48 protein-coding genes and 1 pseudogene (1 of these 49 only partly in view) are annotated in these 57,231 nt (G+C 72.2%); 15 read left to right on the forward strand and 34 right to left on the reverse strand.

Annotated elements, in window-relative coordinates; translation table 11 throughout:
* The 22 genes from ACFUPX_RS09395 to ACFUPX_RS09500 all read right to left on the reverse strand — a co-directional run.
* A partial coding sequence (locus ACFUPX_RS09395; RefSeq protein ID WP_383318617.1) for an aminotransferase class III-fold pyridoxal phosphate-dependent enzyme occupies positions 1–511 on the reverse strand: 511 nt, incomplete at its 3' end.
* A gap of 7 nt (positions 512–518) precedes the next feature.
* Positions 519–1,070, reverse strand: coding sequence for a dTDP-4-dehydrorhamnose 3,5-epimerase (gene rfbC / locus ACFUPX_RS09400; RefSeq protein ID WP_383318620.1), 552 nt, complete (start codon positions 1,068–1,070; stop codon positions 519–521).
* Positions 1,067–2,332 (reverse strand): polysaccharide pyruvyl transferase family protein, encoded by a 1,266-nt coding sequence (locus tag ACFUPX_RS09405; protein ID WP_383318623.1) that lies wholly within the window; start codon positions 2,330–2,332, stop codon positions 1,067–1,069. Before ACFUPX_RS09405 ends, rfbC begins: the two co-directional genes overlap by 4 nt.
* Positions 2,329–3,276 (reverse strand): glycosyltransferase family 2 protein, encoded by a 948-nt coding sequence (locus tag ACFUPX_RS09410; RefSeq protein ID WP_383318626.1) that lies wholly within the window; start codon positions 3,274–3,276, stop codon positions 2,329–2,331. Before ACFUPX_RS09410 ends, ACFUPX_RS09405 begins: the two co-directional genes overlap by 4 nt.
* The gene (locus tag ACFUPX_RS09415; RefSeq protein WP_383318629.1) at positions 3,273–4,547 is read right to left on the reverse strand and encodes a hypothetical protein; all 1,275 of its coding nucleotides are present in this window, start codon (positions 4,545–4,547) and stop codon (positions 3,273–3,275) included. The genes ACFUPX_RS09410 and ACFUPX_RS09415 overlap by 4 nt, the downstream gene beginning before the upstream one ends.
* Positions 4,548–4,552: 5 nt before the next feature.
* A complete protein-coding gene (locus ACFUPX_RS09420) occupies positions 4,553–5,836 on the reverse strand; it encodes a DUF4910 domain-containing protein (protein WP_383318632.1) in 1,284 nt (427 codons plus the stop codon).
* Positions 5,824–6,849, reverse strand: coding sequence for an NAD-dependent epimerase/dehydratase family protein (locus tag ACFUPX_RS09425; RefSeq protein ID WP_383318635.1), 1,026 nt, complete (start codon positions 6,847–6,849; stop codon positions 5,824–5,826). Before ACFUPX_RS09425 ends, ACFUPX_RS09420 begins: the two co-directional genes overlap by 13 nt.
* Before the next feature lie 3 nt (positions 6,850–6,852).
* Positions 6,853–7,500, reverse strand: a complete 648-nt coding sequence (locus ACFUPX_RS09430) for a PIG-L deacetylase family protein (protein ID WP_383318638.1) — start codon at positions 7,498–7,500, stop codon at positions 6,853–6,855.
* Positions 7,497–8,291 carry a glucose-1-phosphate cytidylyltransferase gene (locus ACFUPX_RS09435; RefSeq protein WP_383318641.1) on the reverse strand — a complete coding sequence of 265 codons (795 nt, stop codon included), beginning with the start codon at positions 8,289–8,291 and terminating at the stop codon, positions 7,497–7,499. Before ACFUPX_RS09435 ends, ACFUPX_RS09430 begins: the two co-directional genes overlap by 4 nt.
* Entirely contained in the window at positions 8,288–9,523 is a 1,236-nt protein-coding gene (locus tag ACFUPX_RS09440; protein WP_383318644.1) for a class I SAM-dependent methyltransferase, read from the reverse strand. Before ACFUPX_RS09440 ends, ACFUPX_RS09435 begins: the two co-directional genes overlap by 4 nt.
* Positions 9,520–10,758 carry a glycosyltransferase gene (locus ACFUPX_RS09445; protein WP_383318647.1) on the reverse strand — a complete coding sequence of 413 codons (1,239 nt, stop codon included), beginning with the start codon at positions 10,756–10,758 and terminating at the stop codon, positions 9,520–9,522. The genes ACFUPX_RS09440 and ACFUPX_RS09445 overlap by 4 nt, the downstream gene beginning before the upstream one ends.
* 2 nt (positions 10,759–10,760) lie before the next feature.
* Positions 10,761–12,005, reverse strand: a complete 1,245-nt coding sequence (locus tag ACFUPX_RS09450; protein ID WP_383318650.1) for an O-antigen ligase domain-containing protein — start codon at positions 12,003–12,005, stop codon at positions 10,761–10,763.
* Between the two features lies 1 nt (position 12,006).
* Positions 12,007–13,524 (reverse strand): right-handed parallel beta-helix repeat-containing protein, encoded by a 1,518-nt coding sequence (locus ACFUPX_RS09455; RefSeq protein ID WP_383318653.1) that lies wholly within the window; start codon positions 13,522–13,524, stop codon positions 12,007–12,009.
* 12 nt (positions 13,525–13,536) lie between these two features.
* The gene (locus tag ACFUPX_RS09460) at positions 13,537–15,516 is read right to left on the reverse strand and encodes an alginate lyase family protein (RefSeq protein ID WP_383318656.1); all 1,980 of its coding nucleotides are present in this window, start codon (positions 15,514–15,516) and stop codon (positions 13,537–13,539) included.
* Positions 15,513–17,705 (reverse strand): bi-domain-containing oxidoreductase, encoded by a 2,193-nt coding sequence (locus ACFUPX_RS09465; RefSeq protein WP_383318658.1) that lies wholly within the window; start codon positions 17,703–17,705, stop codon positions 15,513–15,515. Before ACFUPX_RS09465 ends, ACFUPX_RS09460 begins: the two co-directional genes overlap by 4 nt.
* A gap of 28 nt (positions 17,706–17,733) precedes the next feature.
* The gene (gene asnB / locus ACFUPX_RS09470; RefSeq protein ID WP_383318661.1) at positions 17,734–19,662 is read right to left on the reverse strand and encodes an asparagine synthase (glutamine-hydrolyzing); all 1,929 of its coding nucleotides are present in this window, start codon (positions 19,660–19,662) and stop codon (positions 17,734–17,736) included.
* A gap of 3 nt (positions 19,663–19,665) precedes the next feature.
* Positions 19,666–21,192, reverse strand: coding sequence for a Wzz/FepE/Etk N-terminal domain-containing protein (locus ACFUPX_RS09475; RefSeq protein WP_383318664.1), 1,527 nt, complete (start codon positions 21,190–21,192; stop codon positions 19,666–19,668).
* On the reverse strand, positions 21,189–22,553 hold the full coding sequence (locus tag ACFUPX_RS09480) for a Wzz/FepE/Etk N-terminal domain-containing protein (RefSeq protein WP_383318667.1): 1,365 nt from the start codon (positions 22,551–22,553) through the stop codon (positions 21,189–21,191). The genes ACFUPX_RS09475 and ACFUPX_RS09480 overlap by 4 nt, the downstream gene beginning before the upstream one ends.
* Positions 22,550–23,815 carry a glycosyltransferase family 4 protein gene (locus tag ACFUPX_RS09485; RefSeq protein WP_383318670.1) on the reverse strand — a complete coding sequence of 422 codons (1,266 nt, stop codon included), beginning with the start codon at positions 23,813–23,815 and terminating at the stop codon, positions 22,550–22,552. The genes ACFUPX_RS09480 and ACFUPX_RS09485 overlap by 4 nt, the downstream gene beginning before the upstream one ends.
* A complete protein-coding gene (locus ACFUPX_RS09490) occupies positions 23,805–25,121 on the reverse strand; it encodes a nucleotide sugar dehydrogenase (RefSeq protein WP_383318672.1) in 1,317 nt (438 codons plus the stop codon). Before ACFUPX_RS09490 ends, ACFUPX_RS09485 begins: the two co-directional genes overlap by 11 nt.
* A 73-nt stretch (positions 25,122–25,194) precedes the next feature.
* Positions 25,195–26,673, reverse strand: a complete 1,479-nt coding sequence (locus tag ACFUPX_RS09495) for a sugar transferase (RefSeq protein WP_383318675.1) — start codon at positions 26,671–26,673, stop codon at positions 25,195–25,197.
* Between the two features lie 733 nt (positions 26,674–27,406).
* Positions 27,407–28,171, reverse strand: a complete 765-nt coding sequence (locus ACFUPX_RS09500; protein WP_383318678.1) for a VOC family protein — start codon at positions 28,169–28,171, stop codon at positions 27,407–27,409.
* Between the two features lie 147 nt (positions 28,172–28,318).
* On the opposite strand from ACFUPX_RS09500, the gene ACFUPX_RS09505 reads away from it, so the two are divergent.
* Positions 28,319–29,005, forward strand: a complete 687-nt coding sequence (locus ACFUPX_RS09505; protein WP_383318681.1) for a hypothetical protein — start codon at positions 28,319–28,321, stop codon at positions 29,003–29,005.
* Between the two features lie 89 nt (positions 29,006–29,094).
* The gene (locus ACFUPX_RS09510; protein WP_383319038.1) at positions 29,095–29,862 is read left to right on the forward strand and encodes an NPP1 family protein; all 768 of its coding nucleotides are present in this window, start codon (positions 29,095–29,097) and stop codon (positions 29,860–29,862) included.
* A 78-nt stretch (positions 29,863–29,940) separates the two neighbouring features.
* Here the strand turns inward: ACFUPX_RS09510 and ACFUPX_RS09515 are convergent, their stop codons facing one another.
* Entirely contained in the window at positions 29,941–30,279 is a 339-nt protein-coding gene (locus ACFUPX_RS09515) for a hypothetical protein (RefSeq protein WP_383318684.1), read from the reverse strand.
* A gap of 156 nt (positions 30,280–30,435) precedes the next feature.
* Between ACFUPX_RS09515 and ACFUPX_RS09520 the strand changes: the two genes are divergently transcribed.
* The 3 genes from ACFUPX_RS09520 to ACFUPX_RS09530 are packed head-to-tail and all read left to right on the forward strand — an operon-like array spanning position 30,436 to position 33,021.
* Entirely contained in the window at positions 30,436–31,062 is a 627-nt protein-coding gene (locus ACFUPX_RS09520; RefSeq protein WP_383318687.1) for a hypothetical protein, read from the forward strand.
* Positions 31,059–32,285, forward strand: a complete 1,227-nt coding sequence (locus ACFUPX_RS09525; protein WP_383318690.1) for a sensor histidine kinase — start codon at positions 31,059–31,061, stop codon at positions 32,283–32,285. The genes ACFUPX_RS09520 and ACFUPX_RS09525 overlap by 4 nt, the downstream gene beginning before the upstream one ends.
* A gap of 58 nt (positions 32,286–32,343) precedes the next feature.
* The gene (locus ACFUPX_RS09530) at positions 32,344–33,021 is read left to right on the forward strand and encodes a response regulator (protein ID WP_383318693.1); all 678 of its coding nucleotides are present in this window, start codon (positions 32,344–32,346) and stop codon (positions 33,019–33,021) included.
* A gap of 17 nt (positions 33,022–33,038) precedes the next feature.
* Here the strand turns inward: ACFUPX_RS09530 and ACFUPX_RS09535 are convergent, their stop codons facing one another.
* Entirely contained in the window at positions 33,039–36,914 is a 3,876-nt protein-coding gene (locus ACFUPX_RS09535) for a CHAT domain-containing protein (RefSeq protein ID WP_383318696.1), read from the reverse strand.
* Between the two features lie 80 nt (positions 36,915–36,994).
* On the opposite strand from ACFUPX_RS09535, the gene ACFUPX_RS09540 reads away from it, so the two are divergent.
* The gene (locus ACFUPX_RS09540; RefSeq protein ID WP_383318699.1) at positions 36,995–37,387 is read left to right on the forward strand and encodes a hypothetical protein; all 393 of its coding nucleotides are present in this window, start codon (positions 36,995–36,997) and stop codon (positions 37,385–37,387) included.
* A 22-nt stretch (positions 37,388–37,409) separates the two neighbouring features.
* A complete protein-coding gene (locus ACFUPX_RS09545; RefSeq protein WP_383318702.1) occupies positions 37,410–38,336 on the forward strand; it encodes a hypothetical protein in 927 nt (308 codons plus the stop codon).
* Positions 38,337–38,369: 33 nt separating this feature from the next.
* On the opposite strand, the gene ACFUPX_RS09550 is transcribed toward ACFUPX_RS09545, so the two are convergent.
* Positions 38,370–39,728, reverse strand: coding sequence for a hypothetical protein (locus ACFUPX_RS09550; RefSeq protein WP_383318705.1), 1,359 nt, complete (start codon positions 39,726–39,728; stop codon positions 38,370–38,372).
* 113 nt (positions 39,729–39,841) lie between these two features.
* On the opposite strand from ACFUPX_RS09550, the gene ACFUPX_RS09555 reads away from it, so the two are divergent.
* The gene (locus ACFUPX_RS09555) at positions 39,842–41,119 is read left to right on the forward strand and encodes a molybdopterin-dependent oxidoreductase (protein WP_383318708.1); all 1,278 of its coding nucleotides are present in this window, start codon (positions 39,842–39,844) and stop codon (positions 41,117–41,119) included.
* Positions 41,119–41,655, forward strand: coding sequence for a hypothetical protein (locus ACFUPX_RS09560; protein ID WP_383318711.1), 537 nt, complete (start codon positions 41,119–41,121; stop codon positions 41,653–41,655). Before ACFUPX_RS09555 ends, ACFUPX_RS09560 begins: the two co-directional genes overlap by 1 nt.
* Here ACFUPX_RS09560 and ACFUPX_RS09565 read toward each other — a convergent pair.
* From ACFUPX_RS09565 to ACFUPX_RS09575, 3 genes and pseudogenes are all read right to left on the reverse strand, one after another.
* Complete coding sequence (locus ACFUPX_RS09565) at positions 41,607–42,287, reverse strand: class I SAM-dependent methyltransferase (RefSeq protein ID WP_383318714.1); 681 nt, start codon at positions 42,285–42,287, stop codon at positions 41,607–41,609. The genes ACFUPX_RS09560 and ACFUPX_RS09565 overlap by 49 nt on opposite strands.
* A gap of 155 nt (positions 42,288–42,442) precedes the next feature.
* Positions 42,443–43,081 (reverse strand): annotated as a pseudogene (locus ACFUPX_RS09570) (DUF2064 domain-containing protein); the annotation flags it as partial.
* A gap of 536 nt (positions 43,082–43,617) precedes the next feature.
* Positions 43,618–44,367 carry a glycosyltransferase family 2 protein gene (locus tag ACFUPX_RS09575; protein ID WP_383318717.1) on the reverse strand — a complete coding sequence of 250 codons (750 nt, stop codon included), beginning with the start codon at positions 44,365–44,367 and terminating at the stop codon, positions 43,618–43,620.
* A 124-nt stretch (positions 44,368–44,491) separates the two neighbouring features.
* Between ACFUPX_RS09575 and ACFUPX_RS09580 the strand changes: the two genes are divergently transcribed.
* Positions 44,492–45,397: a response regulator transcription factor gene (locus ACFUPX_RS09580; protein ID WP_383318720.1), complete on the forward strand. Its 906-nt coding sequence runs from the start codon at positions 44,492–44,494 to the stop codon at positions 45,395–45,397.
* Positions 45,398–45,402: 5 nt separating this feature from the next.
* On the forward strand, positions 45,403–46,518 hold the full coding sequence (locus ACFUPX_RS09585; RefSeq protein ID WP_383318723.1) for a sensor histidine kinase: 1,116 nt from the start codon (positions 45,403–45,405) through the stop codon (positions 46,516–46,518).
* Between the two features lie 75 nt (positions 46,519–46,593).
* Here the strand turns inward: ACFUPX_RS09585 and ACFUPX_RS09590 are convergent, their stop codons facing one another.
* Positions 46,594–47,643 carry an NAD-dependent epimerase/dehydratase family protein gene (locus ACFUPX_RS09590; protein ID WP_383318726.1) on the reverse strand — a complete coding sequence of 350 codons (1,050 nt, stop codon included), beginning with the start codon at positions 47,641–47,643 and terminating at the stop codon, positions 46,594–46,596.
* Positions 47,644–47,762: 119 nt separating this feature from the next.
* On the opposite strand from ACFUPX_RS09590, the gene ACFUPX_RS09595 reads away from it, so the two are divergent.
* A complete protein-coding gene (locus tag ACFUPX_RS09595; RefSeq protein WP_383318728.1) occupies positions 47,763–48,263 on the forward strand; it encodes a hypothetical protein in 501 nt (166 codons plus the stop codon).
* Between the two features lie 28 nt (positions 48,264–48,291).
* Here ACFUPX_RS09595 and ACFUPX_RS09600 read toward each other — a convergent pair whose 3' ends face one another.
* The 3 genes from ACFUPX_RS09600 to ACFUPX_RS09610 all read right to left on the reverse strand — a co-directional run bounded on the left by ACFUPX_RS09600 (position 48,292) and on the right by ACFUPX_RS09610 (position 52,575).
* Positions 48,292–49,743 (reverse strand): carboxyl transferase domain-containing protein, encoded by a 1,452-nt coding sequence (locus ACFUPX_RS09600; RefSeq protein WP_383318731.1) that lies wholly within the window; start codon positions 49,741–49,743, stop codon positions 48,292–48,294.
* Positions 49,736–51,199, reverse strand: a complete 1,464-nt coding sequence (locus ACFUPX_RS09605) for an acyl-CoA synthetase (protein ID WP_383318734.1) — start codon at positions 51,197–51,199, stop codon at positions 49,736–49,738. Before ACFUPX_RS09605 ends, ACFUPX_RS09600 begins: the two co-directional genes overlap by 8 nt.
* A gap of 89 nt (positions 51,200–51,288) precedes the next feature.
* A complete protein-coding gene (locus ACFUPX_RS09610; RefSeq protein WP_383318737.1) occupies positions 51,289–52,575 on the reverse strand; it encodes an SLC13 family permease in 1,287 nt (428 codons plus the stop codon).
* 205 nt (positions 52,576–52,780) lie between these two features.
* On the opposite strand from ACFUPX_RS09610, the gene ACFUPX_RS09615 reads away from it, so the two are divergent.
* The 3 genes from ACFUPX_RS09615 (at position 52,781) to ACFUPX_RS09625 (ending at position 55,747) form a co-directional block, all read left to right on the forward strand.
* A complete protein-coding gene (locus ACFUPX_RS09615; protein ID WP_383318740.1) occupies positions 52,781–53,488 on the forward strand; it encodes a FadR/GntR family transcriptional regulator in 708 nt (235 codons plus the stop codon).
* Positions 53,489–53,618: 130 nt separating this feature from the next.
* Positions 53,619–54,308 (forward strand): esterase/lipase family protein, encoded by a 690-nt coding sequence (locus ACFUPX_RS09620; protein ID WP_383318743.1) that lies wholly within the window; start codon positions 53,619–53,621, stop codon positions 54,306–54,308.
* A gap of 149 nt (positions 54,309–54,457) precedes the next feature.
* Positions 54,458–55,747, forward strand: a complete 1,290-nt coding sequence (locus tag ACFUPX_RS09625) for a YhgE/Pip domain-containing protein (protein ID WP_383318746.1) — start codon at positions 54,458–54,460, stop codon at positions 55,745–55,747.
* 7 nt (positions 55,748–55,754) lie between these two features.
* Here the strand turns inward: ACFUPX_RS09625 and ACFUPX_RS09630 are convergent, their stop codons facing one another.
* Together ACFUPX_RS09630 and ACFUPX_RS09635 are read right to left on the reverse strand one after the other, a co-directional pair.
* Positions 55,755–56,813: a YncE family protein gene (locus ACFUPX_RS09630; RefSeq protein ID WP_383318749.1), complete on the reverse strand. Its 1,059-nt coding sequence runs from the start codon at positions 56,811–56,813 to the stop codon at positions 55,755–55,757.
* Between the two features lie 122 nt (positions 56,814–56,935).
* A protein-coding gene (locus tag ACFUPX_RS09635) for an NUDIX hydrolase family protein (protein WP_383318752.1) crosses the window boundary here: on the reverse strand, positions 56,936–57,231 show its 3' portion. The gene runs 241 nt beyond the window's last position; the window shows 296 of its 537 coding nt (coding positions 242–537); its start codon lies beyond the right edge, outside the window; its stop codon occupies positions 56,936–56,938.

The following is a 57,231-nucleotide window of genomic DNA, read 5'->3' on the forward strand; positions in this document are numbered from 1 at the left end:
CCGCCGGGATGCCCGCGGACATCGGGGTGGTGCCGATGAACCAGTCGTCGACGGAGAAGAACGGATGGTCGCCGCAGATGGCCACCCGCGGGCGTCCGGTGGCGGCGCGGGCCAGGCGCACCGCGGCGGTGGTGGCGTCCGAGCCGTTCTTCGCGAACTTCACCATCTCGGCGGTCGGCACGGTGGCCAGGAAGCGCTCCGCGGCCTCGACCTCCACGACGGACGGCCGGACGAAGTTGCTGCCGCGGTCGATCTCCTGCCGCACGGCCTCCAGGACGCGCGGATGGGCGTGGCCGAGCGAGACCGACCGCAGGCCCGACCCATACTCGATGTAGCGGTTGCCGTCGACGTCCCACACGTGGGCACCGAGGCCGTGGCTGATGACCGGGGCCAGGTTCTCGGGGTACTGGTCGTCGCCCTTGGCGTAGGTGTGCGCGCCCCCGGGGATCATGGCGTGCAGCCGCTCGTTCGCCAGCCGCGACCGGGGCAGCAGGAACTCTTCGGTGTCCACGCTGACTTCAGCTCTCTTTCTGCTTCAGGGCTTCGGCGAGGCTCGGGGCCTCGCGGTCCCGCCGGGACATCGATGTGGCGGGCAGCGGCCAGGGGATGGCCAGCTCCGGGTCGTCGTAGGCGATCGTCACGTCCTCGGCCGGGTCGTGCGGGCGGTCGATCCGGTACGAGGTGTCGGCGGTCTCGGTCAGCGCCTGGAAGCCGTGCGCGCACCCCGCCGGGATGTACAAGGTCACCTGCGTCTCGCCGGACAGCTCGAAGGTGGCCACGTTGCGGTAGGTCGGTGAGTCCGTCCGCAGGTCCACGACGACGTCGAAGATCCTGCCGTACGAGCACCGCACCAGCTTGGCCTCGCCCGCGCCGGAGCGCAGGTGCAGGCCGCGCAGCACGCCCAGGACCGAGCGGGACAGGCTGTCCTGGATGAAGGCGTCCGGGTCGAGGCCCACCGAGCGGACCACGTCGGCGTCGAAGGTGCGGCAGAAGAAGCCGCGTTCGTCGGCGTACGGCGTCGGTTCGAAGAGGTACGCGCCGACGATCGCCGGGACTTCGGTCGCTTTCATGAGGTCTCCCGCGAGGCGTGGGCATGAGTGTCGGTGTCGGTGTCGGTGTCGGTGTGGTCGGGCGTCGGGAACAAGGCCGCTGTCAAAGCGGCGAACTGGTGCTCAAGGCGCCGAGTCGCGGCCACGTTCCGTTCGGTGAGGGTCTGTCGGACCTCCGCCGATTTCTGCTCCAGCTCCCGGAACTGTTCGAGCAGGCGGTCCGCGTCGACCTCGCGGGCCGGGTGGCAGTACGCGGCGAGACCCATCTGAGCCATGAGCGCGTCGCTCTTCGCCGCGTAGCTGAGCGCCAGCGTCGGCGTACCGACCTTCAGGGCGCAGATGAGGTTGTGGTAGCGGGTCGCCACGACCGTCTCGGCAGCCGCCATCTCCTTCATCAGGTCGGCGAGCGAGGCCGCTTCGGAGGCGGTGACCAGCGGCGAGTCCACCGCGTCGAGGATCGCCGCGACCACCGACCGGTCGACATCATCGCCGGTGAGCAGCCGGACCGGCCTGCCGTCCTCGACCAGCGCGCGGACGAAGCGGGTCGTCCCTTCGAGGTAGCGCCGGTGGATCTCCTCGGCATGGGCGCGGTCGTCGTCGCCCCCGTGGAAGGCCATGACGCCGACGCAGACCGGGCCCTGCGGACTCGGAACAGGCCCCGCGGGCGCGCTCGTCGGCAGGGAGAAGGCGAGGTCCGGGTAGACCTCGTCGCGCGCGGTGTCCACGCCCATCGCCCGCATCGCGTCGCGGGACAGGGAGTCCCGGTACGAGCGGTACGTGGCGAGCCGCGCCGACCAGCGCACCAGGGCCCGCGTCGGCCGGCTGCCGATCGCGGCGGCGCCGACGCTGACCAGGGCGACCCGGGTACGGAACAGCCTGCCGGAGGCGCAGAGCAGGAACAGCGAGTACGGGAAGCCCCACGGCCGCAGCGGCAGCGTGGCCTCCAGGACACCCATGCCCGGCACGATCACCACGTCGTGCCGCCGCACCCAGGCGGCGGTGCGGAAGACGTCGACGAGTTTGCCCGTGCCCTTCGCCGCGATCGTGCTCCCGCGCGAGGCCGTCCGGTACTCCCCGCGGTACCAGTGCAGCCGCGTCGCGGGGATCCGGTACCGGGCCGCGACGACCTCGGGCCCGCCGCACAGCGCGTCCACCACCGCGTCGGGATGCTCGGCACCGAGGTACCCGAGCACCGCTTCGAGCGAACCGTCGTTGCCCAGGTTGCCCGAGCCGAGCAGGCCGAACACCCCTACACGCACAGGAGTTTGATCCGCCGACGTCATGCCTGTCGCCCCTCACGCCCGGCGACGAGCGCGTCGACGGAGACGGTGAGGCCGCCCGGGTCGACCGGGGCGCGGTCCTCGACCCGCTCGCCGGCGCCGGGCCGGACCCGGCTGGTCATCCACGCGAGCAGGTGGCGGTGGCACGCGCGCCGGTCGGCCGCGGACAGCGGTGCCCGCTGGATCGCCGAGGCGAAGCCCAGGACGTACTCGGCCAGCAGCCGGGGCGTCGGGTGCAGCGGGCCTGCCCGGCGCGGGTCCAGGTTGACGCACCGGGAGCGCTTGGAAGGGTTCGCGCGCTCGGCGCGGGTGGGGTGGTCGCGGCGGAAGTAGAGCAGCTCCGGCACCTGGTGGAAGGGCCCGTGCAGGGTGATCTCGGCGACGAACGTGCGGTCCGCGTGGTGGTAGCTGTCGTGCGGCTTCACCCGGCGCAGCACGTCGGCCCGCATCACCCCGTAGAAGTCGTCGCCGCCGGGCTCGAAGAGCAGACTGCGGAAACGCTCGGGGGCGCGCGGTGAGTCGGTGGCGAGCCCGTACGCGTACGGCACCTTCACCTTGCCCTCGCCGTCGATGACCGCCTGGCCGCTGTGCGCGAGGATCACGTCCGGCCGCTCGTCGAGCGCCTGCACGCAGCGCAGCAGCAGGTCCCGGGCGTACAGGTCGTCGTGCGACGCCCACTTGAACAGCTCGCCGCGGCACTCGGTGAACACGTAGTTGTGGTTCGGCGCGGCGCCGATGTTCCTGGCCAGCCGGATGTACCGGATGCGCGTGTCACGGGCGGCGTACTCGCGGCAGATGTCCTGGGTCTTGTCGGCCGATGCGTTGTCGGAGATGACCAGCTCGAAGTCCTCGTAGGTCTGGCCGAGCAGGGCGTCGAGCGCCTCGGCCAGATACTCCTCGCCGTTGTAGACGGGCAGGCCGATGCTCAGCCGGGGATGGGCGGTCATGTCGTCCTCACTTCGGGGATGGTGTTCTGGTGGGGCTCGCGCAGGGCGGACCGCAGTTGCAGCCACCACACGGCCGAGCCGCAGGCGGTCGCGGCGGCGACGCCCCAGGCCGAGCCGACGGTGCCGCCCACGACCGCCCCGCCGAGCCCGCCGCTGACGTAGCAGGCGGAGGCGAACAGCTGGCAGCGCAGGCTGCGCCGGGCCGCGGCCAGCGCGCGAAGCCCGGCTGCCGCGCCGGTGCCGATGCCCGCGCACGCGACGCCGAGCGCGGCGGGCAGGATGAGCTCGGACGCGGAGCTCCAGACGTCGCCGAGCACGAGCTCGCCGGCCCGGTCCGGCATCAGCAGCAGCGCCGCGCCCCAGAGCAGCGCGGCGGCGGCCTGCCCGCCGCCCAGCACGAGGCAGAACGCGCCGAGCCGGTGCGGGGCCTGCCGCAGCACCCGCGCCGCCTCCGCCACGGTGACCAGCGAGAGACCCATCAGCACGGCGAGGAACGGGCCGAGCAGCAGTTCCGCGCCACGGACCGCGCCCACCGCGCCGACCCCGACGATCGCGCCGAGCCCGTACGCCCGCAGCTGGCTCGCGCCGCTGAGGCTGACGTTCTCCACCAGGTACCGGTATCCGAGATCGCGCTGCTCGCGGAGCCACCCGCGCGCCCGGGTCACCCGTGGCCGGATACCGGACTGGAAGCAGCCGAACACCGCGGCCACCGCCGCGGACGCGCCCCAGGCGAGCACGAAGGCGCCCACGCTGCCCACGCGGGCCGCCACGACCATGGCGGGGACGAGCGCGACGCCCCACACCAGGTCGTTGGCGAACGCCTTCTGTCCGTTGCCCGCGGCGAAGAACGCGAACCGCCAGGCGTCTTGCAGGAGCAGCGCGGGCAGCGCGAGGCCGAGGCAGGCGAACGCGGGTCCCACGGAGCCGCCGAGGGCGAGGCCGACCAGCAGGCACACCGCGCCGAGGGCGGCGCCGACGCCCAGCGCGGCGCCCGAAGCGCGAGCCGCCGCCGTACGCCAGGACGCCTCCGGCACGCCGCTGAAGCGCACCACGAGGGGGTCGGTGGCGAGGCCGCGGGCTACGTTGAGCACCACGCCGTAGGTCAGCCAGGCCAGGCTGAACACGCCGAACGCGGTCACGCCCAGCGAGCGGGCCACGTAGATCCCCACCGCGAAGTTGGTCATGCTGGAGGCCGCCTGGTCGGCGAGCCCCCAGGACAACCGGCCGACGATGGCCCGCCTGGCGGTCCGCTTCTGACTCTCGGCGCTCATCGGCGTCACGCCTTGATCAGCCCGGCGCCGTGCAGGGCGTCGGCCGCGGCGGCCACGGCGTCGAACGGCAGCCCGGCCCGCCCGGCTACGTCCAGCAGACTGTGCTCGCCGTCGGAGAGGCTGAGCACCCAGAGCATGGCCATCTGGGCCTGCTTGGTGTCGCTGCGGCCGCCGAGCGCGTCGTACAGTCCGCGCCGGCCGAGCTGTGGTTCGCCGTAGGGGCTGAGGTTGACGTAACTCCGGTTGCGGTCGAGGACGTCGAACGCCTCCCGGCAGACGGCGAGCGTGTCCGTCATCGCCTCCGGGGTGACGAAGTCCGGGTTGTCCGCCGAGGTGTGGTACTCGGGGTATCCGGCGTACGGGGTCCTGCTGAGCGAGCCCACGCCGAGGTTGAACCCGGGGGAGCAGTACTGCCGCTCGTCGTAGCCGTACGGAGTGAACTCGGTGACGTGGTGCGGGCGTTCGGACGCGGCAAGGACGTGCTGCATCACCCGGTCGATCTCCGCGTCGCCGCGCCTGCTCTGTTTGTACGTCAGCTGCCCCCGGTCACCGGCGCAGGCCAGTACGAGCCCGTGCTTGACCTGGTCGATCCGCTCCGCGTTGCGGGCCAGCCAGGTGATCGCCCCGACAGTGCCCGGCGCGAAGATGAACCGGTAGGTGTAGTACGGCGTCTGCTCGGCCAGCGCCCTGGCCAGGTACGTCGCCACCGCGATGCCCGCCAGGTTGTCGTTGGCGAGCGAGGGGTGGCAGACGTGGCAGGAGACGATCACCTCGTCGGACACCTGCCCCGGGACCACGTGCTCGGCGTACGTGAGGTGGCCGTCGGCGAGCGTGGAGTCGACGCGCACCTCGTACTCGCCGTCCGGCAGCGCGTCCAAGGTCTCCTGGGCCAGGCAGAAACCCCACTCCGGCTTGTAGTAACTGGTGCGGTAGGGCACCCAACTCGGCTGGTCCGGCAGCGTGTGCAGGTGTGCGCGCAGCTCGGCCAGCGGCATGGTCGCCGACACCGGCACGCTGTAGCCGAGCACGTGCAGGCTGGAGGCGGCGAAGTCGACGACGCGGTTGCCCGCGCTGTCGGCCACGTACGCGTCCCGGATGTTCCACTCCTGCGGCACCGTCCAGTCGAGCACCTGCGTCCCGGTCGGCACCTCGTGCACCTGCAGCGGAATGTACTCGCCGACGATCTCCAGGGTGGCGCGCACGCCGTCGCCGGTGATGCTGCGGCACAGCGGGTACAGCCGCTCCACCAGCGCGTGCATCTCCTCCCCGGCCGAGGTCATCGGCGCCACCGCAGGGTTTCGTCGACGGCGCCGGCCTCGGACGCCGCGCGCAGCACGGCGAGGCGGGTGAAGCGCCGCTCGAAGTCCTCCCGGGTCAGCCCGAACGTGCGGTAGGCGTCGGCGAGTTCGAGTGCGCCCTGCTTCACCGTCCACTCGCATTCGAAGCCGGGGATCGCGGCGCGGAACCGGGAGAAGTCCACGCGGTAGGAGCGCGGATCGGCGCCGGTCTCGCCGGTGATGACCACCTTCGAGCCGGACACCGCCTCGGCGACCTGCTCGGCGATCTCGGCGACCGTGACGTTGTTCGTCTCGCTGCCGATGTTGAATGCCCGGTCGTGCACGGCCTCTTGAGGCGCGGTCAGCGCGACCGTGAAAGCCCGCGCGATGTCGAGGGCGTGCACCAGCGGGCGCCACGGGGTGCCGTCGGAGAGCACCAATACCTCGCCGGACAGGAGCGCGTGGCCCACCAGGTTGTTGAGCACGATGTCGGCGCGCAGCCGGGGCGAGTAGCCGAACGCGGTGGCGTTGCGCATGAACACCGGGCTGAAGTCCCCGTCGGCCAGCGCGTGCAGCTCGTCCTCCACCCGCACCTTGGACTCCGCGTACGGCGTCACCGGGCGCAGCGGGGCGTCCTCGGTCACCAGGTCGTCACCGCCCGCGGCGCCGTAGACGGAGCAGGTTGACGCGTACAGGAAGCGCCGCACCCCCGCCTCACGGGCCAGCCGGGCGAGCCGTACGGAGGCGTGGTGGTTGATGTCGTAGGTCAGGTCCGGCGCGAGCGATCCCAGCGGGTCGTTCGAGAGTGCGGCCAGGTGGATCACGGCCTCCACCCCGCTCACGTGCTCGGCCGTGACGTCGCGCAGGTCCACCTGGTGCCCCGGCGGGTCCGCGGGCCGCGGGCCAAGGACGCTGTCCGCGAACAGGCCGGCGTCGAGACCGACGACCTCGTGCCCGGCGGCCTTGAGGACAGGGACCATCACGGTGCCCAGATAGCCCTGGTGTCCGGTAAGCAGTACGCGCAAGGTTCATTCCCCCAGATCGAGAGTGAGTTTGGTGACGGCGAACGCCTCGGCGTAGCGCGCGTGGCATTCGATGCCCCGGATCCGTGCGAGGCCGAGGAAGGCCTCCCGGTCGTACCAGGGCCGGTGCCGCTGCGAGGGGTAGTGCTCTTGCAGCAGCCGCACCTTCTGTTCGGCGATCTCCGGCGTCAGCGGCTGGTAGGCCGCCGGACGGCCGAGATCGCCGTCCCACTTGACGATCTCGTAGCCGAGTACGAGATGGTCGCGGAAGGCGGTGGGGATCAGCTGCGCCAGGCCGCGGTGGTCCTGGTGCGCGTCATCGGTGCGCGGGGCCAGGATCAGCTCCGGATCGGTCTCCCCGCGCAGTTCCTCGACCGCGGCCTTGGCCTCCTCCCAGTGCACGGGCATCCGGCCGTCCGGCAGCTTGAGCACCGTAAGGCGCAGGTCGGCCCCCGGGCAGAAGGCGGCGAGCGCGGCCCGCTCCTCCTGCTCGCGCTCGCTGCCGCCGCCGGAGAGCACCAGGGCGTCCACGCGCAGACCCGGCCGCGCCAGGCACATCGCGAGGAGCGTGCCGCCCGCGCCGATGGCGATGTCGTCGCAGTGCGCGCCCACCGCCACGACCCGGCCCACAGGACCGGCACCGAGCCGGATCACGCGCCCACCCCGGCGCTGTCCCGCTCCCACACGGCCCACGGGCGATCGCCCCGGGCGTAGGCCTCGTCGAGAGCGGCCCGTTCCTTCACGGTGTCGGTCGGCTTCCAGAAACCGCGGTGCTGGTGCGCCACCAGGCGGCTCTGCTTGGCCAGTTGGGCGCAGCCGTCGGCGACCAGGTCGCCGTTCTCCGGTATGTGGTCGAAGACTTCCTGGCGGAGCACGAAGTACCCGCCGTTCTCCCACATCGGCAGTTCGCTCACCGGGGTGATGCCCCCCACGAGACCGTCCTCGCCGAGCTCCACGCAGTGGAACGAGGACTGCGGCGGCACCACCATCATCGACGCACCGGCGTCACGCAGGGTGAACCGGTCGATCATCTCCGGCAGCGGCGCGTCGGTGAGCACGTCGGCGTAGTTGGCGAGGAACATCTCGTCGCCGTCCAGGTGGTGGCGCACCCGGCGAAGGCGCTCCCCGATCGGCGACTCGATGCCGGTCTGCGCGAACGTGATCGTCCAGTCCGATATGTCGGTGGACAGCAACTCGGTCCGCCCGCCCCGCAGGACGAAGTCGTTGGACGTCGTCTCCTCGTAGTTGAGGAAGAAGTTCTTGATGTGGTGGGCGCCGTAGCCCAGGCACAGGATGAACTCCGTGTGCCCGAAGTGCGCGTAGTAGCGCATGACATGCCAGATCAGTGGCCGCGGGCCGACCATCGCCATCGGCTTGGGCACGTCGTCGGCGGCGCCGCTGCGCATCCGCATCCCGTAACCGCCGCAGAACAGTACGACCTTCATGACTTGACCTCGACAATGCTCAGTTCCGGGATCGGGAAGACGAGACGGCCGCCCCAGTCGTGCACGAAGGACAGCTGCTCGACCAGTTCCTCCCGCAGGTTCCACGGGAGGACGAGCACGTAGTCCGGCCGGTCGGCGGCTATCTGCTCGGGCGGCAGGATCGGGATGCGGGTGCCCGGGGTGAACCTGCCGTGCTTGTAGGGGTTGCGGTCGACCGTGTACGCGAGCAGGTCGGGCCGGATGCCGCAGTGGTTGAGCAGGGTGTTGCCCTTGCCGGGAGCGCCGTAGCCGACGACCGTCTCACCGCGCTCGGCGGCCTCGATGAGGAACTTCAGGAGGTCCCGGCGCACCTTGGCCACCCGAGCGGAGAACTCGGCGTACCCGGACAGCTCCTGGAGCCCCGCGGCCTTCTCCCGGTCGAGGACCTCGGCCACCCGCCGGGACGGCTCGCCCGCCGCCTCCGTCGGCCGGGCCCACAGCCGGATGGAGCCGCCGTGCGTGGGCAGCAGCTCGACGTCCACGAGCGCGAGTCCGCCGCTCGCCAGGGCCCGGATCGCGGAAGCGACCGTGTAGTACTGGAAGTGCTCGTGGTAGATCGTGTCGTACTGGTTCTCCTCGATCAGGGTCAGCAGGTGCTGCACCTCGATGGAGACCCAGCCGTCGTCGGCGACCAGGGCGCGCAGACCCTGGGTGAACCCGACCACGTCGGGGATGTGCGCGTACACGTTGTTGGCCACGACCAGGTCCGCCGGGCCGTGCTCGGCGCGGACGGCCGCGCCGGTCTCCGGGCTCAGGAACTCGGTGACCGTGGGCACACCCGCTTCCCGTGCCGCCGCGCCGACGTTCACCGAAGGCTCGACGCCCAGGCAGCGGATCCCCCGGTCCACCACGTGCTTGAGCAGGTACCCGTCGTTGCTCGCGACCTCGACCACGAAGGCGTCGGGACCCAGGCCCACCCGCTCCGCCGCGTCGGCGACGAACGTGCGCGCGTGCTCCACCCAGGAGGTGGAGAAGGAGGAGAAGTACGCGTACTCGCTGAACGTCTCCTCCGGCGTGATCAGCGGAGGTATCTGCGCCAGCCAGCAGTCGGTGCAGACCCGCAGGTGCAGCGGGTACGCGGGCTCGGGCCTGTCCAGTTGGTCCTCGGCGAGAAAGCTCTCGCACGGCGGGGTCGCCCCCAGGTCGACGACGCTCCCCATCGCCGCCGAGCCGCACAGTCGGCATCGTGTCATCTACTGCCCCCATCCCTGCCCGCGCGGGTGTCCCCGTCGCGAGCCAGTGTCGACCGACCCGCGATCGCGGTGCGGTACCCCTCCACCAGGCGCTCCAAGCCGACGGCGGGGCTGAACCCCTGCTCGTACCGGCGTCGGGCCGCCTGGCCCATCTCCCCGCCCAGGGCCGGGTCGGTCGCGATCCGGCGTATGCGGGACGCGAGCGACGCGGCCTCGCCCGGCCGGTGCAGCAGCCCGGTCACCTCGTCTTCGACGAGCTCGACGAAGGCGCCATGACCGGCGGCGACGGCCGGGACCCCCGCCGCCATCGCCTCCACGACCACCAGGCCGAACGCCTCCAGCCACGTCGAGGGAGCCACCACGGCCACCGATCGCGCGATCGCCTGCCGGCACTGGGCCGTGTCGTACAGACCGACGTAGCGCACGTCGTCCCGGCCCGCCGCCCAGGCGGTCACCTCTTGCTCCAGCGGCCCCGCGCCGGCGATGACGAGCGGTACGCCCACACCGCCGTCCGCGGCGAGTTCGTCCCACGCGGCCATGAGCAGCCGTACGCCCTTGGCCTCGGCAAGGCGGCCGAGATAGAGCAGATGCTCGCCGGCGCCCGATCGGCGGGCGTCCGGTTCGGGCACGAAGTTGTGCTTCACCGCGAGACGCTCGGCCGGCATGCCGGCCCGCACCAGGACGTCGCGCTGCGCCGCGGAGATGCAGAAGAACCGCTCCACGCCGGACCACCACCGCCGCCGGTTGACCGACAGGCTGACCGCGAGCGGCACCGTCGCGAGACGGGAGTTTCGGTAGCAGCCGTGCCGGACGGCGGGCAGTGGCGTCGAGCCGACGCACTCGGTGCACGGCAGGCCGTCGCGCTGGAGCGTGCCGGGCGGGCAGACCTGGGTGTAGTTGTGCAGCGTGGCGACGGCGGGCACACCGGCGTCGGCGCAGGCGGCGATCACTGAGGGCGACAGGAGCGGGAAGACGTTGTGGATGTGCACCACGTCGGGGCGCGAGGTGATGAGCCGGGTGGCGAGCTCCGAGCGGACCGCCGGGTTCCACGGCACGAGGAGCGGCAGCGCCGCCTTGCCGACGAGGGACCGGGCGCCGATGTCGTCGCTGCGCCGCTCGAAGACCTCGACCCGGTGGCCGGCCGCGCGCAGCAGCTCGGTCTCCTGGTCGACGACCTTGTTCTCCCCGCTCGGCTGCGCGGAGTTGTAGCGGTTGTGCACCACGAGTATGTGCATGGTCAGGTCATCTCCCGGTCTCGGGCCCATCGCGGGATACGTCGTCGGGGGACTGCGGGCGCCGGGAGGGGCGCGGTGGCCGCGGGCGCCGCCAGCAGCGTGGCGGCCACGGCCAGATGCAGCAGATACGGGGATGCGTCGCCGAGGCCCGCCTCGGTGTACGAGGCGATCGCGCAGTAGCTGATCAGGAAGATCGCGCAGGCCCTCGCGAGGGACGGCGGACGCAGCAGCGCGACGCCGCCGAGCACGACGAAGACCGCCGCCACCAGGGCGATGCCGATCCAGCCCTGCTCGTGGTAGACGGCCAGCCAGCTGTTGTCGATCGGCAGGCCGCCGAACGACTTGTCGCCCAGGCCCATGCCGAACAGCTGCTCCGAGGTCGTCCGGGGGGCCGCGAGCAGGGCGTCCCAGACCTTGGCCCGGCCGGTGAGGCTGGACAGACCCTCCTGGCTCTGTCCGCGCAGGAACCACACCTGCAGCGCGGAGGCGAACCCCACCCCGGCCACCACGGCGATCACCACCGCCCAGGTGAAGAACCTGCGGGCGGCGGCGCTCGTCAGCAGGAGCGAGCCGACCGCCAGCGTCAGCCCGATGAACAGGCCGAGCGTGGCCGTACGGGTATGGGTCAGCGCGAGCAGGATGAGCGAGGGCACGATGACCGCCACCGCGCTCGCCTTGTCCGTCCGGCGGCCGAGGACGAGCAGCACGGTGAGCCCGATGATCACCGCGGCGTACTGCCCGATCTGCGGCGGGGTGAGCGGCCACAACGCGCCGACGAGCCGCCCGCCGTAGAGCTCGGGCAGGGCCGTGCCCGGCGAGATGACCAGGCCGGCGGCCACCGACCCGAGCACCGCGAAGTACATCCGGATGTGGTGCCGGACGAACGTCATGCCGCCGTCCCACCAGCGGCTGAGCAGCCACAGCGTGCCGACGAAGAGAGCGAGGCGCGAGCACCGGAACAGCGCGCCGAGCCCCGACTCCAGGTGCACGCTGGAGATCACGCTCGGCACGATCAGGAGGGTGAGCAGGAGCACGAAGGCGTTGGGCCGGATGCGCAGCCGGAGATTGACCGCGAGCGCCAGCGCGAACGCGGCGACCAGCGCGCCCATGGTGATCATCTGGATGAGGGAGCGGGGCAGCGGAACGATGGTCACCGCCCCGGCGGAGCCGAGCGTGTTGAGGATCAGCAGCCCCCAGATCACGCCGACGGTCTTCGGCGTGCCACCGCGCGTCAGGTCCTGGCTCATCTCAATCACCGGCCCGTGGGCGGGAGGTGCTGCCCTTGTCCTGCTCGTAGGGCGTGCTCTGCCACTGCCCGAAGTCGAGGACCTTGCTCGGGTCGTGGGCGACGAACTTCCACTGCCCGACGTAGACGTTGTCGTGCCAGCGGTTGTGCTGCTTGCGGGTGATCGCCTCGGCCACCCGCTCGCCCATGTACGGCGACCAGTCCGGATAGGTGCCGTAGTTGGCGAGCAGCGCCATCCGGTCGCACTTCGCCGTGCACTTGACGACGGACTTGTCCAGCACGAAGCGGTTGGTGTGGATGTCCACCCGCTGGGTCTTCCACCGGCAGTCGGAGTAGAGCGGCGCCTTCTTGATCGCGGGCCGCGCGCAGCGGTCGGTCTTCTTCACCAGCAGCGTGCAGTCACCGGACGAGGTGTTGGCCGGGCTGTTGCAGAACCGGTCGGCGTTCTCCCACAGGGTGATCCCCGACCAGTTGTTCTCCAGCAGGTTCTGGTAGACCTCGATCTTGTCCGTGCGGGCCCGGACCCGTGGTTCGCCCCCGGACTCGGACAAGTAGATGGTGCCGAACGGGAAGTTGTCGCCCCGGTCGGCGTACCTGCGGCCCTCGACCCAGTTGTTCCGCCGGACGGTGTTCTTCCGGACGACCGCGTTGTAGCTGGTCTCGTAGATCAGCGCGGCGCCGTCATTGGCTTCGAGGACGTTGCCCTCGATGCGGAAGTCGTTGTTGTTGGTGTCCGCCCACAACCCGGTCCCGCGGTTGTCGTGCACCCAGTTGCCGCGCACGTCGGCGCCGTTGACGGCCCAGAACTTGATGCCTCCGGTGCAGCCGCAGCCCTTGCGCCGCCGCTCCCAGTCGCCGGTGTTGTTGCCCACGATCTCGTTGCCCTCGACCACCAGGCCGCTGATCCGGCCGTGGGCCTTGTACGCGTTCATGCCGTACTGGCCGTTGTCGCGCAGGCAGCTCGCGCGGACCCGCTGGCGGGCACCGGCCATCAGGCCCGCGCCGGAGTTCTTCTGGATCGTCGCGTGCTCGATCACCCAGCCGTCGGCCGAGTCGTGGTTGACCACGCCTTCGTCCGGCGGCGCCACGAAACGCTGCACGGTCAGGTAGCGGATGGTGACGTCGTCGGCCGTACCGCCGAACGCGTACCGGTTGGTCTTCCGGCCGTCGAGGACCGCGCCCGGCGCGCCGAGATAGCGGTTCCCCTTCTTGGGGATGATCTGGGCGTAGCGGTCCGGATCGAGCCTGTGCTTGCCCGGCCGAAGCCAGAACGTGGTTTTCGGCGGGTTGCTCTTGGTCTTCGCGGCCAGGTCGCCGACCTTCGCGGGGTCGACCGTCACCGCGCCCTTGGGCGCCTTAGTGGGACCGGCCGCGGGGTCGGCGCACACCCGGGCCACGGACCGGGCCCCGGAGGTGGACGGCGAGACGGTCGGCTCCGCCTCGGCGCCCGGCGTGCTCTCGCAGCCGGTCGCCAGGAGGGCCAGCGCCGCCGCCGGTATCACCCAGTTTCGCCACTTCATCCGCACGTCCCCCTAGCCGCGAAACCTGAGCACGGTGGTGAACCCCTGCGCGCCGTCGGCGAATCCGGTGCCGATCAGCGTGGTGCTGGGTTCCTTGCGCCCGAAGCCGGGGGAGTACCAGCCGAGCGGCGGATCGCTCTCGCCGCGGTGCGCCCGCCAGTTCAGCTGCCCGGGCAGGTCGAGCACCGCCGAGCGGTCCTCGCCGTCCCGGGTCCAGGTGAGCTCGGCCCGGTTGCCGGCCAGGTCCGCGGTGATCGCGGGACCGAGGTGGAACGCGAGCCGCGCGGCCCGGCGCGGCCCGCGCACCTCGTCCGTCACGCGCAACTCACGGCTCTCGGCGGCCAGTTCCACCACACGGCGGTGCACCCCGCCGTCATCGCGCCGGTAGCCGTCGTGCTCGGCGCGCCAGCGGGCCGTCCCCCCTGCGGAGGCGTCGGACGTGCCCGCGGCCAGGACGCGGGTGTGCGCCTGGCGGGTCCACAGGAACGGGCCGCCGGACACCGACTGGTCGACGCCGTCCAGTTGCAGGGTGTTGTGGCCGAGGGTCGAGCGGAAGTACTGCCGCCACTCGGGCTGCCCGTGGTAGCAGAACGTCCCCGGGTCGGCGAGCACGTCGACCCCGTCGTGGCGGACCTCCACGGACAGCGCGTCCGCGTGGGCATGCGCGGCGATGGACAGGAAGCCGTGCGGGCCACCGTCGCAGCGGCACCAGATCTCCCCCGGACCGCGCAGGATGGTCATCCCCGCGTCGGCGAAGTGGGCCGGCCTGCTCGCCGGGCGGGTCACGGCCGGTGCCTTGCCACCCTTCGCGTACGGCTGGAGGAGCGCGGCGAGGAGCGGGGTGCGCACATCGGTGCCGGTCACCTCCGGCCACCAGGCGAGGCGCCCGAACACGGCGTCCCCGGTGCTCAGGAGCGAGCCCCAGCGGTCGGTGCCCGCGCCGTCCACGACCAGGCCGTGCCCGTCGTCGGCGTCCCCCTGGCGCGGCGGACGGAGCCGGTTGTCCACCACGGCCGCGAGGGCGTCGGTCATCCGCAGCAGCACGAGGCGGACGGTCGAGGGGACCGGTACGCCCGCGGCATCGGCCTCGGCCACCGCGGCCAGGCCGAGCTCAAGGACGAGTCCGTGGTACTCGGTGGCCAGCTCGCGGTTGAGCCCGGAGCCGAAGGTGTTGCTCTTCAGGTGCCGTTCCAGCGACCGCAGCGCCGCGTCGCGCCAGCGCTCCGATGAGGGGAACCAGCCGAACGCGCAGGCCGCGGCGAACTGCCCGGCGGCCTCGGCGATGATGTGGTTGTTCGCCGATGACCCCCGGCTGGGGAAGGCGGCGAGCCAGCGCTGGTGGTGCCAGATCTGCTGACGCGCCACCGGGTTGTCCTCGAACAGGGCGGTCGCGCCAGGCCAGCCGTCGAGCAGCCGGCGGATCCACACCCAGGACAGCAGCCGGATCCCCAGCTCGATGCCGCTGGTCCAGTGCACCGCGCGCAGCGGCGGGTTGGCCGCCCACCACGAGCGCAGGTGCGCGGCCACCCGCTCGGCGTACCGCTCGTCCCCGCTGACCGCGTAGGCGGCGGCGAGCACGGTGAGGTACTGGTGGCGGGAGAGCTCCCAGATCTGCTTGATGTCCCCTACCGCCTCCTCGTCGCGGTAGGGCACGTCGAACGCGTAGCCCGACGGAGCCCGGCGCCCGGTCTTCGGGTCGTACCACCAGTCCGGGTCGGCCAGGTCGTCGCGGGCCACCCCGAAGTACTCGGCGTGCCCGTCCATCAGCCGGTCCGCGTCGGCGACCAGACGCTTCGCCGCGTCCGGCGCCACCGCGGCGATCGCCCCGGCGGGCAGGACCGCGGTGAACCGGGCGCCGCTGACGCTCGGGCAGTCGGGCGGCGCGGACGACCGCCACCGGCGCCTGCGCACCGCGTCGCCCACCCGGCCGCCGACCTCCCGCGGTCCCATCCGGGACAACCGCCGCAGGTACCAGGCCGCGCTCATGGTCATCGCGCCTCCGCCAACGTCACCGGCGCGCCGCCGACCAGGCTGGCCTGCACGGCCAGGGTGGCCGCCGTCGTGGCGACCAGCGACTCCAGGGGAACCGGCATCGGCCCGCCGGTCCGCACGGCCCTGACGAACGCGGCCAGCTCGGCGTTCTGCCCCTTGTCCCGGGCCTTCGGCAGCCGCGAACTGATCCACCGCTTGCGGCCGTACACCGAGGCGCGCACGAAGTCGTCGAGCCGCAGCGCGTGGCCGTCCGTGACCAGGTCCAGCGTCTCCTTGGGGAAGCCGGCCGGTCCCGAGGTGACATAGCTGATGGTGGCGGTGGACCCGTCCGGGTAGCGCAGCACGACCTGGAGGTCCTCGTTGCCGGACGCGGCGATCGCGTACACCGAGACCGGGTCGGCCCCGAGCAGCCAGCTCGCCGTGTCGATGAAGTGCCCGCCCTCACCGGCGAACCGCGACCCCTGGGTGTCCTGCTGGAGGTACCAACTGCCGTGCTGGAGGCGGCCCGCGTTGACCAGGTAGCGGAGGTTCGCCGGACCGGTCCGTGTGCCGAGCCGCTTCTTGGCCTCCTGGAGCAGCGGTGCGAACCGGCGGTTGAAGCCCACCTGCAGCCGGTCGTTGCCCGACTCCTCCACCGTGGTGAGCACGCCGGCCAGCTCGTCCTCGGTGAGGGCCAGGGGCTTCTCCACGAACACGGCCTTGCCGGCGAGCAGCGCTCTTCGGGTCAGGTCGGCGTGCGAGCTGTGCCGGGTGACCACGAACACCGCGTCGATGGACTTGTCGCCGAGCACGGCGTCGAGGTCGGTGGTGGCCTCGGTGAAGCCGAACTTCCGCTTCGCGTTGGCCGCGGAGAGCGCCGTCGTGGTGACGACCGTGGACAACTCGACGCCGTCGCGCTGTGCCAGGTGTGGCAGCAGCATCGACGTCGCGTAGTTCCCCGCGCCGACGAACGCGAGGCGCACCGGCGTCTTGGGGGACCGGGCCGAGGCGACCGCCCCACCGTTGCGACGCACGGCGGGCACGGTCAGCTCCGGGGCCTTCGCCGACGTCTCCGTCTCGGCCGCCTGCTCCGGGTAGCGGAACAGGACGGCCACGGCCTTCAGTTCGCCGTCCTTCAGGCTCTGGTACGTCTCGACGGCGTCATCGAAGTCGGCTATGTGGGAGATCAGCGGCTCCACGTCGACGCGGCGACGGGCGACGAGATCGAGGAAGCACGCCAGGTTGCGGCGCTCGGTCCAGCGCACATAGCCGATCGGGTAGTCCCGGCCCTCGAGTTCGTACGACGGGTCGTAGCGACCGGGGCCGTACGAGCGGGAGAACCGGACGTCCAGCTCCTTCTCGTAGTACGCGTTCCACGGCAGATCCAGGCTGCACTTGCCGATGTCGACGACCCGGCCGCGGTCCCTGCTCAGCCGGGCGGCCAGCTCGACGGGCTGATTGCTGTCGCCGCCCGCGGCCAGATACACCTGGTCCACGCCGTGCCCGCCGGTGAGTTCGGCGACGGCGGCCTCCACGGCCGCCGAAGCGGGATCACCGCAGGCCGCGGCGCCCAGACGCTCGGCGAGCTCGCAGCGCGCCGGGTCGGGGTCGACCCCGACGACGCGGACTCCCGAGGCGGTCAGGAGCTGCACCACCAGCTGCCCGATCAGCCCGAGGCCGATGACCAGCGCCACCTCGCCGAGCTGTGGCTCGCCGCGGCGGACGCCCTGCATGGCGATCGACCCGACGGTGCCGAAGGCCGCGTGCCGGGGCGCGAGGTCCTGCGGCACCGGGGCGTAGAGGTTCTTCGGCACCCAGTTCAGCTCGGCGTGCAGCGCGTGCTCGTTGCCCGCGCAGGCCACCAGGTCGCCGACCTTCACGTCGTCGATCCCGGCGCCGACCTGCTCGACCACCCCGCACAGCGAGTAGCCGAGCGGCGTGTAGGAGTCCAGCTTGCCCATCACCTTGCGGTAGGTGGCGGGTACTCCGTTGGTGGCCACGCTCTGCATGACCTTGGCCACCTGGTCCGGCCGGGAGCGGGCCTTGCCCACCATCGACATGCCGGCCTCGGACACCTTCATGAGCTCGGTCCCGGTGGAGATCAGCGAAAAAGCGCTGCGCACCAGCACGCCGTCCGGCTTGCACCCCGGCACCGGCACGTCGAGCAGCGCCAACTCGCCGCTCTTGTAGTTCTGTACGACCTGTTTCACCCGAGCTCCTCTTGTTTCCACACCGTCTTCAAGCCGCCCGGCTCTGGCCGGAGCCAGAGGTCGCGCCGCGATACCAGTACTCAAGGGTCAGCACATGCCACAGATGCTTGGAGAAGTCCCGCTGCCCGGCGGCGTCCTCGGCGACCATGCGCGCCAGCGCGTCGCGGCGCAGGAACCCGGAGTTGACGAGCACGCCGTCGTTCACCACCTCGCGCACCAGCGGCGCCAGGTCCCGGCTCATCCAGGCGCGCAGCGGGGCGCTGAACAGGCCCTTGGGCCGGTAGACGATCTCCTTGGGCAGGATCGAGGTGGCCGCCTCCTTGAGCACGGCCTTGCCCTGCCGTCCGACGATCTTGCGGTCGCCGGGCACGGCGAACGCCGCCTTGACCACCTCGACGTCCACGTACGGCACCCGCACCTCGGTCGACGCGGCCATGCTGGAGCGGTCCGTGTAGGCGAGGTTCAGGCCCGGCAGGAACATCCGGGCGTCGCCCAGGCACATGCGGTTGACGAAGTCGTCGAGGTCGTTGTCCTCGTAGATGTCCGCGTGCTCGGTCAGTACGTCGTCGACCGTCCCCGCCAGGTCCGGATTGATCAGGGCGAGCAGCTCGTCCTGGTCGTACATCGTGTAGCTGCGCCGGAACGCGGTCTCCTCCGGCAGATCGGCGAAGGAGAGGAACCGCTTCGCGAAGCGCACCGACCGGTAGCCCCGGCGGGCCGTGGCGACCGGCAGCCGGTCCACGGCGCTCGACAGACCGCGCCGCAGGGGCCGCGGGACACGCTGGTAGCGCAGCGCGATCAGGTTCGCCAGGTGCTTGCGGTAACCGGCGAACAGCTCGTCGGCGCCCATCCCCGAGAGCATCACCTTGACCCCGGCCTCCCGGGCGGCCTGGCAGATCAGGAAGGTGTTGATCGCGGCGGGGTCGCCGATCGGCTCGTCCAGGTGATACGTCATCTGCGGCAGCAGGTCGAGCACGTCAGGGGCGATCTCGATCTCGTGCAGGTCGACGCCGAACTGCTCGGCCACCTGCCGGGCGTAGCGCAGGTCGTCCGGCATCGCCTCGAACTTGGCGTCCTCGGCGCGGAATCCGATCGTGTAGGCGGAGATCCCGGGCCGGTCGCGCGCCGCGAGCGCGGTCAGATAGCTGGAGTCGAGACCGCCGGAGAGGAAGGTCGCCACCGGCACGTCCGAGAGGAGGTGGCGGCGGGTCGACTCCTCGACGATGGCAGCGACATCCGGCAGGTCACCGCTGCGGGCCCGCTCCCTGCCCTCGGCGGCGACGTCCTTGAGGTTCCAGTACTGGCCGCGCTCCACCCGGCCGTCGGACCGGCACCGCAGCCAGCTCCCCGGCGGCAGCTTCTCCGCCTCGCGCAACGCACACCGTGAGTCCGGCACCCAGTAGTAGAGCAGCGAGGCCACCAGCGCCGCATGGTCGACCTCAAGCGACCCGCCGGTGGCGGTGGCGAGCGCCTTGAGCTCGGAGGCGAACACCAGGCCCCCGCCGCGCCGGAGCAGGAACAGCGGCTTGATGCCGAGCTGGTCGCGGGCGAGCACCAGCTCACCGGTGCGCTCGTCGAAGATCCCGAACGCGAACATGCCGCGCAGCCGGGGCAGGCAGTCGGTGCCCCAGCGCCGCCAGGCCTCCAGGAGCACCTCGGTGTCGGAGGTGCCGCGAAAGCGCACCCCGAAGGCCTCCAACTCGGCTCGCAGCTCAGGTGCGTTGTACAGCTCGCCGTTGTAGGTCAGGGCGAGGCCGTCCGAGACCATCGGCTGGGCGCCGGTCTCGGACAGGTCGATGATGGCGAGGCGACGGTGCCCCAGTTGTACGTCGCCGTCACCGGCGCGGTGGCTGTACCGGCCTGCCCCGTCGGGGCCGCGGTGGGCCAGGGTGTCGGTGAGCCGGTCGGTCACGACCTTCCCGTCCGGCCATCGGTAAGTGCCTGCGATGCCACACATGTGCTACCGCGCCTCCTGGTCGCTGTCCGGGACTCGTACCGCCCACGACGGCTGCTCGGTCAGCAGCCGGCCCGTCGCGTTCTGCCGGGCAAGGCGTTCGTTGTGGCCGCGAAGCGCGGTGTGCAGGCCGTCCCACAGGGTGCCGTCGGTCCGGTCCCGCGGATCGGGGTCGATCAGCACCACACCGATCACCGGAATGAGCAGGTCCGCGAGCTGCCGCGCCACCGTGTGCAGCCACGCGGTACTGCCGTGCCCGGCGCGCACGACGAGCACGGTCTGGGTACCGAGGTCCTGGAGACCGGTCCACGCCGTGCCGGGCGCGACCGAGCCGACGCCGAGCCTGCGCACGTGCCGCGGCATGGCCGCGGCGCTCTCGAGGCCGACCACCGCCGGGTCGCCCGGCTTCTCGCCGCGGGCCGCGCGCTGCAGGGCCGGCAGTCCGTCGATGACGACCACCGGGCCCTCCGCCGCCATGGCCCTCGCGAGGTCCAGGGCGATCTCGCTCGTGCTGCGCGCGCAGCCCAGTTCGAGCAGCGACACCGGTTCCGCGGAGCCACGCACGGCGCGGGCCAGGGTCGCGGTGAGCCGCTCGCGCGCCGCCCGGGTCCGTCCGCGCTGCCACAGCCTGGCGGGGCGGCGGGGTGCGCGGCGCAGCTCCGCGATGACCGAGGCGCCCAGGTTCGTGGCGATCTCCCGGCGCAGCACGGGGCGGTCCGCCACCACCGAGCCGACCGCGGCCACCGCGAGCCCGAGGACCAGCCCGAGGACGGCCCCGATCGCGGCGTCGGTGACCAGGGTCTTGGGCAGGGAGTGCTGCACCGCACGCGGGGCGTCCACGATCTGCGTACCGGCGATCAGCTGGGGCGTACCCATGCGCGCCTCCTCGGCGCGCTGCCCGAAGTCGGTGATGCGCGAGGTGAGTTCGGCCCGCTGGGCGAAGAGCGACTCGATGCTCGCCGACGACTCCGGGTCGCTCTCCGGCGACCTGTCCCCGATGGCCTTGTTGACCTGGGCGAGTTCCCCCCGCATCCGGTCACGCTGGTCACGCAGGGCCTTGGCCTCGGCCTTCGCCGACTCCTGCATCCGCCGCACGTGGTCCGCGACGAACGCCTTCGCCAGCGCCTCGGCACGGGCCACGGCTTGCGCGTCGCTGTCGGCCGTCACATCGATCTGCAGCATGTTGTTGGTCAGACCGGTGCCGCGGTAGTCCTGCATGAAGTCCTGTGGCAGGTCAGGGGACTTGAGGGATTTGAGGGCCTTGTCGGCGATCCGTGTGGTCTGCAGCACCTCGACGTCGGTGCGGATCAGTGTTCCGGTGTCGTTCGGCTGGTCCCCCTGGTGCGCCACCAGCACCTTGGTCACCGCGGACGGCGGCGGCGGACGCAGGACCGCCAGCGCCGCGCCGAGGAGCAGCCCCAGCAGAGCGAGGGAGCACCAGAGGCGGCGGCGCCTGCGCACCGCGACCACCAGCCCTTGCAGGTCGAGCAGCGGAGTGGCCGCCGACGACTCCGAAGTCGTGCTCGTCGTCACGCCGAACCTCCCGTCGCCTGGCCGCGAGCCGCGAGCGCGGGAGTGGCGGTGTCCGAGAAACGGTCGGCGGAGTGCGCCGGACGGGCCCGGACCGAGCCGGCGACGACGATGCCGACGACCTCATGTCTGGCGTCGGCGCACGCCTCGGCGATGTCGCCGAGTTCACCCGCGGTCCAGTTGCCCGCGCTGAGCACGACCAGGGCGCCCGACTCAGTGTCGCGGTCCGGCACCATCGGCCGGGACACCGACACGTCCACCACCCGCAGCTGCGGATCACTATTGGCCTCCGCGGCGAGCTGCCCGGCGGCCCGGCGTGCGATGTCGTCGCCGTCCGGTACGACCACCAGGAGGCGTCTGGCGCCCGGGAGTTGGACCCGCAGGCGGTTGCACACCCGCCGGTAGCGGGTCCGTCTGCCGGCCTCGTCGCCGGACGCCAGCGGGGTCGGCAGGTCCCACCGGGTGTCGACGCCGAGGAGACGGCGGACCCAGGCCCGGGGGCCGTGGCCCTTCTGCCGGTCGGCCCGTTCGCCGGGCACTTCGACGGTGCCGATGAGCACCGAGCCGAGCGCCGCGGCGATCTCCGCTTCGGTGCGCAGCCGGCGGTTGCCGCGCGCGGCGACGAGGTGGCCGATGACCGCGAGCAGGAAGAAGAGCGCCGCCCCCGCGACCACGAGCTGCATCCTCGTCGGCGGCGCCTCGCCGGTCGGCCGGGCCGCGGGCCCCATGACGACCATGCCGCCCTTGTCGTTCGCCGGGTCGGCCTGCTCGAGCTTCTTCATGGCCTCCTCCAGCGAGGTCCGCAGCTTCTCCAGCGCGGTGCGGGCCTGCACGCTCTCCACGGTCTGCCCCGGATCGGCCGCTTTGGCCAGGTCGGTGATGCGGCGGTTGGTCTCCGCCACCTTCTTGCGCAGGGCCTGCGGTCCCGAAGCCGCTTCGGGATCGGTGTTGCCGCCCGCGATCCGCGCGGCGAACGCGACGAACTGCTGGGCCATGCGGTCGGAGAGCTGCTGTGCGCGCTCCGGGGTCTCGGCCGTACCCGAGACCTTGATGATGTTCCCGTCGGTGGCCTTGGCGCTCACCCGGTCGCGCAGCTCGCTGCCGTTGACGCCCTTCCAGCCGAGCGTGTCGGCCGCGCGGTCGACCACCTCCGAACTGGTCGCGACCTCCGCCTGGGTCAGCAGCTCGCGCTCTTCCCACTGCCCCGGCAGCAAGACGGACGCCGACGCCGTGTAGCGCGGTGGGAACAGCACCGAGGTGCCGTAGCCGACGAGCGCCCCCACCACGGCGATGATGGTGAGGAGCCGCCAGCGCCGACGGAGAATCCGCCCGATCGTGACCAGGCGTATCGTGTCATCGCTCAACGGAGCGGCCTCCTCCCCGTGCGAACCGGGTTGCCCGCCGATCTCGTGGCGCGGGCACGGCAGGCAACGGCGTAGGCGGCAAGGAGCGACGCTTGCGAGTTCTGCCAGGAAAGCTGTCCGCTGATCCGCTCCTGGCCGATCTTGCCCATCTGGGCCCGCTTCTCCGGGTCGTCGAGCAGCAGCGCGACGAGCCGTGCGAACTCGGACTCGTCGTTGGCGGGCGCGTACAGGGCGGCGTCACCGGCGGAGACGCGCGCTTCCCGGAGGTCGAAGGAGACGATCGGCCGGCCCATCGCCATGTACTCGAGGACCTTGTTCATGGTCGACACGTCGTTGAGCGGATTGCGCGGGTCGGGGGAGAGGCACACGTCCGCGGTGGACAGATAGCGCACCAGGTCGGCGTCCGGTATGCGCCCGGTGAACTGCACCTGCTCGGAGAGCCCGAGCTGCCGGGACAGCTCCACCATCGCGTCGAAGGCGTCGCCGGAGCCGACGAACACCGCATGCCAGTCGGTCCGTCCGAGCTCGTCGCGCATCTTCGCCAGAGCACGCAGGGCGTAGTCGACCCCGTCCTGAGGCCCCATCACACCCAAGTAGCACAGCAGATGGGGCTTGCCGCGCTTCAACTCCGGCTCGGGCGCCACCGGTTGGAAGCGGTCGGTCTGCGGTGCGCTGCGCACCACGAAGACATCCTCGGGACGCTTGCCGCCGCGGCGTATCGCGACGTCGCGGTAGCTCTCGTTCGTGGCCAGCACGATGTCCGCGGCCCGGTAGGTCATCCGCTCCAGCGCGCGCACGCCGCGGTAGAGCAGATCCTCGCCCCGGTCGAACCGGGAGAGGTACAGCTCGGGTACGAGGTCGTGCTGGTCGAAGACGAACCGCGCGCCGCGCCGCTTCAGCCACATCGCGGGCAGGAACAGCAGGTCGGGCGGGTTGCAGGCGTGGACCACGTGGACCGGGCCGACCTTGCGGGCAAGGCGGGCCGTGTGCCACAGCGCGGTTCCGTACTCCCGCAGATAGCCGGCGGGACCTCCGGTGGCCGCGCGCAACGGGTAGCGGTGGATCCGCACCCCGTCGATCTCCGCCTCCGCCTCCGTGTCCCGCTTTCTGCCCATGGGGCAGATGACGTGCACCGTCCAGCCCGCGTCGCGCAGCGTCGTGCACTCCTGCCACACCCGCCGGTCGAACGGCACCGACAGGTTTTCCACCAGAATCAGCGCGCGCCGGTTTGGCCGGTCGCCGCTGGATTTTTCACCAAGCAAGGCCCACGTACCCAGGTTCGGCCCGGCGCGCGTCGGCGTCGGGAAGGTGGATGAGGTCGATGAGCACCGGTCCTTCGCCATGGGGAAGCGCCGCGAGCACGGCGGGATCCCTGGTTCCGACCAGGCACACCTCGGCGTGTTCGAGCACTTCGCCGACGGAGTCCGCGAGCAGCTGCGCGAGGTGCGGCAGCCGGGTCTCGATGTACTCACGGTTCGCGCCGAGCAGCCGGGACAGGCTGACGTTGGCGTCATGGATCTTCAGGTCGTAGCCCTTGCCGAAGAGTCTCTCCGCCAGCTCGACCAGCGGGCTCTCGCGCAGATCGTCGGTGCCGGGCTTGAAGGAGAGACCCAGCAGGCCCACCCGGCGCTTGCCGGTGCGCTCCACCAGCTCCACCGCACGCTGCAGATGGTCGGAGTTGGAGGGCAGTACGTGCGACAGGATGGGCACCGAGACGTCCGCACGCTGCGCCGCGTGGACCAGGCTGCGCAGGTCCTTGGGCAGGCAGGAGCCGCCGAAGGCGAAGCCGGGGCGCAGATAGGCGGGGCTGATGTTCAGCTTGCGGTCGGCGAGGAACACGTCCATCACCTGGTGCGAGTCCACCCCGAGCGCCTGGCACACGGCGCCCAGCTCGTTCGCGAAGCCGATCTTGAGGCCGTGGAACGCGTTGTCCGCGTACTTGATGGCCTCGGCCGTCGGGATCGGCACCCGGAACACCTCGCCGGGCACGCTGTCGTACAGCGCCGCCACCGCGTCGCCGCTCGCCGGGTCGAGCTCGCCGATGACGGTCTTGGGCGGGTCGAAGAAGTCCCGCACGCTCGTGCCCTCGCGCAGGAACTCCGGGTTGACCGCGACCCCGATGTCCACCCCGGCGGTGCCGCCGACGTGCTTCTCCAGGATCGGCACCAGAAGGTTCAGGCAGGTACCCGGGAGCATGGTGCTGCGGAACACGACGGTCTGCCGTCCGCCCCGCTCGGCCACCGCGGCACCGATCTCCTCGGTGACCCGCTCCAAGTACGTCGTGCACAGGCTGCCGTTGGGCTCCGACGGCGTGCCCACGCAGATGAGCGACACCTCGCTGCCCATGATCGCCTCGCGGACGTCGGCGGTGGCGCGTAACGCCCCGGTCCGCACGACCTCGGCGATGAGCTCGCCGATCCGCTCCTCGACCACCGGGGCCTTGCCGTCGTTGACCAGGTCGACCTTCACCTGGTTGACGTCCACCCCGATGACCTCGTGGCCCATGCTGGCCAGGCACGCGGCCGATACGCAGCCCACGTAGCCGAGCCCGAAAACGCTGACTCTCATGACTCGCTTCTCCCCCCAGGCAGGCCCTTGTGGCCTGCGGTCCGCGCGCCGGACGGACGACGATTCCCGCGCATCAGTAGGCCCCCTGTCCGTAGAGCACCGCACGCAGCGTCTTCCACAAGATCACTGTGTCCAGGGCGAGCGACCAGTCCTCCACGTACCGCAGGTCGAGGCGGACGGCCTCTTCCCACGGCAGGTCGCTGCGTCCGCTGATCTGCCACAGGCCGGTGAGTCCGGGCTTGACGAGGAGACGACGCCGGATGTCCGGGCCGTACGCAGCGGACTCCTCCGGCAGGGGAGGCCGCGGACCGACGAGTGACATCGATCCGGTGAGTACGTTGAAAAGCTGCGGGAGTTCGTCGATCGAGTACCGGCGCAGCACTGATCCCACCCGGGTCACGCGCGGATCCCGGCGGAGCTTGAACAACAGGCCGGCGCCTTCGTTGCGGGCGGCCAGCTCGGCCCGTGCCCCGTCGGCCCCGGTGACCATGGTGCGGAACTTGAAGATGGTGAACTCGCGGCCGTCCTTGCCGACCCTGCGCTGGCTGTACAGCGCCCCGCCGCGGCTGTCCACCAGCACGAGCAGCCCGACGAACAGCATCAGCGGTGCGAACAGCATCAGGAGGACCGCCGCGCCCAGCCGGTCGACGACGCCTTTGACCACCCGGCGGCCACCGGAGAAGGTCGGCATGCTGACCCGCAGCAGCGGGATCCCGAGGACCGCGTCGACGTGCAGCCGCGGTCCCGCCACCTCCATCAGCACCGGCGCCACGACCATCTCGGCATCGCTGCCCTCGAGGTTCCAGGCCAGCCGCTGCAGCCGGTCAGGTGACCAGTGCGGGTCCGGTGTGACCGCGACGACGCGGTAGCCGTCGCGGCGGACGTGGTTGGCGACGTCCGTCAGTTGGCCGACGACCGGCACCCCGCCCAGGTGGTCACCGTCGATCCCCAGACCGTCCGTGGTGCACACCGCGTCCACTTGCCAGCCGAGGTGCGGGAACTTGCGGGTCCGGCCGATCAGATCGAGCACGGTGGCCGGGCTCCCGGCGGCGAGCACCGGTCGCAGGCACTGTCCTGCCTTTCGCTGTTTGTGCAGGCGCAGGCGGAGCAGATAGCGCGCGGTCATGGTGATGAGCGCGATCGCGGGGATCGCGACGAAGATCCAGAGTTTGATGTTGCGTGAGGTGAGGGCGATCCCGCCGAGCGCGAGCACGACGGCCGCCGTGAACAGTGAGCGCCCGAGCCTGCGGAATTCCTCGGCCCCCTGGCCGAGTACGGCCGGAGCCCATGCCCGGCTCACCGCGAGTGCTCCCAGCACCAGCAACTCGGTGCCGAAGGCGAGAATGACCCATTTCTCGTGCCAGTTGGCCGCGTCCCGGGCCCCGAAGAAGTTGCCGATCGCCGCCACCACGAAGGCGGTGGCCACCGTGTCACTGGTGATCACGGTACGGCGGTAGCGCTGTTCCCAGTCGATCGCGGGCCCGCTGATCGTCCCGTTCGTCAGATGCCCGCGTGCCGACGGAAACGGGCTGGCTAAATCCCCCCTCTGCACAGGACCCCCCAGGCCGCCAGTGGTTCGACGTGTTCGCCTAACACTGTTCCTCCCCCCGGGAGGACCCCTCCCCCCGCGCTGTTTTCCCCCGCGAGAGGACCCCTCCCCCCGCGCTGTTTCTCCCCGCGGGAGGCCCCCGCCCCCCGCGCCGCGCTGTTCCTCCCCGCAGAAGGCCCCCGCCTTCCGCGCACGACATCACGGCTGCTTCAACGCTGTGTGAACAACCCACCCCGCCGACAGCACACTCACGTGTCCCGTCGGCCACTCGACGTGCACGCGAACCCGTCGAAACCCCGGGTGCCCCCGCACCCGAAGCCCGTCTCGGGCTCCACGAATTGCTCTAGATCATTATTGGTCGCCTTGTGCTCAAACAGCTGAAGCACGGTCAATCTAGACCATCGGGGCCGGTATGAAGAGGGGATGTGTGGAATCTGTGGTCAACCTTTGAGACTGGCTACACCGATCGGCCACGGCTTACAGCTGTGTTGGTGAAGTGGGCGTGCCTCGTGACCTGTGATGAGGGGAGTTCTCCGGGCCGTGGCCACCGGTCGGCTCCAGGCTTACTGAACTGTCAACTAGGCCTCGACGATGGCCTGTTGAGGCATACCAGTGGGGCCATCGGGGCGGGAACTTCGGTGTCGGCCCACCCCGGGCGCCGCTGCGGAGGCAATGGATTTCCGTGGCCGGTTCAATTCCCCTGAATGGAGCGCGAGTTCAGGACAGAAGCGCGAATTCAGGACTGGGGCGGTAGCGCGGGACGGGGAGCGAGGACGCAGAACTCGTGCCCTTCCAGGTCGGCCATGCACGTCCACGGGGCATCGCCCTGGCCGAGGTCGATGTCGGTGGCGCCGAGGGATCGCAGCCGGGCCACCTCGGCCTCCTGGTCCTCACCGGGGCAGGGCAGCAGGTCGATGTGCACACGGTCCGGCACGGTCTTCGCGCCGGGCCCGCGGAGGAACTCGAGGTAGGGGCCCACCCCTTCGGAGGAGCGAAGCACCGCGTGGTCGTCGCTCACCTCGTGCAGGGTCCAGTCCGTCGCCCCGTCCCAGAACCGGGCCATGGCTCGCGGATCCACGCAGTCGACCACCACGGCGGCGATCGGCCCGGTGTCCCGGTAGACCTCGCGGGGTTCGAGCACGCAGAACTCGTTGCCCTCCGGATCGGCGAGGACCGTCCACGGCACGTCGCCCTGGCCCACGTCGACGGGGGTCGCGCCGAGAGCCGTCAGGCGCGCGACCAACTCCGCCTGATGGGCGGCCGAGGTGGTGGCGAGATCGATGTGCGTACGGTTCTTCGTCGCCGACTTGGGCTCCGGGACGGTGACGACGTCGACGCAGAGGGCGGACGGATCCGGCCACACGAAGTCGCCGCCGGGTTCGACGTTGGTCACGCCGGGAGCCTCACCGGAGACACCCCAGCCGAGCGCCTCCGCCCAGAACCGACCGACCACCGAGTCATCGAGAGCCTTCACGTTCACGTTCACGGGTCGCAGTGCCATGCCGGTGATCTTAGGCAGCCGGGTGCGGGACCGGGACGGAAGTTGTTGGTGGGGCGGTTGAGACGAAAGGGGTCGCCGCGCGTACGTGACGGCACACGTCAAACCCATCCGGCGGTGGCGTACACAGCCGGGGGACAGGAGCCGCTCGTGTCGCGCAAGAAGACCCTCAGCCGTAAGAAGAAGGTCGCCCTCATGGTGGGCGCCGCCGCCCTGGTGGCGGGGACCGCGGTGGTGATGACCGGCACGAGCCAGGCGTCGGTGGCGTGCGACGGGCTTGCCACCGCGCTGAGCAACAACGAGAAGTTCATCGCGGACCAGCGGGCGAATCCCGACGCGCAGTCCGCGGCCAGGATCGCCAATCGGGAAGCGGTGATCGAGGAGATCGGACGGAAGCAGACGGCGTCGGGCTGTGACGCGGGGGAGGGCGCGGAGGCCGGGGCGGGTGCGCAGGAGGGAGCGGGTGGCGGTGGGGACGCTGCTCAACCGCCGGCGCAGGAGCCGGGCGGCGAGGCCACGGCCACGGTGTCGCCGGAGGAGCCCGGGGAGCCCGGGGAGTCCGGGGGCGGCGCGGACGCGGGAGCGGAGGGCGAGGTCGTCTGCGCGGGTTCCACCGTCACGCTGTCCGGCGAGGGCGGTGCGCCTGCCGCGTCCAGCAACGAGTTCCCCGTCGGTACGCAGCTGAAGGTGACGAACCTGGACAACTCCAAGTCCACCACGGTGGAGGTCACTTCGACGTCCGGCAGCTGCGTGCTGCTCAACAACGAGGCGTTCGAGGACGTGCGCGAGGCCGGGAAGTTCCTGATCCGCAAGGCGCGGATCGAGCGCGTCGGATAGGTGGGGCAGGGGGTGCGTGCGGGGCTCCTGTTGTGGGCATGTCACCACCGGTCGCGGGACCCCACCCCGCGACGAAACAGGAGGACATGGTGAAGAAGGCTTCACGCATCCGCAGAGCGTCGTTCATCCTCGCCGGCGCCGTCGCGCTGGTCGTCGCTCTTACGGGCAGCGCGCTCGCGGATCCGCCCACGTCGCTGGCCCCCAACGCCGACGGCCTCGAGCAGACGTTCCAGCCCGCCTACGACTACGACACGGACGGCTGCTATCCGACGCCTGCCATCGGCCCCGACGGCAGCGTCAACGCGGGCCTCAAACCGTCGGGAGCCGTCAACGGGCAGTGCCGTGACTCCTGGGATCTCGACAACACCAACGGGTACGCCCGGTCCAAGTGCAACAACGGCTGGTGCGCCATCATGTACGGCCTCTACTTCGAGAAGGATCAGGCCGTCGCCGGAAGCGGTCTCGGCGGGCACCGCCACGACTGGGAGCACGTGGTGGTGTGGGTGCAGAACGACGAAGCCCGCTACGTCTCCACCTCGGCCCACGGCAACTTCGACGTCTACGGCCGTGACCAGATCCGCTGGGACGGCACACACCCCAAGGTCGTCTACCACAAGGACGGCGTGAGCACCCACTGCTTCCGCCCCGCGAACTCCAACGACGAGCCGCCGGAGAACCACGGCCAGGCCTGGCAGTTCCCCGGGCTCGTCGGCTGGAACGGCTACCCCGCGGGAGTGCGGGAGAAGCTGAGCCAGGCCGACTTCGGCAGCGCCGTCTTCGGACTCAAGGACGGCAACTTCAACTACCACCTGGAGAAGGCCAAGCCGGCCGGCATCCCGTTCGATCCCAACGCCTGACCGGTGTGAGCGGGGGCGCCGGGGCCGCGATGATGGCGGCCCCGGACGCCTGGCGCGACGTACGCGCGGGGGCACGGCCTACCAATTGTCCGGCCGCACCTCGTAGGTGAGGGTGTAGTGGGCGCCGTCTTGCCGGAACACGGCGACCTGCTCGCCGCGGCCCGATACGGACGTGCTGATGTGGAAGTCGCCCAAGTGGTCGTTCGGGTCGAGGGTGTCCTCCTCCCACACGGACACGACGTCGGCGCCGCTGTTGGACAGCGTGAACGGCCCGTTGTTGACGTTGATGACGTCGCCCTTGTTGATGTCTCCACGGCCCCAGACGCGCCCGCCGCGGAAGTCCACCCACGTCTCGTCCTCGCTGCCGTCCTGGGTCTCGATGCACCGCAGTTGGTAGAACTTGACCTGGTATCCCATGGCTGTCTCCCGACTCCTTCTGGTCGTCGGACGAGTTTCCGACATCCATGAGAATGCGCCCATTGAGGTTGTCGTCGCGTCCACTCTGGAGTGGATTAGCGGTGTACGACCCAGGGTGTACGTTTCTGCGTGCCGCCGAGGCAGTTTCATGGAGCCATGAGCGACTCGCGCGACCCCGTGGATGAGACAACCGTGCTGGTCACGGCCGTGGACGTCACCCTCGAACCGATCGGCGCCAGGGCCTTGCTCGTCGACCGTGACGTGCTCCTGGTCCCCGATCCGCCGCCCCTCCTCGTCGAGCCGCGGGGGGAGCTGGTCGCCGTGATCGCGCCGGTGCCCGCCGGGAGCGGACCGGTGGAGCGGATCGCCGTGACCGGAGTGGAGCTCCTCGGCGCCGACGAACCCGTGCCGGGCGTGACGGCGAGCGTGGTCCGGCTCGCGGGGCCGTCCCGCTACGTGGTCCAGGCCGAGCCCTTCACCCAGCGCCGACTGACCCAGGCGCTGCTCGCCGCGGGCGGCGACCTGTGGGCGGCGATGCGCGGGCTCGGCTACGACTCGCCGATGACCGCCGGGCCCGGAGAAGCGAGCCTGACCGCCGTCCACGAGGACCTGCTCGACGCGTTCGCGGCCGGGCCCTGCCGGGTCATCCGCACCTGCTTCCCGCACCCGCCGCGCCCCGGCGACTCGCACCCGCCGCACTCCGACCAGCCGCCCTCCAACAAGCCGCAACCCGGCAGGCCGCGCACCCGCCCCGACGGACAACACCCGCCGACCGGACCATGATGTCCAGGCCCAGAGCCGCCATCGGCGGGCTGTACCGGGCGGCACCCGCCGTCCAGGACTCGGTGCTCGCCCTCGCCCTGCTGCTGCCCGACCTGTTCCTCTTCTCGGACTTCGCCCTCCCGAACGTGGGCCTGGCCGACCGACTGCTCACGGTCGGGTACGCCGTCCTCGGCTACGCGGCGCTCGCGGTACGTCGGCGGGCGCCTCAAGCGGTCTTCGGCTACCTGTGGGCACACGCGCTCGGCGGTGAACTCCTCACCGCGGCAGGGGTGTTCGACTACAGCCCGACCCTGGCCCTGCTCGCCGCGCTCTACACCGTCGCGGCCCTGCGGAGCGCCCGGCTGGCCGCGCTCGCGCTGGCCGTCGTGACGGTGCCGGTGGCGCTCTCGGTGCGGGCGGCGCTCGCCGACGTACCCGCGGCGGAGCGGCTCACCTCCCTGATCGGGGTCGCCTGCTTCTACGGGCTGCTCAACCTGGAGGTGTGGGCCGTCGGCCGGTGGGTGCGGGCGGGGCGGGCGGCGGCCGTGAGGGACGGGCTCGCGGTGGCCCGCGCCCAGGAGGCCGTACTGTCCGAACGGGCGCGCACGGCAAGGGAGTTGCACGACATCGTCGCCAACGCGGTCACCGTCATGGTGCTCCAGGCGGGCGGCGCACGCCATGTGCTGCGGGCCGACCCGGACCGGGCCGAGCAGGCGCTGGACCAGATCGAGTCCAGCGGCAAGACCGCCGTCGCCGAGCTGCGGCACATGCTGCTCGTGCTGCGCACCGCCGGAGAGAGGCTCGCCGCCGAGGGCCCGAGCTTCGGGCTCGCCGACCTGGGACCGCTCCTGAACGGGGTGCGCCAGGCCGGTCTGCGGGCCCACCTGGAAGTGACCGGCGACCCCGCCGTACTCGCCAGGAGCGTCGACCTGACCGCGTACCGCCTGGTGCAGGAGGCGCTGACCAACGCGGCCAAGTACGCGGGCCCCGGCGCCGCGACGGTCGTACGCCTCGACTGGGCCCGGGACGCCGGGCGGCTGAGGATCGAGGTCGGCGACGACGGGCAGGGCATCCCGGTGACCGCACGCTCCGAACTGTCCACCGGGCACGGCCTGCTCGGGCTCCGCGAGCGGGTGGCCGTCTGCGGCGGCACGTTCGACGCGGGCCCCGTAGGGGACGGCGGCTTCCGGGTCGCCGCCACCCTGCCGGCACAGGAGCACTTCCGGCGGGAGGCCGCGTCATGAGGAGTCGTACCGGAGAAGTCCGTACCGATGATGTCCGTACCGATGAAGGGGGAGAACGGTGATCCGGGTGTTGCTCGCGGACGACCAGGCGATGGTGCGTTCCGCGCTCGCCATGCTGCTCACCGGCGAGGACGGCATGGAGGTGGTGGGCGAAGCCGCCGACGGCGACGAGGCGGTGGCCCTGGCGGCCGAACTGCGCCCCACGGTCGTCGTCATGGACGTACGGATGCCCGGCACGGACGGAGTCGCCGCGACCCGGCAGATCACGGCCGACGCCTTCCCCGGCGAGGCCCGGGTGCTCGTTCTGACGACGTACAACGTCAGCGAGGCCGTCTACCAGGCGCTGCGCGCCGGGGCCTCCGGCTTTCTGCTCAAGGACGCGGCCCCCGACGAGCTGGCGGGGGCGGTGCGGGCGCTCGCCGAAGGGGACGGCTGGCTGGATCCCGCGGTGACCGCCGGCCTCCTTGCCGAGTTCGCCGCCCGGCCGGAGCGGATCAGGCCGGCGCCCCAGGAGCTGGCCGCGCTCACCTGCCGGGAGCGCGAGGTCCTCGTCCTGGTCGCGCACGGGCGTTCCAACGCCGAGGTCGCCGCCCATCTGTTCATCGGCGAGGCGACGGTCAAGACCCACCTCGGGCGGATCCTCCTGAAGCTGGGCATGCGCGACCGGGCCCAGGCGATCGCCGCCGCCTACCAGAGCGGCCTTGTCACGCCGGGCTCGTCCCCGCCGCCGCCCTGACCGGCCGACCTGGGCTTCTAGGGGCCCGCATGCACCTGGCAGGCCCACAGGCTCGGGGTCTGCGGGTAGGTGTCGCGCAGGGCGCGCACCGTGGAGTGCAGTGCCTCGGCCGTCCGGTCGACGTCCAGCGCGCCGCCGCCCTCGCTCAACGCCTCGTAGACGCCCTGGGAGACACGGGCCCCGATCGTGTCGTCGACGTGCCACAGCGAGCCGACGACATGCGGGAAGCCCGCGATCTGGAAGGCGCTGACGATGTGGACGGCCTCGTCGGCGAGTTCGGGGCTGGTCCGCAGGGTGTCGCAGGCGGAGAGGTAGACGAGCCGCACCGACGGCAGCCGGAGCCGGGCGAGGTCGCGGACGGTCAGCGGGCGTTCCGCGTGATCGTGCAGGACCAGCCTGCTGCCGGACGGGCGTTCGAGATCTCCCACCGCGTGGCACGCGAAGTGCGCGTACGCGTGCCGGTGCAGGGCGGAGACCACCGCGGAGTGGGTGGCGGCGGAGCCGGTGAGCACCTCGGCGCCGGGCAGCAGCCCGGCAAGGTGTTCGGCCTCGCGGTGCGCGGCGGGCAGCGCTGCGAAGCCGGAAGCCTCGCCGACGGCGACGACCAGCGCGCCGGTGCCCGCCGGGCGCGCGGCGCGTTGCCTGGCGTGGTGCAGCGCCCGCAGGGTCGGCGTGTACGAGGAGACCACCCGGTCAAGGGCGCCGGACGCGCCGTCGGCGGGGGCCGCCGCGTGCAGCGGCATCGTGCCCAGGGCCCCGGCGGGCGACCACCACACGCGGGGCAGTGGTCCGGCGGCGGGCGCGGCCCGGACGGCCACGTGGTCGATGACGGGTCCTGTGATCGTCTGCCACAGCCAGCCGAGCGTCTCCCGCACGGATTGCTGGGCGCGCTGCGACTGCTTTCGGGAGCTTCCGGGCGCGTCGACGCGTTCCAGCGCGTCCTGGAAGGCTTTCCGGCGTGCGGTCGTCGTCTTCGGATCGAGCCCCGGGAGCGGTACGACGTCGATGGACCGCTCGCCGACGACCAGCGCGTCGCTCCCGTACGGGGACACGTTGACCAGGACCACAGGGCCCGCCGCGGCCGTCGCGCGCAGTTCCCGCTCGTGCCACTCCCGCACCGGACGCAGCAGACCGAGCTCCGGGTGCGAGGCACGGATCAGGTCGGTGAGCTTCTGCCATTCGGCGGCCAGTTGCTGACGCCGGTCGGCTCGGGCGTCGGCCGCGTGCGATGCGGCCGAGGGGCCTTCGCCCAGGAACTGCGCGCCGGGCGATCCCCGGCCTTCGGTCGCCGTGTCGAGAGCCTCGCGGAGTTCCTCGAAGCGGTCGGCGAGGTCCGGGGCGCTCTCCCGGAGCCGGGTCAGATCGCTGTCGGCGTCGAAGGCGTGCGACAGCAGCACACCCCTGGCCTGTTCGAGGAGCCCCACCGCGAGCTCGGGCCGGCCGCAGCGCACGGCGCACGCCGCCGCCGCGGCGCCCAGACCGGTGGTCCGGCCCAGCAGGAACTCCTGGTCGTCGCGGACGAGATGGCGGGGGGCCACGGAATGCAGCAGGTCGACCGCCACCACGTACCCGTCCAAGGCGCGGTCCCACACGCCGAGTTCCGCCCAGGTGTCGCCCCACGACCTCGCGGCGTCCAGACGCTCGGAGGGCGCGCACTGCTGTTCCAGGGCCGCGGCCCGGAACACGTCGGCCGCCTCGGGCAGACCGGCCCGGCGGTCGCGGCCGGTCGGCAGTTCCCGCAGGATGTTGCCGAGGTTCGTCAGCCGCAGCGTGCGCCTGGCGTGGCCGGGCGGGGTGACCTCGACCGCCCGGCGGAACAGGGCGATCGCCTCGTTGCGGACCGTCGACGACAGCAAAGCTCCCAGGCCCGAAAGCCGGGCGCCGGCGGCCACCGCCAGGGCCCCGGGCAGGTCGGGGGAGTCCGCGGGCAGTGCGGCGATCACCGCGTCGGCCAGAGTGCGTGCCTCCCGCGCGTCGCCGAGCCGGTGCGCCGTGCGGCAGCGGGTCATCAGAGCCATGGACAGGTTGTGGCGCCGACGCGGCATCTTGGGGTCGTCGGCCGGGGTGAGGGCGAGTGCCTCCCTGAAGAGCCCGATCGCTTCGTCGAGTTGGGCGGCCGGGTCGGCGGCGCGTCCGAGTCCGGTCATCCGACTGATCGCCGTGGAGCCGAGCAGCGTCGCACGGTGCGCGTCGCCCAGCCCCGGCAGTTCGGCGGCCCGGCGCTTGCACGCCTGGGACTCCCGCAGGTCCGCACCGTCCTCGGTCAGTTGGTGGCGCAGGCCCAGGGCCATGCCGAGGTTGAGCAGCCGTACGCCGAGCATCTCGTGCCCTGCGGCAGTGAGCTCGACCGACTCGCGAAGGGCTTGCACGGCGTCGTTCAACTCCGCCCGGTCTCCCGTGCGTTGATAGCTGGAGCTCAGGACCATCCCGAGGTCGCTGAGCGTCACGGGCCGCTCCGGGTGGCCCGCCGGCATGAGCGGTTCGGCAAGACGCAGCAGCCGCAGGGCCTCGACGAGGTCCGCGCCGTTGCCTTCCGGGTCGAGGCCGTACCGCGCGTGCAGGGCCATCGCGGGGGCGATCAGCCGCGACGCGGTGCGGGGTGTCAGCTTCCCGGACGCGGGGACCACGGCGGACAGCTGCGTGATGGCCGCGTCCAGATCGCCCGCATCGCCGGTCAGCGCGAAGCGGGCGCGCAACGCGTTGCCGAGGACCCTGCGGGCGGCTGTCTGCCGGGCCGGGTCCTCCCGTGCCGCGTCCAGCGCCCCGGTCAGAATGCCGACCGCCTCGTGCAAGTCGTGTGGTCCGCCCACGCGTTGATAGCGAAGGATGAGCCCGTGGCCCAGGTTGATGCCTGCCGCCGCAGGGCCCTTCGGGTCGTCGGGAGCGGCGCGGCGGAACAGGTCCACCACCTCGTCGCACTCCTCGGGCGTGGCGCCCTCCCGCTGCCGCAGCGCCAGCAGGGAGCTGCCCAGGGTGCTGAGGCAGTGGGCTAAATGGGGGCTGTGCGCGGGCAGTTGGGCCAGCACGTCACGGGCCGCGCCGACCGCCTCGTACAGATCGTCTACGTCGTACGAACGCTGGTACCTGTCGAGGAACTGGATGCCCAGATTGCTGAGCGTGAGCAGCCGTTCGGGGGAGTCGGCCGGAAGGCCTGTGAGGGTGCGGTGGGTGAGGTGGAGCGCCGCGTCCGGGCTTTCGTCGTCGCTCGGGCCGCGCTGGTCGGCGGCGTTCGGCCCGTGCTGTTCGGCGCCGCGCGTTCCGTGCCGTTCGGCCAAGGACAGCGCGTAGGTGAGATCGGCTACCCGGGTCGCGTACGTGGGATCGTGCTCCGGCGTCGCGAGGACGGCGAGGCTGCCCATTCCGATCGCCAGGGCGAGGAGAACGTCGTGCGTGGGTACGGACGCGCCCACCCGCGAGGCCAACTCGTACAGCCGGAGTTCGTCCTCGCCGGCGCCCCGCGGCGGACTGTGCTGGCGGCCCTCGGCCGCGATGACGGCAGCGGCGCACTCGGCCGACCACTCGTCGGGGCCGTCCGCGTTCGCGGGATCCGGGCGGTCCGCCGGATCGGTGGCCTCGTACCCGGCCGTCAACTGCGCTGGTACGAGCGCGGGATCGGCCATCCACACGGGGAAGAGCAGCGTGCCGGCCATGGACCCGTGGACACTGCCCTCCGCGTCGGACGAGGCTGCCGCACGAGCCGCGCAGAGCCAGCCGGCCACGTGTCGGGCCTCCAGGTCGACCGTGGTGTCCGCGTTCCGGAGCAGCGACCGGAGTTCGGCGTCCGCCTCCGGCCCGAACACCACGTCCCGGTCCACACCCCTCTGCGCGGTCGCGGCCCGTGTGACACGCGCACGGATCGCTTCTACGAGCCGGTCCCGGTCGTCGTCCCTCACCTCGTGGCCCCCTCTGCGGTCGACTCCGGCAGCACGGCGACTCACCCTCAACTCCGGCTGCTTTCCGGCACACTTGAAGCATGACCGTATCGCCCGACCACCCCGAACTCCCCCGCGGCACAGCCGCGTTGTGCTCCCTGCTCGGCGACCCGGACGACGTGCGCCGACCAGGAGTCCAGGAAGCGGCGGAGCGGGCGAGGGAACTGCTGCGGTCCGGCGCGGGCGCCGAGGAGATCGCCGAGTGCTACGCATCGCTCGACGACGCGCTGCGCAGGGCCGGGGCCGCGGGCGGGCTGCTGAACAGGTCCCGGCGTGTCACACCTCCCGGCCTCGCCCCGCACATCAAGGTGGCCGTGTGCCCGGGTCCGGCCCACTGCACCCGGCTCGAGCGGGCCCGCGACCTGCTGCCCGCCCCGCTCTGCGCGGTCAACGGAGCACGCATGCGCAAGGGCCGACTGGATCCCGGGCAGTGACCGCCGCAGGGCCCCCGGCCTCATGAACCCACTCCTCGCCACCCTGGGCGGCAAGCTCACCGAACGCTGGCTGAACCTGCTGGTGCTGCCCGGCGCCCTCTTCCTCGCCGCCGCATCCGTCGGCGTCACGCTGGGGCACCGCCACTGGCACGACGCCGACCGGCTGCGCGCCACCCTCGACGACCTCGCCGCCCGCCCCGCACTGGACAAGGCCGGAACCGCCGCGCTCCTGGTGGCGCTCGTCCTGCTCACCTCGGCCGCCGCCTCACTCGCCGCGCAGTTCCTCGGCGGTGCGACCGAGGCGTACTGGCTGCGCTTTGGCCGTGATCCGCTCTCGCGCGCCCTCACCGCACGCCGCGAGCGGCAGTGGAAGGCGCTGGACGCGCAGCTCGACGACGCCGTCGCGCAGGCCCACCCGACGAGGGCCGGAGCAGGCGGAGCGGTGCGGGTGGAGCGAAGGGCGGGGGAGCGGATCCAGGCTCTCAGCGAGGCCCGCGACCGTATCTCGCTGCGGGCGCCGACCCGCCCCACCTGGTACGGCGACCGTATGCAGGCCACGGCGGACCGAGTCGAGGCCGCCTACGGAGTGGACCTCGCCGCGCTGTGGCCGCGCCTGTGGCTGATCCTCCCCGAACCCGCCGTACAGCAGATCCAGTCGGCCCGTGACTCCTTCGGCGCCGCGGCGCGCCTGGCCGCCTGGGCGGTCGGCTATGCCCTGCTCGCCTGCTGGTGGTGGCCTGCCGCGCTGGTCGCCGTGGGGTGCGGGGCCGTGGCGCGTTCCCGTTCCAGGGCCGCGCTCGACGCCCTCGCGGGTCTCACCGAGGCGGCCGTCGACGTACACGGCAGGGAACTGGCCCTGCGCGTCGGCCTGCTCGGGCCGGATACGACGGGGCTGCTGGGGCGCGACACGGGGGACGGGATGTCGGAGGTGTTCCGGAAGGCCGACTGAGGTGGCCGCCTCGCGCCCGGGGCGCGGCCCGGCTCACCACCCCGTGAACAGCAGATGGTTGACGGCCAGCGCGAGTACGGCCTGTGCGGTGAGCCAGTAGCGGCGGCCCGCCGTCGGCAGGAGCGCCGTGGCCGCGAGCAGGAACGTGGCGAAGGGCAGCCAGATGCGTTCCGTCTCCGCCTTGCTCATGCCGGACAGATCGGCGGCCAGCAGGGACAGAAGGGCGGCCAGGACAAGGGCGGTCAGGCGGTCGGCGGGTGTGGTCCGGCCGGTGCGCAGGCGGCTGAGCGCGCCGGGTGCGGATGCCAGCGTCCTGCGCAGGCCCGCCACCGTCGCGAGCCCGACGACGAGGACCGTGCAGGCGAGGTTGGCCCAGACGAAGTAGCCGTACGGCCTGATGCCGCCCGCCCCTTGGTGGTAGCGCTCGACCAGCAGGCGATAGGCCTCCCACCAGTTGAAGCCCGCGAGGGTGAAGACGAGCGGGGCCAGGGCCGCCCCCGCCAGCAGCAGCGGGAGCGGGCGCGGGGTGCGGGTGATGAGCAGGACGGCGGCGGCGACGAGGGCGAACAGGGTCAGGCCGTACGAGAGGTAGCAGACGAGGCCGAACAGCAGGCCCGCGCCGAAAGCGGCGGCAGCGGGGGAGCGAACCCTGCGTGTCGCCGCCAGCGCGAGCAGGGCGATCATCCAGGCCGTGACGGCGGCGAAGTAGCCGTCGGCCGAGGCGCCCACCCAGATCGCGGCCGGGGCCAGGACCAGGAAGGGCGCGGCCCGGCGGGCGGTCTCCTCGTCGGCCAGGGCGCGCAGGGTGACCAGCACGGCCACCACGGCGGTGCTGCCCACGGTGATGCAGAAGGCCCCGGCCCAGGCGCCGCCGCCCAGGCCGACGCGGTCGAGGAGGACGAAGGTGAGGGTGGCGCCCGGTGGATGGCCCGCGGTGTGGGCGGGCCAGTGGTCGGGGGAGTCGATGAGGAGGTGGCGGGTGAAGTCCCGCAGCGTTGCCGGGATGTCCTCGAAGCGGTCGATGACCTGGAGATACTCGTACTTGGTGGTGAGTCGCCGCGCCACGCCGCGGTGCCAGCCGTCGATGAGCGCGAGCGACCAGATCCAGGCCATGGAGGCGGTCCATGCGGCCAGGAGAAGGGGCCGCCAGGGGAGCCGGGCGGCGAGGGCGGGAGCGTAGGCGATCACCGCGACGGCGACCGCGAGCGCGGCGGGCGTGCCCGGTCCGACGTGCGGATCCCATCGGGCGTACAGGGGAGGCCAGTTGAGGTGCAGTGTGCCGTCCGCGTGCTCGACGGCGGTCCCGACGACGACGGCCGCGACGACGAGGAGCGCCGCGACCGCGGCCGTGGCCAGGTCACGGCGGTGGCCGGTGCGCTGAGTGGTGCTCACCTCTGCACGGTAGGCGCAGGTGGGGCGGGTGACGGGGCTCGGCGGGACGATGTCAGCGTTTCGTCATGAGTCGTGGGCCCACTCGGGGGCAAGGTCCGGCATACGGTCGATTCATGCCCCCCGCACCACGTGTGACCTCCCCTGCCGAGCCCGGTTTCTGGCGCAGCCCGCTGCGTGGGCCCTGGCTCACTTCGGTTCTCGGCGTCGTCCTGCTGGTCGGTGTCCCCGTGCTGTTCGTGACCGGCCTGCTGTCGTACGCCGCGTACAACCCGGACCTGTCACCCCGCAACGACAAGACACCGGACAAGGGCCTCCTCGGCTTCTACCTCTTCGACTGGCCGACCGACCCGCACTGGCTCTACCGCCTCAACCAGGGCCTGCACGTCACGCTCGGTATCACGCTGGTCCCGGTGCTCCTGGCGAAGCTGTGGTCGGTGATCCCGAAGCTCTTCGCGCTGCCCCCGGCGCGGTCGGTGGGGCACGCCCTGGAGCGGGTGTCGCTGCTCCTGCTGGTCGGCGGCGCGCTGTTCGAGTTCGTCACCGGGGTCCTCAACGTTCAGCTGGAGTACCTCTTTCCCGGCTCGTTCTACCCGCTGCACTTCTACGGGGCCTGGGTGTTCTTCGGCGCGTTCGCGGCGCATGTCGTGCTGCGCCTGCCCCAGGTCGTCCGTGTGCTGCGGGAAGAGGGGTGGCGCGAGCGGCTGCGGGATCCGCGTCCCGAGCCGGTCGACGCGGGGGGACTCGTGGCGCCCCGGCCCGCCGAGCCGACCGTGTCGCGGCGAGGGGCGCTCGGCATGGTCGGCGCGGGCTCCGCGCTGCTGTTCGTCACGACGGCGGGGCAGAACTTCGACGGGCCGCTGCGCCGCACCGCGCTCTTCGCCCCGCACGGCGGCGGCGATCCGGGGAGCGGACCGAACGGCTTTCAGATCAACAAGACGGCCGCGAAGGTGGGCATCGAGCGGCAGGACACGGGCGAGCTGTGGCAGCTGATCGTCAGCGGGCCACGGGGGCGCGGTGATGTCAGGCTTTCCCGGAGCGATCTGCTCCGACTCCCGCAGCACGGAGCCGCGTTGCCCATCGCGTGCGTGGAGGGCTGGTCGACCTCGGACCAGCTGTGGCACGGCGTACGGCTGCGGGATCTCGCGGCCCTCGCCGGGTTCGACGAGGACCCTCCGGGCGTACTCGTGGAGTCCTTGCAGCGGCGCGGGGCCTTCCGCAGGGCCGCCCTGCGCGACAACCAGGTGCGCGACCCGCGCTCGCTGCTCGCGCTGCGGGTCAACGGGGCGGATCTTTCCCCTGACCACGGCTACCCGGCGCGGATCATCGTCCCGGCCGCGCCCGGCGTGCTCAACACCAAGTGGGTGTCCCGTCTGACCTTCGGGGAGCTGTGATGACCGGTTTCACGCACCGATTCCGCCGGTGGTACGGCGAGGGTCCGCTGCAACCCCTCGTGCTGCTCGGCTCTTTCGCGCTCGCGGGATACGCGGGAGTGCGTCTCCTGGAGGGCGACTGGCTGCTGATCGCCGTCTGGTTCGTCGGTGCGGCGCTGGTGCACGATCTGTTGTTCGTGCCCGCGTACGCGCTCGCCGACCGGGCCCTGCGGGCCGCCGGTGGGCGGCGAAGCCGGGGGGAGCAGAACCGTGAGGAGTGGAGCCGTGGGGAGTGGAGCCGTGAGGAGTGGAGCCGTGGAGGGTGGGTCAACTTCGCGCGCGTTCCGGCCTTCCTGTCCGGGTTGCTGCTGCTGGTCTGGTTCCCGCTCGTAGCCGGAGGGGTGGAGCGCTACGAGTCCGTCACCGGGCTCCCGGCCGGTGCCTTCCTCGACCGCTGGCTGACCGTCACGGCCCTGCTGTTCGCGGGGTCCGCCCTGTGCCGGGTCCTTCAGACGCGGCGCAGGGCGAGGAAGCAACGGCCGCCGGCGGTCCACTGACCTGCCGGGTGCCAGCCGAGCGGACGGGCGTGGCGCAGCAGGGCGGGTGTGCCGAGGCGGGCCCAGGGGAACAGCTCGCCCAGGGCGCCGTGCCCGTCGTCGACGTGCACCTCCACCCGCTCGTCGACGTCGAGCGGCGCGGTCTCGGCGATCAACAGGCCCTCAGGGGCGAGCAGCTGACCGACGCGGGTGAGCAGCGCGGCCGGATCGCCGCCGATCCCCACATTGCCGTCGATGAGCAGGGCGGTCCCCCAGCGGCCCTCGCCCGGCAGCGTGTCGAAGACGGAGCGGAGCAGTGCGGTGCCGCCGAGCCGGATCGTGTGGTCGACGGCCGCCTGGCTGACGTCGACCCCCAGGACGCGATGCCCCCGGGCCGCGGCTCCCGCCACCAGGCGGCCCGGCCCGCAGCCGATGTCGAGCACACTGCCCTCGCAGCGACGCAGCGCGGACAGGTCCGCCGCGTCGGCGTCGCCGCACCACCGCTCGACGTCCAGGGGCAGCAGCCAGCCGTCGCTGCGGCGCAGGAACAGCGGGCCGTGGCCGTTGCGCAGGGCGTTGGTGTAGGGATCGGCACGCCAGGGGGTGGCGGGGGCGGCCCTACAGAGGGCCGTGTCCGGCGGCGCGGCGCTCATCGGCTGCCGCCTGTGCCGGGGTGTCCGGCTGCGGAGGGCGGGACTGTGGTCTGCGCGGCTGCCGGTTGTCTGGTGGTGGTCTGCCCGCCTGCCGTCTGCCCGCCTGCCGTCTGCCCGGCTGCCGTTTGTCCGGCTGTCGTCTGCCCGGCTGTCGCCGTGAGGCGGGCGAGCATGGCGGCGAACCGGCTGCCCGGCGCGGCGGCGGCGACCCTGCCCGCGTCGTCGGCCGTGTCGACGTCACGCAGCCGGGGCAGATCGCGCACCCGCAGCCCCGCACCGGTGAGCCGGGCCCGCTGGAGGGCGCCGGTGTCCGGCCGGGACATGGGGACGCCGCGCAGCAGTTCCGGGTCGGGTTCGGCCAGGCCGAGCGCCCAGAAGCCGCCGTCGACGGCAGGGCCGAACCAGGCGTCGCAGTCCTGCCAGGCGTCGGGGCCGAGGGCCGGGGCGAGGAGGGCGGGACTGAGCTGGGGGGTGTCCATGCCGACAAGCAGGGCCGGTCCCGAGCACTGGGCGAACGCCGCGGCGAGCCGTTCGTCCAGGCCGCCCGCGCACTGGGGCACCACTTCGATGCCGGGCGGCAGCCAGGGCCCAGGCCGTCCGGCGAGCACCAGGACGCGTCGCCGGGCGGGCGCCGCGAGCACGGCGGCGAGGGTATCGCCGAGCGAGGCCGCGGCAAGCTCGGCGGCCTCCTCCGGGGTGTAGGGCGGGGAGAGGCGCGTCTTCACCCGCCCCGGCAGCGGCTCCTTGGCGATGACGAGCAGAGTTGTGGTTCCGGATGTGGGTACGGCGGGCATGGTCGGTGCGGTCGGTGCGGTCGGTGCGGTCGGTGCGGTCGGTGCGGTCGGTGCGGTCGGTGCGGCGGGTGCGGCGGGTGCGGTGCGCTCAGTGGGCACGGCCGGTACGGCGAGGTTGGCGAGCGCTGCGGGCCCAGTGGGCATGGCAGGTTCGGCAGGCGCTACGGACTCGCCGGGTGCAGCGGGTTGAGCACGCTCAGCGGGTAGGGCGGACTCAGCGGGTTCGGTGGGCATGGCGAGCGCTGCGGACTCAGCGGGCATGGCAGGTTCGGCAGGCGCTACGGGCTCGCCGGGTGCAGCGGGTTGAGCACGCTCAGCGGGTAGGGCGGACTCAGCGGGTTCGGTGGGCATGGCGAGCGTCGCGGACTCAGCGGGCATGGCCGGTACGGCGGGCTCGCCGGGTGCGGCGGGCACGGCAGGCTCAGCGGGTGCGGCGCGCTCAGAGGGCTCGGTGGGTCCAGCGGGTGCGGCGCGCCCAGCAGGTTCAGCGGGCTCGGCGGGTGCGGTGGGCCCAGTAGGCCCAGTAGGTACAGCAGTCACCGTGCACCGCCCGCCGCGTGCCCCGCACCAGCCGTAGAGGTCGTCCGTGGTTCCTCCGCGAGTACTGCGCGCATGTCGCGTGCCGCGTGCCACGTCCCCCGCCACGTTCCGGTGACCTTCGACTTCCCGGAGCGCGGCAGATAGGGCACGTCACGCTCCTCGATCCGCCAGGCCGCGTCGGCCGCCCGTACGACCATCTGGAGGGGGTATCCGCTGCGCCGGTCGGTCAGGTCCAGCCCGAGCAGGTCCTCGCGCCGCGCCGCCCGCATCGGGCCCAGGTCGTGCAGGCGTACGCCGGTCCGCCGCCGCAGCATCCGCGCGAGCGCCAGATTGCCCGCGCGCGCGTGCGGCGGCCAGGCGCCGCGTCCCTGCGGGCGCCGCCGTCCGACGACCAGATCGGCCTCTCCGTCGGCCACGCGGCGTACGAAGGGCCGCAGCAGCCCCGGATCGAGGGAGGCGTCGCAGTCGCAGAAGCACACGACGTCCGCGTCGGACGCCGTCAGGCCCGCGTGGCAGGCGGCCCCGAAGCCCCGCCGGGACTCGTGCACGACGGTGGCGCCCAGGGCGCGGGCGATGTCCGCCGAGCCGTCGGTGGAGCCGTTGTCGACGACGACGGCCCGCCAGCCCCGGGGGATGCGTTCCAGGACCCAGGGCAGCGCGGCGGCCTCGTCGAGGCAGGGCAGGACGACGTCGACCCGAACGGCTCGCTCGTCGGGCTCTGCGGAGGGGAGGGGGGAGGGGGTCATGTGACTCACCCTATGAATCTGAACCGGACATATCGGACTTGAGGTTCTTACGAAACAGGGACGTCGGCAACCGGTGACCGGTCTGACCGGCAGATCTCCGCGCGACAGGTGCGAGGCTTGCCGTATGCAGTCACCGCCGCAGGACCGCCCGCCCGCCGGATCCGGTGCGCCCGACGTGCCCCGGGTGCTCGTCGTGGACGACGATCCGACCGTCGCCGAGGTCGTCGCGGGCTACCTGGAGCGCGGCGGCTACACGGTCGACCGCGCCGAGGACGGCCCCGGGGCGCTGGAGCGCGCCGGGGTGTTCCGGCCCGACCTGGTCGTCCTCGACCTGATGCTGCCCGGCATGGACGGCCTGGAGGTGTGCCGCCGTCTGCGCGCCAAGGGGCCCGTGCCCGTCATCATGCTCACCGCACGCGGCGACGAGGACGACCGGATCCTGGGCCTGGAGATAGGGGCCGACGACTACGTCACCAAGCCGTTCAGCCCGCGCGAGCTGGTCCTGCGGGTGGGATCGGTACTGCGCCGCAGCAGCGCGGCCCGCGCTGCCGAGGCCGTCACCACGCTGCGGGCCGCCGGCCTGTGGGTGGACCCGGCCGCGCGCCGCGCGACCAAGGGCGGGGCCGAACTCGCCCTCACCCTGCGCGAGTTCGACCTCCTGGCCTTTCTGCTGCGCCACCCCGGCCAGGCGTTCGGCCGGGAGGAGCTGATGCGGGAGGTCTGGGGCTGGGAGTTCGGTGACCTGTCCACGGTCACCGTCCACATCCGCAGGCTGCGCGGCAAGGTCGAGGACGACCCCGCCAGGCCGCGGCTGATCCAGACGGTGTGGGGTCTGGGCTACCGCCTGGACGTGCCGGACGGCGAAGAGACACCGCCGGGCGGCGAAGAGACACCGCCGGGCGCCGGCGACCCGCCGAACGCAGGCGACCCACGGCCCCTCCCCGCCGCCCCCGATACCCGCAGCGCGACCGACACCCCCGACGCCCCGACCGCCCGACGCGACCGCGTACCACCCCTAGCCGAAGGCTGAGCCTCATGCGGGACATCCTCCTCATCGCCCTCTTCGCCTTCCTGGGCGCCGCGAGCGCCGGACTCCTGGGCGCCTTGGCGCTGCGCCTGCTGCGCCGCCGCTCCCTGGTGGTGGCGATGACCGTCGTGGCGGCCGTCGCGGTGCTCGCGATGCTGGGCGGGACGCTCGCGGTGGCCTGGGAGATGTTCCTCTCGTCGCACGACCTGAAGGTGGTCACCGTCGTCGTGGCGATGGCCGCCGTGGTCTCGCTCGCCACCGCGCTTCTGCTCGGCCGCTGGGTGGTCGCCCGCAGCAACGCCCTGACCCTGGCGGCCCGTTCCTTCGGCGACGGCGGCAGCTTCGCGGCGCCGCCCGAACTCGTCAGCGCTGAACTCGCCGCCCTGACAAGGGAGTTGGAGTCGACCAGCGCCAAGCTCGCCGAGTCCCGCGAGCGCGAGCGGGCCCTGGAACGCTCACGGCGTGAACTGGTCGCCTGGATCTCGCACGACCTGCGTACCCCGCTGGCCGGACTGCGCGCCATGTCCGAAGCGCTGGAGGACGGCGTCGCGGCCGACCCCGACCGCTATCTGCGCCAGATCCGCACCGAGGTCGAGCGTCTCAACTCCATGGTCGGCGACCTCTTCGAACTCTCCCGCATCCACGCGGGCGCCCTCGCCCTTTCCCCCTCGCGCATCTCCGTCTACGACCTGGTGGGCGACGCGCTCGCGGGCGTCGACCCGCTCGCCCGCGAGCACCGGGTGCGTCTCGTGGGCGACAGCGTCGAGGCCGTCCCGGTGGAGGTGGACAGCAAGGAGATGAGCCGCGTCCTGGGCAACCTCCTGATCAACGCGATCCGCCGCACCCCGGCCGACGGGACCGTCGCGGTGGCCGCGGAGCGCTCCGCGGACGGCGTGGTCCTGTCCGTGACCGACGGCTGCGGCGGCATCCCCGAGGAGGACCTGTCCCGCGTCTTCGACACCGGCTGGCGCGGCAGCCAGTCCCGTACACCCCCGGCGGGCGCGGGCCTGGGCCTCGCGATCGTGCGCGGCATCGTCGAAGCCCACCAGGGCCGGGCAGCCGTACGCAATGTCGCGGGCGGCTGCTGCTTCGAGGTCACACTGCCGACGGCGGCGGCCCTCTGAAGAGACCCGCTGCCGACGGCCTTCTGAAGCGACCCGCTGCCGACGGCCCTCTGAAGCGACCCCGACGGGACTGTCCTACCCCCGCAGCGGCGCCTTGGCGAAGGACGCCATCCCCTCGCCGAAGCCCACCTCGGCCCGCCACCCCAGCTCCGCCCGCAGCCGCGCAGAGTCCGCCGTGACATGCCGTACGTCGCCGAGCCGGTACTCGCCCGTCACCTCCGGAACGGGGCCGCCGAACGCCTGCGCGAGCTCGCGGGCCATCTCCCCGATGGTGTGCGCCTCACCGCTGCCGGTGTTGTACGCCGTGAACGCCCCGGCATCCCGCTCGCGCACCGCCTCGACGGCCATCGCGTTGGCCGCCGCCACATCCCGTACGTGCACGAAGTCCCGCCGCTGGCGGCCGTCCTCGAAGACCTGGGGTGCCTCGCCCCGCTCAAGGGAGGAGCGGAAGAACGAGGCCACACCGGCGTACGGGGTGTCGCGGGGCATGCCGGGGCCGTACACGTTGTGGTAGCGCAACGACACCGCACGGCCGCCGCTCGCCCGCGCCCACGCGGCGGCCAGATGCTCCTGCGCCAGCTTGGTCGACGCGTACACGTTGCGGGGATCGGCCGGCGCGTCCTCGCCCACCAGGCCCGGGGTCAACTCGGCCCCGCAGTCCGGGCAGTGCGGCTCGAAGCGCCCGGCGTCCAGATCCGCCGCCGCACGCGGGCCCGGTCGGACCACCCCGTGCGCGGCGCACTCGTAACGCCCCTCCCCGTACACCACCATCGACCCGGCGAGCACCAGATCCCGTACCCCGGCATCGGCCATCGCGGCGAGCAGGACGGCCGTGCCCAGGTCGTTGCAGCCCACGTACTCGGGGGCGTCCGCGAAGTCCTTGCCGAGCCCCACCATCGCCGCCTGATGACAGACCGCGTCCACCCCGCGCAGCGCATCCCGCACCGCGTCCCGGTCCCGGACGTCGGCCACGGTCCACCGCTGACCGGCGGGTGGCCGCGGAGGTTCGGCATGGGCGGAGGGCAGCAGGGCGTCGAGGACCGCCACTTCGTGCCCGCGTCCGGTGAGGGCTTCGACCACGTGCGATCCGATGAATCCGGCTCCGCCGGTGACAAGTACGCGCATGCGGCCCACGCTAGGTGTGAGGAGCCGGAGTGACGATCACCGACGGGGCTTCGTCACGGGTCCGTAAGAAGCGTCAAGCAGCGTCAAGAGGGGTCGAGAAGCGCACGGAGGTGGTCCGGATGACGCTTCGCACATCGACCAGGCAGGGGTGTCTGGTGCTGTACGACTTCCTGACGCCGGGAGCGGACGGAGGGTGTGACATGACCGATGGCGAACGTCGGCGAAGCCGCGGAACTCCGTCGAGTCATCTGGGCGACCACCTGGGTCTGATATCCCAGTTCACCGAGCAGGCGAGGGTCGGCCTCGAAGAGGAGACCGACACCTCGCGGGTCTTCATGGCGATCTATTCCGGCTTCCTCGTGGAGGCCGGAGCGGGCATACGCTGGCTGCTGGAGCCCTCCCTCATCGAGCGGGCGACCGTGGCCGTCCGCCGTGCGGCTCCCGGGGCCAGGGGCGCGGAGCGCGATCTGGCCACCCGTCTGCTGGCCACCTTGTGGACGGCGGGCGTCGTCGCCGGTGTCGAGACCGAGGACTGGATCCGCAGCGCTCCGGAGCTCCCCGAGATCTGTCTGCGCATGGCAGCTCAGGTCGTGGAAGGACAGGGTGATGCCGCGCCCTGACCCTCGTCCGCCGTCCCCACCGGTGACGTCACGTCACCACACCGCGTACGACGCCGAGTTCGAGCAGGTCCTGGGGCCGCAGGCGCAGCTGCTCCGCCGTCGACCGGGTCTCCTCCGGCCCCCGCTTGAGGATGGCGGTGGCAAGCTCCGGGGCGATGACCGAGAAGTAACTGTCCGGTGTGGCCCAGAGGTTGTCCGGCGCCGCGAGGGCGAGTGCGCCGCCGGAGCCACCCTCGCCGATGACCAGCGAGGTGACCGGCACCGGTGAGGCGGCGACGGCGGCGAACAGATCGGCGATCGCCGCGCCCGCGCCCGCGCGTTCGGCTTCAGCCCCGTTCGCGGCCCCCGGCGTGTCGACGAGTGTGAGCACGGGAATGCCGAGCCGCCCCGCGAGCCGTACGAGACGGGCCGCGGTGCGGTACCCGGCGGGCGTCGTCGCCGTCCCGCACTGTGCGGCATAGGCGACCGTCCGCCCCTCGCGCACCCCGAACCCGCAGAGCATCCCCGGGTCCGCGCCCCCGCACCGGTCGCCCCGCAGCGGCGCGCGATCGCTGAAGTAGGCATCCAAGTAGGCGCCGGCACGCGGTCGTTCGGGGGAGCGGGCGCGGCTGACGGCGTCCCAGCCGGTGGCGGGCAGGTCGGTGCGGCCGAGTGCGGCGGGAGGCTCTGCGGGTTCGGGGGAGGCGGCGGAGGCGGGTGCGGTCAGCAGCCGGAGGCGCAGCGCCAGTGCTTCACGCAGCTCCTGCGGACGTACGATCTCGTCGATCGCGCCCGCCGCGAGCTGGGACTCGGCGGTGTACGCCGCCGGATCCGTGTCCGCCGGGCGTACCCGCGACCCGGCGAAGCCGACCTGGCTGCCGGGCAGCGCCAGGATCAGGTCGGCGCCCGCGCCAAGCGTGGCCCAGCCGCCACCCGTGGTCGGATCGCGCAGGACCGCGATCCGGGCGAGGCCCGCAGCGCCGGTGAGCTCGGACTGACGTGCCACGCGCTGCAGTTGGACCAGCGCGCGCATGCCTTCCTGTACGCGGCTGCCGCCCGTCGCGATCAGCGAGACGACGGGCAGCCGGTGGTCCCGGGCGTGGCGGTGCGCGGCCTCCAGGCGGTCCCCGGTGCGCTCGCCGAGGGAGCCGCCCAGGAAGCCGAACTCGAAGGAGGCGATCACCGCCCGGGCGCCGCCGACGGTGGCGGTGCCGCAGACCACCGACTCGCGTTCGCCGGTGCGTTCCTCGGCTCGGGCGCGGGAGTCGGCGTATCCCTGCCAGTCGAGCGGGCCGTCCTGCCTTCCCTCCGTGATCTCCGGCGAGGGGTTGGGGAGTTCGCGAAAGGAGCCCTGATCGGCCAGGGCGCTGACGGCCGCCCGCGCGGTCGAGCGAAGGGCGGCCGGACCGCCGGGCGCGGACCCGGGCGCGGACCCAGGCCCAAGCCCGGACCCAGGCCCAGGCCCATGCTCATGCCCGGACCCAGGAACGGATTCAGGCATGAAGGGACCGCTTCATGATCTTCCCCATGTCGTTGCGGGGCAGCTCCGGCAGATAGTGCACGACCCGTGGACGCTTGTGCGGGGCGAGCTGGGCGGCCACATGGTCCGCCAAGTCCTTTGCCGAAGGCGGCGTGTCGGGATCCGTCGGCACGATCCAGGCGACGATGCGCTCGCCCAGGTCGTCGTCCGGCTCACCGGTCACCGCGGCCTCCCGTACGCCCGGGAATTCGAGCAGGGCGTTCTCGATCTCCCCCGCGCCGATCTTGTAGCCGCCGCTCTTGATGAGGTCGGTGGCCTTGCGTCCGACGATGCGTACGTAGCCGTCGTCGTCGCGCACCGCCATGTCCCCGGTGCGGAACCAGCCGTCGGCGGTGAACGCCGTGGCGGTGGCGTCGGGCCGGTTGAGATATTCGGTGAACACGTTCGGGCCGCGCACCTCGATCTCGCCGACCTCCTGCCCGTCCGAGGTCTCGGTGCCCGACTCGTCCACGAGCCGCAGCTCCACGCCGCGCAGCGGCACCCCGACGGTTCCGGCGCGCGGTTCGCCGTCGGCCCGCACGCTCGTGTTCATCAGGGTCTCCGTCATGCCGTACCGCTCGATCACCCGGCGTCCCGTCGCCGCCGCGATCCGCTCGTGGTCGTGCACCGGCAGCGCGGCGGACCCCGAGACCAGGATCCGCGCGCCCGACAGGGCCTTGGCGAGGGCCGGGTCGGTGGGCAGCGCCTCCGCGATGCGGTGGTACATGGTGGGGACGCCGAACAGCATCGTGGCCCCGTCGGTCAGTTCCCGCCGCACCCCCTCGATGGAGAACCGGCCCAGGTGCCGCACCGAACCGCCCCGGCGCAGCGGCCCCAGGATGCCGAGGATCAGACCGTGCACATGGAACAGCGGAAGGCCGTGCACCAGCACGTCGTCGGACGTCCACTGCCAGGCGTCCTCAAGGGCGTCCAAGGTGGCGGCCAAGGCCCGGCGGGGCAGCACCGCGCCCTTGGGCGGCCCGGTGGTGCCCGAGGTGTAGACGATCAGGGCGGGGGCCTGCGGGTCGGGCTCGTCGGGCGGGGCGGCGGCCGTCTCCGCGGCCGTCGCGCCGCCGGTGAGCGTGATGTCCGTACGCTGCAACACCTGGAGTGGAGCGGGGAGTTCGTCGCCCGGCGCCGCGAGCACGGCCGTCGGAGCGCTGTCCGCCACGATGTGCCCCAGCTCGCCCTCGCCGATCTTCGGGTTGAGCGGCACGACGGGCACACCGGCGATGAGCGCGGCCACGACGCCGACGGCGGTCTCCAGGGTCGGCGTCGCCCACAGGGCGACCCGGCGCTGCGAGCCGATCGAGGCGGCGAGGGAACCGGCCGCCGCCGCGAGTTCGGCGTACGTCAGCGAACGCTCGCCGAAGCGCAGGGCCGGGAGGTCCTGGCCCGTGGCGAGGGAGGGGAAGAGGGGCGGGTGGGGAGAACTCACGCTGCGTATCTCCTTGGTCGTCGTCGAGGTGCTTCGAGCTGTCGTCGGTGCGGGCCGCAGGACCGGCCTCGGGTGTTCGAGGGTTGGTCCTACCCGAATCCTGGCACCACGAAGGCGAGCCACACCGCGGCGGGTACCACGGCCACCACGATCCCGCCGTACATCATCAGCTGCCGGAAGAAGCGCTCCCGGTCCACGTCCGGGGCCGCGGCGAGCACCAGCGCGCCGTTGGTCGAGAAGGGGCTGACGTCCACGACGGTCGCGGAGACGGCCAGCGCCGCGATCATGCCGACCGCGCCGATCTCGCCCTGGGCCAGGAACGGCACGGCGAGCGGGATCAGCGCGCCCATGATCCCCACGGAGGAGGCGAAGGCGGAGACGAGCGCCCCGATGTAGCAGAGCAGCAGGGCGGCGAGGAGCGGCACGCCGATGTCGGACACGCCCTCACCGGCCCAGTCGATGGTGCCCATCTCCTCGAGCACGCCGACGTAGGTGAGCACGCCGCAGATCAGCAGGACGGTGGGCCAGGCGATCTCGCCGACGGCCTTGCGGCTGGAGTCGGGCCAGAACGCGCTCAGGATCACGGCCAGGGTGATGGCGCTCAGACCGGCGTCGAGGTCGAAGGCGAGAACGGCGACGACGAGGGCGACCAGAGCGGCGAGGGTCGCGATCTTGGCCGGATCGAGCCGCGAACCCGGCCCGGACTCGGCCGATTTGGCCTCTTCCGGACCGGCGCCGGCCGCCCCGTCCTGCGCCTCGACGGTGCCGAGGCGCCCCAGCTTCAGCCCGCCGAAGAGGACGAACACGACTCCCGCGATGATGACGTTGACGACGAGCGAGGCGAGGAAGAGCGCGACCTCGTTCCCGGGCAGCTTCTCGCGCTCCATGATGCCGTTGACGATCGAGCCGTAGATGCTGATGGGGGAGAAACCGCCGCCCTGCGCCCCGTGCACCACCATGGCGCCCATCAGGAGCGGGCTGATTCCGTACCGGGCGGCGAAGCTCAGGGCGATCGGCGCGACGATCGCGACGGCGGCCGGACTGACCGCGCCGATCGCGGTGAGCGCCGCGGTGATCACGAACATCACCCAGGGGATCAGGACGATCCTGCCGCGCACCAGACGGATGGAGGCATGCACCAGCCAGTCCGTGGTGCCGTTGGCGCGGGCGATGGCGAACAGATAGGTCACACCGACCAGGACGACGAACAGATCGCCGGGGAAACCGGCGAAGATGCCGTCCGCGTCGAGGTCGGCGACCAGTTCACCGACCACGAAGGCAGCGGCGAAGGCGAGCGCGCCCATGTTGATGGAGCGGGTGGTGGCGATCACGAAGACCACCACGAGTACGAGGATGGAGATCAGTTCGGCGGACATCGTGGGCTCCCGTCCCTGGGGCCGACCCTCAGTGGCCAAGTGGCTGAGCCAATTTGGCCGTTGGCGGAACTCAGCGTCGGGGTATCGGTTTCGGCCGTCAAGAGATCGGACGCAAATTGGCTGGACCACTTGGCCACTCGTCCACCGGGTCGGCCGCTGTTAGGCTGCGAATCCATCGGTACGGGGACCGACATGGGGGGTTGGGATGTCTGACGCGCTGCGCCCCATGGGCAGGACGAGGCTGTACGAGCAGGTGCTCGACCGGCTGCGTGCCTACGTCGGAGAGGGCGGCCTGCGCTCCGGTGACCGGCTGCCGCCCGAGCGTGAACTGGCCCAGCGCCTCGGCGTGTCCCGCGCCTCCGTCAAGCAGGCCATCGTCGTACTCGAAGTGCAGGGCCTGGTCGAGGTGCGGCACGGCGGCGGCACCTATCTGGTCAAGGACAGCCTGGACGCCGAGCCCGTGGAGCGGCTCGTGGAGCGCAAGCGGCGGCTGCCCGACGTCCTGGAGGCGCGCGAGGCGCTGGAGACCAAGCTCGCCGAACTGGCCGCCGAGCGGCGCACGGACGAGGACCTGCGCGCGATGCGGGGCGCCCTCGACACCATGGCCCGGGAGATCGAGGCGGGGGAGCACGGCGTCGAGGGCGACCGGCTCTTCCACGCGGCCGTGACCGCGTCCGCGCACAGCGCGCTGCTCGCCGAGTTCATGCGCTCCATCGCCGAGCAGATCACCGAGAGCCGCAACGAATCGCTGCGCCAGGTGCGGCGCCCCGCCCGCTCCCTCGCCCAGCACCACGAGATCCTCGACGCGATCGAGGGCGGCCGTGGCCGGGCGGCGGCAGCAGCGATGCGCCGGCACGTGCGGACGGTCGCGAAGGTGCGCCTCCTGGACTGGAACCCGGAGGACGAGGCGTAGCCCCCGGGCGTACCCGCGGTAACTCCCCTGCCGCACAGGGCTGTTCATTCGGCGGCGCAGACCCCACCATTCTCGGCACCGCTCAGGAGTCACGAGAACGCGGTGACGTCCGCCGACCGAGGGGGAACCCGTGCTGCGCCGATTTTCCGTCCCGCTGACCATCGCGGCCGCCGCCGCCCTGCTGATGCCGCTGACCCCGGCCCAGGCGGACCAGACCCCGGCGGCCGCCCGCACACCAGTGATCTTCGTCCACGGCTACAACGCCGACCCGGGTGTGTGGGGCTCCCTGCGCGAGGACTTCAAGGCGTCCGGCTACACGGACGCCGAGCTGTTCTCCTGGGGGTACGACACCAGCAAGTCGGTGAACGAAGTGCTCTCAGGGAGGTTCGCCGCCTACGTCGACGAGGTGCGCGCGCGGTCGGGCGCCGCCAAGGTGGACATCGTCGCCCACTCCTTCGGCAGCCTCGTCACCCGCTGGTACGTCAAGCACGGCGGCGGCACGGGCAAGGTCGCCCACTGGGCCTCGCTCGCGGGCCCCAACCACGGCACCGCCACGGCCTGGGCCTGCGCCGCCTGGTCCCAGGCGTGCCGTGACATGACACCGGGTTCGTACGTCCAGGACGGGCTCGCGGAGGGCGACGAGACGCCGGGCGACGTCGCGTACGCGACCTGGTGGTCCAACTGCGACGAGGTCATCAACCCCGACAACAGCGTGCCGATCACCGGAGCGGCGAACCACGCGGCGGGCTGCCTGAAACACAACGACCTGCTGGGGGATGACGGAGTGTCACAAGGAGTGCGGGCCTTCGTCGGCGGTTAGCCCGCTTCCTGGTGGGGCCGTGCGGGACTCGTGGGGCCGCGCAGGACTCACGGCGCCATGAAGGACCGGGCGAACCCATTCGCCTGGTCCTTCGCCCCTGAACGTGTTGATCGCCCCGGGTGTCCCACGCGGCGCCCAAGGTGGTCACCATGGACGACGACAACGCTCCCCGGCACACCGGCACCGAGGCCCGCGCCTCCGTGCTCCTGCGCCTCCCCAAGCTGTGGCTGGTGCCCACCGTTCTGGCCGGGCTGCTCGCCCTGCTGCTCTCCCTGCTCTACATGGGCGGCATCATCAGCCCCAACCGCGATCTGCGCGATCTTCCCATCGCCGTCGTCAACTCCGACCAGGGGCAGCCGCCGGCCGGGCAGAAGCAGAACCTGGGGACGCAGGTCGCCCGGACCGTCCTGGACGACACGTCGAGCGACAAGGCCGACTGGCGCGGGCTCACGCGGGCAGAGGCCCAGGACCAGCTCGACTCCGGCAAGATCTACGGCGCCCTGCTCATCCCCGCGAACTTCAGCGACTCCGTCGCCGCGCTCACCACCGCGCGCGCGACCGAGCGGCCGACGATGACGGTGCTGACCAACCCCGGAATGGGCAGCCTCGGTTCCTCCCTGGCGAGCAAGATCGTCACGGCGGCCGCGCAGCAGTCCTCGCAGGCCATCGGCAAGCAGCTCAAGGCGGCAGGCGCCGACAAGGGGGCGAGCGCCACCGCGGGCCTGCTGCTGACCGACCCCGTCGGCATCACCACCCAGGTCGGCCACCCCATCGGCGAGAACAGCGGCCTCGGCCTGAGCGCGTTCTACTACACGCTGCTGCTCGTCCTGGGAGGGTTCCTCGGGGCCAACCTCATCAACATGGGCGTCGACACCGCCCTCGGCTACGCGGACGGCGAGATCGGCCCGTGGCACACCCGCCGCCCGACCGTGCCGATCAGCCGCACCCAGACGCTGCTCCTGAAGATGGCCATGACCGCGGGCATCACCATCCTGACCACCAGCCTGGTCATGCTGGCCACCATCGTCATCCTCGACATGGACGCCACCCACCTGCCGCTGCTGTGGATCTTCTCCTACTGCGCGAGCCTCGCGGTGGGCCTGGGGGTCCAGGCCATCAACGCGGCCTTTGGCGGGATCGGCCAGCTGGTGTCCATGTTCGTGTTCATCGTCCTGGGCCTGCCCTCGTCCGGGGCCACCATCCCGCTGGAGGCGGTCCCCGGCTTCTACCGCTTCCTCGGCATCTTCGAGCCCATGCGCCAGCTCAGCGGGGGCGTCCGCGCCATCCTCTTCTTCGACGCCCGCGCCGATGCCGGCCTCGGCCGCGCCTGGATCATGATCGCGGTCGGCAGCGCGATCGCCATGGCCTTCGGTTTCGCGATGACCCGCTACTACGACCGCAAGGGGCTGCACCGGATGACTCCGCAGCCCTCGCCCTGAACCCGCGTCAGCGGCCCAGGCGCACGCGGGTCAGCAGATCCTCGCCCGCGGGACCGGATGCCGACTTGTCGACCACGTACGCGTGCCCCTCGGCCACGTGGACGTGGTTGGGGTTCGCGCCGGTCGCCACGGACTTCACGACGGCGCCCTTCCGCGGGTCGACGACCGTGACGGTGGCGGTGGTGCGGTTGACGGCCAGGACATGCCCCGAACGCCGGTCGACGGCGACGGACTTGGTGCCCCCGCCGGTGGCCACGGACTTCACGACGGCGCCTTTGCGCAGATCGACGACCGTGACGGTGCCGGAGGTCTGGTCGGCGGTGTAGGCGGTGCGGCCGTTCTTGGAGAGGGCGATGGAGAGCGGTCCCTTGCCGGCCGGGATGAGGCGCGGGCCCGCGGCCTTGGGGGAGACCTCGATGATCCGGGCGCCGTGGTAGTCGGCGGCGTACACCGCACCGGTCCGCTCGTTCACGGTGATGCCCGTCGGGCCGGTGCCGGGGACGGTGACGCGCTTCTTCTCCTTGAAGGTGGCGGAGTCGAACGCGACGAGGCTGCCGTCGGCGAAGGAACTCGCCCACACCGTGTCGCGCCGCTCGTCGACGACTATCTCGCGGGCGTGGTTCACGTTCGCCAGCGTGGCCAGGCGCTTGCCGGTGCGCTGGCTGTAGACGGCGACGGAGTTGTCGCGGGTGTTGGTCGTCCAGACGGTGTTGTGCTCGTCGTCCACGGCTATTCCGTAGACCGACTCGACGGCGCCGGTGGCCGCGTCGGTGACCGGCGGCGCGTACGCCTTCTCGACCTTCAGCGTGTCCGGGTCGACCCTCAGCAGCCGGGAGTCGGTGACGGTGGCGGGCGGCATGCCCACGGAGGAGGTCATCCAGAGCGCGTCGTTCCGCTCGGAGTACGCGGACTGGTACAGGCCTTGCCTGACCGGCGCCGACGCGGTGGGCGAGCCGGTCTCGGCGGCCTCGGCACGCGCGGTGCCGGCCGAGACCAGCGCACCTCCCGCGGCGAGCGACACGGTGATCGCGGTGGTACGGCGGGCCCGGCGGATGGTTGAGCTCATGCTGCGTCGATCTCCTTGGCAGATGCGCCTCCGGAGGGAGGCACTCGCCGATCAACTTAGCCGAGCCTTACCTAATCCGTCATGCCTCTCTCCGTGCCTTTCCCCGGGACTCCGCGCATCCCTCAGGACAGGCAACCGGCGTGCGCGAGGGCCTGCTTGAGCAGGACGCCGTGGCCGCCGGGCATCTCGTGCTGGACCACCTCGGAGGAGGCCTCCTGCGGACTGAACCAGGCCAGGTCCAGAGCGTCCTGACGGGGACGGCAGTCACCGGCGACCGGGACGATGTAGGCGAGGGACACCGCGTGCTGGCGGGGGTCGTGGAAGGGCGTGATGCCCTGGGTCGGGAAGTACTCGGCGACGGTGAAGGGCTGGAGCGAGGCCGGGACGCGGGGGAGCGCCGCCGGGCCGAGGTCCTTCT

The organism is Streptomyces sp. NPDC057302 (assembly GCF_042667685.1).
GTDB lineage: Bacteria > Actinomycetota > Actinomycetes > Streptomycetales > Streptomycetaceae > Streptomyces.

Bases quoted from the DNA above. Each gene is read 5' to 3' on its own strand.
- ACFUPX_RS09625 (WP_383318746.1), top strand. From the start codon at position 54,458: ATGGACGACGACAACGCTCCCCGGCACACCGGCACCGAGGCCCGCGCC.
- ACFUPX_RS09500 (WP_383318678.1), bottom strand. From the start codon at position 28,171: ATGGCACTGCGACCCGTGAACGTGAACGTGAAGGCTCTCGATGACTCG.
- ACFUPX_RS09585 (WP_383318723.1), top strand. From the start codon at position 45,403: ATGCGGGACATCCTCCTCATCGCCCTCTTCGCCTTCCTGGGCGCCGCG.
- asnB (WP_383318661.1), bottom strand. From the start codon at position 19,662: ATGTGTGGCATCGCAGGCACTTACCGATGGCCGGACGGGAAGGTCGTG.
- ACFUPX_RS09405 (WP_383318623.1), bottom strand. From the start codon at position 2,332: ATGACGTCGGCGGATCAAACTCCTGTGCGTGTAGGGGTGTTCGGCCTG.
- ACFUPX_RS09560 (WP_383318711.1), top strand. From the start codon at position 41,119: ATGACCGGTTTCACGCACCGATTCCGCCGGTGGTACGGCGAGGGTCCG.
- ACFUPX_RS09435 (WP_383318641.1), bottom strand. From the start codon at position 8,291: ATGAAGGTCGTACTGTTCTGCGGCGGTTACGGGATGCGGATGCGCAGC.
- ACFUPX_RS09610 (WP_383318737.1), bottom strand. From the start codon at position 52,575: ATGTCCGCCGAACTGATCTCCATCCTCGTACTCGTGGTGGTCTTCGTG.
- ACFUPX_RS09565 (WP_383318714.1), bottom strand. From the start codon at position 42,287: ATGAGCGCCGCGCCGCCGGACACGGCCCTCTGTAGGGCCGCCCCCGCC.
- ACFUPX_RS09455 (WP_383318653.1), bottom strand. From the start codon at position 13,524: ATGAAGTGGCGAAACTGGGTGATACCGGCGGCGGCGCTGGCCCTCCTG.
- ACFUPX_RS09595 (WP_383318728.1), top strand. From the start codon at position 47,763: ATGACGCTTCGCACATCGACCAGGCAGGGGTGTCTGGTGCTGTACGAC.
- ACFUPX_RS09580 (WP_383318720.1), top strand. From the start codon at position 44,492: ATGCAGTCACCGCCGCAGGACCGCCCGCCCGCCGGATCCGGTGCGCCC.
- ACFUPX_RS09545 (WP_383318702.1), top strand. From the start codon at position 37,410: ATGAACCCACTCCTCGCCACCCTGGGCGGCAAGCTCACCGAACGCTGG.
- ACFUPX_RS09415 (WP_383318629.1), bottom strand. From the start codon at position 4,547: ATGAGCGCCGAGAGTCAGAAGCGGACCGCCAGGCGGGCCATCGTCGGC.
- ACFUPX_RS09440 (WP_383318644.1), bottom strand. From the start codon at position 9,523: ATGACACGATGCCGACTGTGCGGCTCGGCGGCGATGGGGAGCGTCGTC.
- ACFUPX_RS09490 (WP_383318672.1), bottom strand. From the start codon at position 25,121: ATGAGAGTCAGCGTTTTCGGGCTCGGCTACGTGGGCTGCGTATCGGCC.
- ACFUPX_RS09460 (WP_383318656.1), bottom strand. From the start codon at position 15,516: ATGACCATGAGCGCGGCCTGGTACCTGCGGCGGTTGTCCCGGATGGGA.
- ACFUPX_RS09445 (WP_383318647.1), bottom strand. From the start codon at position 10,758: ATGCACATACTCGTGGTGCACAACCGCTACAACTCCGCGCAGCCGAGC.
- ACFUPX_RS09410 (WP_383318626.1), bottom strand. From the start codon at position 3,276: ATGACCGCCCATCCCCGGCTGAGCATCGGCCTGCCCGTCTACAACGGC.
- ACFUPX_RS09630 (WP_383318749.1), bottom strand. From the start codon at position 56,813: ATGAGCTCAACCATCCGCCGGGCCCGCCGTACCACCGCGATCACCGTG.
- ACFUPX_RS09540 (WP_383318699.1), top strand. From the start codon at position 36,995: ATGACCGTATCGCCCGACCACCCCGAACTCCCCCGCGGCACAGCCGCG.
- ACFUPX_RS09450 (WP_383318650.1), bottom strand. From the start codon at position 12,005: ATGAGCCAGGACCTGACGCGCGGTGGCACGCCGAAGACCGTCGGCGTG.
- rfbC (WP_383318620.1), bottom strand. From the start codon at position 1,070: ATGAAAGCGACCGAAGTCCCGGCGATCGTCGGCGCGTACCTCTTCGAA.
- ACFUPX_RS09555 (WP_383318708.1), top strand. From the start codon at position 39,842: ATGCCCCCCGCACCACGTGTGACCTCCCCTGCCGAGCCCGGTTTCTGG.
- ACFUPX_RS09525 (WP_383318690.1), top strand. From the start codon at position 31,059: ATGATGTCCAGGCCCAGAGCCGCCATCGGCGGGCTGTACCGGGCGGCA.
- ACFUPX_RS09520 (WP_383318687.1), top strand. From the start codon at position 30,436: ATGAGCGACTCGCGCGACCCCGTGGATGAGACAACCGTGCTGGTCACG.
- ACFUPX_RS09600 (WP_383318731.1), bottom strand. From the start codon at position 49,743: ATGCCTGAATCCGTTCCTGGGTCCGGGCATGAGCATGGGCCTGGGCCT.
- ACFUPX_RS09590 (WP_383318726.1), bottom strand. From the start codon at position 47,643: ATGCGCGTACTTGTCACCGGCGGAGCCGGATTCATCGGATCGCACGTG.
- ACFUPX_RS09615 (WP_383318740.1), top strand. From the start codon at position 52,781: ATGTCTGACGCGCTGCGCCCCATGGGCAGGACGAGGCTGTACGAGCAG.
- ACFUPX_RS09515 (WP_383318684.1), bottom strand. From the start codon at position 30,279: ATGGGATACCAGGTCAAGTTCTACCAACTGCGGTGCATCGAGACCCAG.
- ACFUPX_RS09575 (WP_383318717.1), bottom strand. From the start codon at position 44,367: ATGACCCCCTCCCCCCTCCCCTCCGCAGAGCCCGACGAGCGAGCCGTT.